The organism is Micromonospora sp. NPDC049004 (genome assembly GCF_040649315.1).
In the GTDB taxonomy this organism is placed as follows: domain Bacteria; phylum Actinomycetota; class Actinomycetes; order Mycobacteriales; family Micromonosporaceae; genus Micromonospora.
Genome location: NZ_JBEZFG010000017.1, coordinates 1 through 56,071 on the forward strand (window position 1 = coordinate 1; position 56,071 = coordinate 56,071).

Annotated in this window: 56 protein-coding genes (1 of these 56 cut by a window edge); 39 read left to right on the plus strand and 17 right to left on the minus strand. The window is 72.3% G+C overall.

Features of this window, described 5'->3' with window-relative positions; translation table 11 throughout:
- Nucleotides 1–106: 106 nt before the first annotated feature.
- The gene (gene recQ, locus AB0B97_RS31515; protein ID WP_357498854.1) at nt 107–1,948 is read right to left on the minus strand and encodes a DNA helicase RecQ; all 1,842 of its coding nucleotides are present in this window, start codon (nt 1,946–1,948) and stop codon (nt 107–109) included.
- A gap of 348 nt (nt 1,949–2,296) precedes the next feature.
- On the opposite strand from recQ, the gene rapZ reads away from it, so the two are divergent.
- From rapZ to AB0B97_RS31555, 8 genes are all read left to right on the plus strand, one after another.
- Nucleotides 2,297–3,202: an RNase adapter RapZ gene (gene rapZ / locus AB0B97_RS31520; protein WP_234588457.1), complete on the plus strand. Its 906-nt coding sequence runs from the start codon at nt 2,297–2,299 to the stop codon at nt 3,200–3,202.
- Nucleotides 3,199–4,254, plus strand: coding sequence for a 2-phospho-L-lactate transferase CofD family protein (locus AB0B97_RS31525; RefSeq protein ID WP_357498857.1), 1,056 nt, complete (start codon nt 3,199–3,201; stop codon nt 4,252–4,254). The genes rapZ and AB0B97_RS31525 overlap by 4 nt, the downstream gene beginning before the upstream one ends.
- A 54-nt stretch (nt 4,255–4,308) precedes the next feature.
- Nucleotides 4,309–5,289: a DNA-binding protein WhiA gene (gene whiA, locus AB0B97_RS31530; protein WP_074312802.1), complete on the plus strand. Its 981-nt coding sequence runs from the start codon at nt 4,309–4,311 to the stop codon at nt 5,287–5,289.
- A gap of 261 nt (nt 5,290–5,550) precedes the next feature.
- Entirely contained in the window at nt 5,551–6,555 is a 1,005-nt protein-coding gene (gene gap / locus AB0B97_RS31535) for a type I glyceraldehyde-3-phosphate dehydrogenase (protein WP_124853956.1), read from the plus strand.
- The gene (locus AB0B97_RS31540) at nt 6,552–7,751 is read left to right on the plus strand and encodes a phosphoglycerate kinase (protein WP_357498860.1); all 1,200 of its coding nucleotides are present in this window, start codon (nt 6,552–6,554) and stop codon (nt 7,749–7,751) included. Before gap ends, AB0B97_RS31540 begins: the two co-directional genes overlap by 4 nt.
- 2 nt (nt 7,752–7,753) lie before the next feature.
- Nucleotides 7,754–8,545 (plus strand): triose-phosphate isomerase, encoded by a 792-nt coding sequence (gene tpiA / locus AB0B97_RS31545; RefSeq protein ID WP_357498862.1) that lies wholly within the window; start codon nt 7,754–7,756, stop codon nt 8,543–8,545.
- 95 nt (nt 8,546–8,640) lie between these two features.
- Nucleotides 8,641–8,901, plus strand: a complete 261-nt coding sequence (secG, locus tag AB0B97_RS31550) for a preprotein translocase subunit SecG (protein ID WP_234588446.1) — start codon at nt 8,641–8,643, stop codon at nt 8,899–8,901.
- Nucleotides 8,902–9,040: 139 nt separating this feature from the next.
- Nucleotides 9,041–9,385, plus strand: a complete 345-nt coding sequence (locus tag AB0B97_RS31555) for an RNA polymerase-binding protein RbpA (RefSeq protein WP_354860378.1) — start codon at nt 9,041–9,043, stop codon at nt 9,383–9,385.
- A gap of 34 nt (nt 9,386–9,419) precedes the next feature.
- Here AB0B97_RS31555 and pgl read toward each other — a convergent pair whose 3' ends face one another.
- From pgl to tkt, 6 genes are all read right to left on the minus strand, one after another.
- Nucleotides 9,420–10,190 carry a 6-phosphogluconolactonase gene (gene pgl, locus AB0B97_RS31560; protein WP_234588444.1) on the minus strand — a complete coding sequence of 257 codons (771 nt, stop codon included), beginning with the start codon at nt 10,188–10,190 and terminating at the stop codon, nt 9,420–9,422.
- A gap of 121 nt (nt 10,191–10,311) precedes the next feature.
- Nucleotides 10,312–11,328, minus strand: coding sequence for a glucose-6-phosphate dehydrogenase assembly protein OpcA (locus AB0B97_RS31565; protein ID WP_234588443.1), 1,017 nt, complete (start codon nt 11,326–11,328; stop codon nt 10,312–10,314).
- Nucleotides 11,325–12,878, minus strand: a complete 1,554-nt coding sequence (gene zwf, locus AB0B97_RS31570) for a glucose-6-phosphate dehydrogenase (protein ID WP_234588467.1) — start codon at nt 12,876–12,878, stop codon at nt 11,325–11,327. Before zwf ends, AB0B97_RS31565 begins: the two co-directional genes overlap by 4 nt.
- 2 nt (nt 12,879–12,880) lie before the next feature.
- Nucleotides 12,881–14,530: a glucose-6-phosphate isomerase gene (locus AB0B97_RS31575; protein ID WP_357498867.1), complete on the minus strand. Its 1,650-nt coding sequence runs from the start codon at nt 14,528–14,530 to the stop codon at nt 12,881–12,883.
- Nucleotides 14,531–14,647: 117 nt separating this feature from the next.
- Complete coding sequence (gene tal, locus AB0B97_RS31580) at nt 14,648–15,823, minus strand: transaldolase (protein ID WP_234588441.1); 1,176 nt, start codon at nt 15,821–15,823, stop codon at nt 14,648–14,650.
- A gap of 15 nt (nt 15,824–15,838) precedes the next feature.
- A complete protein-coding gene (gene tkt, locus AB0B97_RS31585) occupies nt 15,839–17,977 on the minus strand; it encodes a transketolase (protein ID WP_357498870.1) in 2,139 nt (712 codons plus the stop codon).
- Nucleotides 17,978–18,242: 265 nt separating this feature from the next.
- Here tkt and AB0B97_RS31590 point away from each other — a divergent pair, with 265 nt between their 5' ends.
- The 3 genes from AB0B97_RS31590 to AB0B97_RS31600 all read left to right on the plus strand — a co-directional run bounded on the left by AB0B97_RS31590 (nt 18,243) and on the right by AB0B97_RS31600 (nt 20,751).
- A complete protein-coding gene (locus AB0B97_RS31590; RefSeq protein WP_357498872.1) occupies nt 18,243–19,196 on the plus strand; it encodes a heme o synthase in 954 nt (317 codons plus the stop codon).
- 290 nt (nt 19,197–19,486) lie between these two features.
- Entirely contained in the window at nt 19,487–19,822 is a 336-nt protein-coding gene (locus AB0B97_RS31595; protein ID WP_357498874.1) for a hypothetical protein, read from the plus strand.
- A 14-nt stretch (nt 19,823–19,836) separates the two neighbouring features.
- Nucleotides 19,837–20,751 carry a hypothetical protein gene (locus AB0B97_RS31600; RefSeq protein WP_357498876.1) on the plus strand — a complete coding sequence of 305 codons (915 nt, stop codon included), beginning with the start codon at nt 19,837–19,839 and terminating at the stop codon, nt 20,749–20,751.
- Nucleotides 20,752–21,000: 249 nt separating this feature from the next.
- Here the strand turns inward: AB0B97_RS31600 and AB0B97_RS31605 are convergent, their stop codons facing one another.
- The gene (locus tag AB0B97_RS31605; RefSeq protein ID WP_357498878.1) at nt 21,001–21,963 is read right to left on the minus strand and encodes a COX15/CtaA family protein; all 963 of its coding nucleotides are present in this window, start codon (nt 21,961–21,963) and stop codon (nt 21,001–21,003) included.
- 173 nt (nt 21,964–22,136) lie between these two features.
- On the opposite strand from AB0B97_RS31605, the gene AB0B97_RS31610 reads away from it, so the two are divergent.
- The 12 genes from AB0B97_RS31610 to AB0B97_RS31665 all read left to right on the plus strand — a co-directional run bounded on the left by AB0B97_RS31610 (nt 22,137) and on the right by AB0B97_RS31665 (nt 31,683).
- Nucleotides 22,137–22,859 carry a transcriptional regulator gene (locus AB0B97_RS31610; RefSeq protein WP_234588466.1) on the plus strand — a complete coding sequence of 241 codons (723 nt, stop codon included), beginning with the start codon at nt 22,137–22,139 and terminating at the stop codon, nt 22,857–22,859.
- Complete coding sequence (sufB, locus tag AB0B97_RS31615; RefSeq protein WP_234588434.1) at nt 22,856–24,286, plus strand: Fe-S cluster assembly protein SufB; 1,431 nt, start codon at nt 22,856–22,858, stop codon at nt 24,284–24,286. The genes AB0B97_RS31610 and sufB overlap by 4 nt, the downstream gene beginning before the upstream one ends.
- 92 nt (nt 24,287–24,378) lie before the next feature.
- On the plus strand, nt 24,379–25,524 hold the full coding sequence (gene sufD, locus AB0B97_RS31620; RefSeq protein WP_357498880.1) for a Fe-S cluster assembly protein SufD: 1,146 nt from the start codon (nt 24,379–24,381) through the stop codon (nt 25,522–25,524).
- The gene (locus tag AB0B97_RS31625) at nt 25,524–25,850 is read left to right on the plus strand and encodes a non-heme iron oxygenase ferredoxin subunit (RefSeq protein ID WP_234588432.1); all 327 of its coding nucleotides are present in this window, start codon (nt 25,524–25,526) and stop codon (nt 25,848–25,850) included. Before sufD ends, AB0B97_RS31625 begins: the two co-directional genes overlap by 1 nt.
- On the plus strand, nt 25,850–26,623 hold the full coding sequence (gene sufC, locus AB0B97_RS31630; protein WP_151489655.1) for a Fe-S cluster assembly ATPase SufC: 774 nt from the start codon (nt 25,850–25,852) through the stop codon (nt 26,621–26,623). The genes AB0B97_RS31625 and sufC overlap by 1 nt, the downstream gene beginning before the upstream one ends.
- A 20-nt stretch (nt 26,624–26,643) precedes the next feature.
- On the plus strand, nt 26,644–27,948 hold the full coding sequence (locus AB0B97_RS31635) for a cysteine desulfurase (RefSeq protein WP_357498883.1): 1,305 nt from the start codon (nt 26,644–26,646) through the stop codon (nt 27,946–27,948).
- 2 nt (nt 27,949–27,950) lie between these two features.
- Nucleotides 27,951–28,424, plus strand: coding sequence for a Fe-S cluster assembly sulfur transfer protein SufU (gene sufU / locus AB0B97_RS31640; RefSeq protein ID WP_357498935.1), 474 nt, complete (start codon nt 27,951–27,953; stop codon nt 28,422–28,424).
- A gap of 145 nt (nt 28,425–28,569) precedes the next feature.
- Nucleotides 28,570–29,025, plus strand: coding sequence for a metal-sulfur cluster assembly factor (locus AB0B97_RS31645; RefSeq protein ID WP_357498937.1), 456 nt, complete (start codon nt 28,570–28,572; stop codon nt 29,023–29,025).
- A gap of 528 nt (nt 29,026–29,553) precedes the next feature.
- Nucleotides 29,554–30,180, plus strand: coding sequence for a LysE family transporter (locus AB0B97_RS31650; RefSeq protein WP_357498885.1), 627 nt, complete (start codon nt 29,554–29,556; stop codon nt 30,178–30,180).
- 53 nt (nt 30,181–30,233) lie between these two features.
- Complete coding sequence (locus AB0B97_RS31655) at nt 30,234–30,896, plus strand: acVLRF1 family peptidyl-tRNA hydrolase (RefSeq protein WP_357498887.1); 663 nt, start codon at nt 30,234–30,236, stop codon at nt 30,894–30,896.
- A gap of 107 nt (nt 30,897–31,003) precedes the next feature.
- Nucleotides 31,004–31,315, plus strand: a complete 312-nt coding sequence (locus tag AB0B97_RS31660; RefSeq protein WP_357498889.1) for a muconolactone Delta-isomerase family protein — start codon at nt 31,004–31,006, stop codon at nt 31,313–31,315.
- A gap of 2 nt (nt 31,316–31,317) precedes the next feature.
- The gene (locus AB0B97_RS31665) at nt 31,318–31,683 is read left to right on the plus strand and encodes a DUF4440 domain-containing protein (RefSeq protein ID WP_357498891.1); all 366 of its coding nucleotides are present in this window, start codon (nt 31,318–31,320) and stop codon (nt 31,681–31,683) included.
- Between the two features lie 60 nt (nt 31,684–31,743).
- Here AB0B97_RS31665 and AB0B97_RS31670 read toward each other — a convergent pair whose 3' ends face one another.
- A complete protein-coding gene (locus AB0B97_RS31670; RefSeq protein WP_357498893.1) occupies nt 31,744–32,646 on the minus strand; it encodes a neutral zinc metallopeptidase in 903 nt (300 codons plus the stop codon).
- Nucleotides 32,647–32,891: 245 nt separating this feature from the next.
- On the opposite strand from AB0B97_RS31670, the gene AB0B97_RS31675 reads away from it, so the two are divergent.
- Complete coding sequence (locus tag AB0B97_RS31675) at nt 32,892–34,496, plus strand: ABC-F family ATP-binding cassette domain-containing protein (protein ID WP_357498895.1); 1,605 nt, start codon at nt 32,892–32,894, stop codon at nt 34,494–34,496.
- Between the two features lie 46 nt (nt 34,497–34,542).
- Here AB0B97_RS31675 and AB0B97_RS31680 read toward each other — a convergent pair whose 3' ends face one another.
- Nucleotides 34,543–35,142 carry a cadmium resistance transporter gene (locus AB0B97_RS31680; RefSeq protein ID WP_357498897.1) on the minus strand — a complete coding sequence of 200 codons (600 nt, stop codon included), beginning with the start codon at nt 35,140–35,142 and terminating at the stop codon, nt 34,543–34,545.
- Between the two features lie 212 nt (nt 35,143–35,354).
- Between AB0B97_RS31680 and AB0B97_RS31685 the strand changes: the two genes are divergently transcribed.
- The 3 genes from AB0B97_RS31685 (at nt 35,355) to AB0B97_RS31695 (ending at nt 38,487) form a co-directional block, all read left to right on the plus strand.
- Entirely contained in the window at nt 35,355–35,582 is a 228-nt protein-coding gene (locus tag AB0B97_RS31685; protein ID WP_007462679.1) for a helix-turn-helix domain-containing protein, read from the plus strand.
- Nucleotides 35,583–35,628: 46 nt separating this feature from the next.
- Nucleotides 35,629–36,396, plus strand: coding sequence for an enoyl-CoA hydratase/isomerase family protein (locus AB0B97_RS31690; protein WP_357498899.1), 768 nt, complete (start codon nt 35,629–35,631; stop codon nt 36,394–36,396).
- 114 nt (nt 36,397–36,510) lie between these two features.
- Nucleotides 36,511–38,487: an ABC transporter ATP-binding protein gene (locus AB0B97_RS31695; protein WP_357498939.1), complete on the plus strand. Its 1,977-nt coding sequence runs from the start codon at nt 36,511–36,513 to the stop codon at nt 38,485–38,487.
- Between the two features lie 102 nt (nt 38,488–38,589).
- Here the strand turns inward: AB0B97_RS31695 and mug are convergent, their stop codons facing one another.
- The 6 genes from mug to AB0B97_RS31725 form a co-directional block, all read right to left on the minus strand.
- Nucleotides 38,590–39,189, minus strand: a complete 600-nt coding sequence (gene mug / locus AB0B97_RS31700) for a G/U mismatch-specific DNA glycosylase (protein WP_357498901.1) — start codon at nt 39,187–39,189, stop codon at nt 38,590–38,592.
- A gap of 44 nt (nt 39,190–39,233) precedes the next feature.
- Nucleotides 39,234–39,995, minus strand: a complete 762-nt coding sequence (locus AB0B97_RS31705; protein WP_357498903.1) for an SDR family oxidoreductase — start codon at nt 39,993–39,995, stop codon at nt 39,234–39,236.
- Nucleotides 39,980–40,504, minus strand: coding sequence for a hypothetical protein (locus AB0B97_RS31710; RefSeq protein WP_357498905.1), 525 nt, complete (start codon nt 40,502–40,504; stop codon nt 39,980–39,982). Before AB0B97_RS31710 ends, AB0B97_RS31705 begins: the two co-directional genes overlap by 16 nt.
- Nucleotides 40,501–41,319 (minus strand): DUF692 domain-containing protein, encoded by an 819-nt coding sequence (locus AB0B97_RS31715; RefSeq protein ID WP_357498907.1) that lies wholly within the window; start codon nt 41,317–41,319, stop codon nt 40,501–40,503. Before AB0B97_RS31715 ends, AB0B97_RS31710 begins: the two co-directional genes overlap by 4 nt.
- A complete protein-coding gene (locus tag AB0B97_RS31720; protein WP_357498909.1) occupies nt 41,316–42,245 on the minus strand; it encodes a TIGR04222 domain-containing membrane protein in 930 nt (309 codons plus the stop codon). The genes AB0B97_RS31715 and AB0B97_RS31720 overlap by 4 nt, the downstream gene beginning before the upstream one ends.
- A 155-nt stretch (nt 42,246–42,400) precedes the next feature.
- Entirely contained in the window at nt 42,401–42,973 is a 573-nt protein-coding gene (locus tag AB0B97_RS31725) for a TetR/AcrR family transcriptional regulator (protein ID WP_234591495.1), read from the minus strand.
- A 77-nt stretch (nt 42,974–43,050) separates the two neighbouring features.
- On the opposite strand from AB0B97_RS31725, the gene AB0B97_RS31730 reads away from it, so the two are divergent.
- From AB0B97_RS31730 to AB0B97_RS31740, 3 genes are all read left to right on the plus strand, one after another.
- On the plus strand, nt 43,051–43,911 hold the full coding sequence (locus AB0B97_RS31730) for a carbon-nitrogen hydrolase family protein (RefSeq protein ID WP_357498912.1): 861 nt from the start codon (nt 43,051–43,053) through the stop codon (nt 43,909–43,911).
- A gap of 65 nt (nt 43,912–43,976) precedes the next feature.
- Entirely contained in the window at nt 43,977–44,621 is a 645-nt protein-coding gene (locus AB0B97_RS31735; RefSeq protein ID WP_234591492.1) for an HAD family hydrolase, read from the plus strand.
- Nucleotides 44,622–44,831: 210 nt separating this feature from the next.
- The gene (locus tag AB0B97_RS31740; protein WP_357498914.1) at nt 44,832–45,764 is read left to right on the plus strand and encodes an RIO1 family regulatory kinase/ATPase; all 933 of its coding nucleotides are present in this window, start codon (nt 44,832–44,834) and stop codon (nt 45,762–45,764) included.
- 49 nt (nt 45,765–45,813) lie between these two features.
- On the opposite strand, the gene AB0B97_RS31745 is transcribed toward AB0B97_RS31740, so the two are convergent.
- Complete coding sequence (locus tag AB0B97_RS31745; protein WP_234591490.1) at nt 45,814–46,062, minus strand: DUF2630 family protein; 249 nt, start codon at nt 46,060–46,062, stop codon at nt 45,814–45,816.
- 465 nt (nt 46,063–46,527) lie between these two features.
- On the opposite strand from AB0B97_RS31745, the gene AB0B97_RS31750 reads away from it, so the two are divergent.
- The 9 genes from AB0B97_RS31750 to AB0B97_RS31790 form a co-directional block, all read left to right on the plus strand.
- Complete coding sequence (locus AB0B97_RS31750; RefSeq protein WP_357498941.1) at nt 46,528–47,865, plus strand: cytochrome P450; 1,338 nt, start codon at nt 46,528–46,530, stop codon at nt 47,863–47,865.
- A complete protein-coding gene (locus tag AB0B97_RS31755; protein WP_357498917.1) occupies nt 47,862–48,779 on the plus strand; it encodes a terpene synthase family protein in 918 nt (305 codons plus the stop codon). The genes AB0B97_RS31750 and AB0B97_RS31755 overlap by 4 nt, the downstream gene beginning before the upstream one ends.
- Nucleotides 48,772–50,376, plus strand: coding sequence for a prenyltransferase/squalene oxidase repeat-containing protein (locus AB0B97_RS31760; protein WP_357498919.1), 1,605 nt, complete (start codon nt 48,772–48,774; stop codon nt 50,374–50,376). Before AB0B97_RS31755 ends, AB0B97_RS31760 begins: the two co-directional genes overlap by 8 nt.
- A 123-nt stretch (nt 50,377–50,499) precedes the next feature.
- Entirely contained in the window at nt 50,500–53,085 is a 2,586-nt protein-coding gene (locus AB0B97_RS31765; protein ID WP_357498921.1) for a nitrate- and nitrite sensing domain-containing protein, read from the plus strand.
- A 91-nt stretch (nt 53,086–53,176) separates the two neighbouring features.
- Nucleotides 53,177–53,599, plus strand: a complete 423-nt coding sequence (locus AB0B97_RS31770; RefSeq protein ID WP_234588217.1) for a roadblock/LC7 domain-containing protein — start codon at nt 53,177–53,179, stop codon at nt 53,597–53,599.
- A gap of 5 nt (nt 53,600–53,604) precedes the next feature.
- Complete coding sequence (locus AB0B97_RS31775) at nt 53,605–53,991, plus strand: DUF742 domain-containing protein (protein ID WP_007462630.1); 387 nt, start codon at nt 53,605–53,607, stop codon at nt 53,989–53,991.
- Nucleotides 53,972–54,583, plus strand: a complete 612-nt coding sequence (locus AB0B97_RS31780) for an ATP/GTP-binding protein (RefSeq protein WP_234588218.1) — start codon at nt 53,972–53,974, stop codon at nt 54,581–54,583. The genes AB0B97_RS31775 and AB0B97_RS31780 overlap by 20 nt, the downstream gene beginning before the upstream one ends.
- Nucleotides 54,584–54,666: 83 nt before the next feature.
- A complete protein-coding gene (locus tag AB0B97_RS31785; protein ID WP_234588219.1) occupies nt 54,667–55,002 on the plus strand; it encodes a YciI family protein in 336 nt (111 codons plus the stop codon).
- A gap of 4 nt (nt 55,003–55,006) precedes the next feature.
- Nucleotides 55,007–56,071: the 5' portion of a sigma-70 family RNA polymerase sigma factor gene (locus AB0B97_RS31790; RefSeq protein WP_357498925.1), read on the plus strand. 195 nt of this gene lie beyond the right edge of the window; only the first 1,065 of its 1,260 coding nucleotides appear in the window; its start codon is at nt 55,007–55,009; its stop codon lies off the right edge, out of view.

Genomic DNA, 56,071 nt, shown 5'->3' on the forward strand with positions numbered 1-56,071 from the left:
TGGATCGCCACCCGCGGCTACGCCACCAGCTGACCCACACACCAACACACCAACCGACAAGGGCCGGACCCCGATCGTGGGGTCCGGCCCTTGTCGCATGTCCAGGTCAGTCGCTTGCGAGGACGGCCAGGATCTGCTCGCCGTACTTGGCGAGCTTGTTCTCGCCGACCCCGCTGACCCGGGACAGCTCGGCCAGCGAGGTGGGCGCGTCGCCCGCGATCTGCCGGAGGGTGGCGTCGTGGAAGATGACGTACGCCGGGACGCCCTGCTCCTTGGCGGTGGCCGCCCGCCAGGCGCGCAGCCGCTCGAAGACCGACGCGGCCGCCGGGGTGAGCTCGGCGACGACGGTGGCCGCGCCGCGCGGCTTCGACGACCGGCTCGACACCGGCCGCTCCGGCTCGCGGCGCATCGTGACGGTGCGGCGGCGGCCCAGGACGTCGGCGCTGGCCTCGGTCAGGGCGAGGGTGCCGTAGTCGCCCTCCACGGCGAGCAGCCCCTCGGCGAGGAGTTGCCGGACCACGCCCCGCCACTCGGCCTCGCTCAACTCCGTGCCGATGCCGAAGACGGTCAGCGCGTCGTGCCCGTACTGGCTGATCTTGTCGGTCTGCTTGCCGAGCAGGATGTCGATGCAGTGCCCGGCGCCGAACCGCTGGTTGCGTTCGCGGTCGAGGCGGAAGATGGCGGAGAGCAGCTTCTGGGCGGCGACGGTCCCGTCCCACGACTCCGGCGGGTTGAGGCAGGTGTCGCAGTTGCCGCAGGCCGTCGGGGTGGTCTCGCCGAAGTACTCGAGCAGCTGCACCCGTCGACAGCGGACCGTCTCGCAGAGCGCGAGCATCGCGTCCAGGTGCGCGGCGAGGTTGCGCCGGTGCGCGAGGTCGCCGTCGGACGTCTCGATCATCTTGCGCTGCTGGACCACGTCCTGGAGGCCGTACGCCAGCCAGGCGGTGGACGGTAGTCCGTCGCGGCCGGCGCGGCCGGTCTCCTGGTAGTAGCCCTCGACGGACTTGGGCAGGTCGAGGTGGGCGACGAAGCGCACGTCCGGCTTGTCGATGCCCATGCCGAAGGCGATGGTGGCCACCATGACGAGGCCGTCCTCGCGCAGGAAGCGTTGCTGGTTGGCGGCGCGGGTCGCCGCGTCGAGGCCGGCGTGGTAGGGCAGCGCGGCGATGCTGTTGGCGGTCAGGAACTCGGCGGTCTTGTCGACCGAGGCGCGGGACAGGCAGTAGACGATGCCGGCGTCGCCGGGATGCTCGTCGCGCAGCAGGGCCAGCAGTTGCTTGCGGGGCTCGCGCTTGGGCACGATCCGGTACTGGATGTTGGGCCGGTCGAAGCTGGCCACGAAGTGCTGGGCGTCGTCGAGCCCCAGTCGGGTCGCGATCTCGCGGCGGGTGGCGCTCGTCGCGGTGGCGGTCAGCGCGATCCGGGGGACCTGCGGCCAGCGCTCGTGCAGCATCGACAGCGCGAGGTAGTCGGGCCGGAAGTCGTGGCCCCACTGGGACACGCAGTGCGCCTCGTCGATCGCGAACAGGGAGATCCGCCCCCGGTCGAGCAGGGCGAGGGTGGACCGGACGCCGAGGGCCTCCGGGGCCAGGTAGAGCAGGTCCAGCTCGCCGGCGACGAACGCGGCCTCCACCCGCCGCCGGGCGTCCAGGGTCTGGGTGGAGTTGAGGAAGCCGGCGCGGACACCTACCGCGGTGAGCGCGTCCACCTGGTCCTGCATGAGCGCGATCAGCGGGGAGATGACGACCGCGACACCCTCGCGGACCAGGGCCGGGATCTGGTAGCACAGCGACTTGCCGCCACCGGTGGGCATCAGCACCAGCGCGTCGCCACCGGCGACGACATGGTCGATGACCTGCTGCTGGAAACCGCGGAAGGCGTCGTAGCCGAACACCCGGCGCAGCGCGTCCAGCGCGGCCTCGGCTCGCACGTCGGTGGGGGAAGCCATCCGCGGAGTCTACGAGCCGACCCCGACACCACTCGCCCGGCGCACCCGGGCGCACCGGACGGGCGAGCGGTCAGTTGGACCGGTCGGCCGGGCCGCTCGGCGGGGCGAAGCGGCCCCGATCCCGCACGTTGCTCGGCGGAGACCTCCGGAATGTCGGCCCTGACCTGCGGCGATCGCGCGAAGCGCACAGATGACTACTGACAGCCGCCAAGGGTGCGGCCTGTCGGGAGGGCGACCCGCGCTACCCGGGAGCGGACGCGCCCGACCCGGCGCCGACCGGCGGGATAGAGTCGCTGATTGACCAATCGCGGCCGATGGCGGCCGCGGCGCCACGGCTTGGGGGTACGGGTGAGCGAGGCGCACACAGCCGGTGACGGGCAGCCGGCGGCCGAGTCGGAGACCACTCTGGTGGTGGTCACCGGGTTGTCCGGTGGCGGTCGCAGCACCGTCGCGCGGGCGTTGGAGAACGTCGGCTACTACGTCGTGGACAATCTGCCGCAGGCGCTCATGCTCGACATGGCCGAGCTGGCGTTCAAGGCCGGCGGCGCGGCCCGGCGTACGGCGATGGTCCTGGACGTCCGTTCGCGGGCCTTCTCCACCGACCTGGCCGGGGCGATCCGCGAGCTCAAGGAGCGGGGCTTCTCGCCCCGGGTGGTGTTCGTCGACGCCGACGACGAGGTGCTGATCCGGCGCTTCGAGAGCGTCCGGCGTTCGCACCCGTTGCAGGGCGACGGGCGGCTGGCCGACGGCATCGCGGTGGAGCGCGGGCTGTTGGAGGAGGCCCGCGACCAGGCCGACGTGATCATCGACACCAGCCACCTGAACGTCAACCAGCTGCGTCGGCGCATCGAGGAGCTGTTCGGCGGCGAGGACGCCCGCCGGCTGCGGGTCACCGTGCTGTCGTTCGGCTTCAAGTACGGCCTGCCGCCGGACGCCGACTTCGTGCTGGACGCCCGGTTCCTGCCCAACCCGTACTGGGTGCCGGAGCTGCGCGAGCACACCGGTCGGGAGGAGGCGGTCAGCGCGTACGTGCTGGGTCAGGAGGGCGCGGACGCCTTCGTCGCCTCGTACGCCGACCTGGTCAACGCCACCACCACCGGGTTCGAGCGGGAGGGCAAGCGGTACCTGACCGTCGCCGTGGGCTGCACCGGCGGCAAACACCGCAGCGTGGCCATCGCCGAGGAGCTGGCCGGTCGGCTGCGCCAGTCGGGGCTGGCCGCCAACGCGCAGCACCGCGACCTGGGGCGGGAATGACGGCGCGTCGGGTGGTCGCCTTCGGCGGAGGGCACGGGTTGTCCGCGTCGCTGCGTGCGCTGCGCCACTGCGCCCCCGAACTCGACCTGGACATCACCGCGGTGGTCACGGTCGGCGACGACGGCGGTTCCAGCGGCCGGCTGCGCGCCGAACGGGGCGGCCTGCCCCCGGGTGACCTGCGCCAGGCGCTGGTGGCGCTGGCCGGAGACCACCCGGCCACCCGACGCAGCGCCGGACTGTTCCAGCACCGCTTCGCCGCGGTGCCGGCTGTCGGCGTACCCCCGCAGGACGGGACCGACGCGGACCTGACGGCGGCGGGCGGCCCGGAGTCGCGCGGCGCGGAACCGACGGCGGCGCGCTCCGACGGCCTGGCCGGGCACGCGGTGGGCAACCTGGTGCTCTGCGGCCTCATGGAGCTGCTCGGCGACCCGGTGGCGGCGCTGGAACACGCCGGGGCGATGCTCGGCACGGTCGGGCGGGTCCTGCCGATGTCGCGCCAGCCGGTAGGCATCGAGGCGCGGGTGCGCGGCGCCGACCCGAGCGCCCCCGACGAGGTGCGGACCATACGCGGTCAGCACCAGGTGGCGGTCACCACCGGGCGGGTCGAGTCGCTGCGTCTCACCCCGGCCGCCCCGGCGGCCTGCGCCGAGGCCCTGGCGGCGATCGGCGCGGCTGACTGGTTGATCTTCGGGCCGGGCAGCTGGTACACGAGTGTTCTTCCGCACCTGCTGGTGCCGCAGCTGGCCGACGCGATCGTGTCCAGCTCGGCCCGGCGGCTGGTCACGCTGAACCTGGCCGCGGAGAAGGAGACCCTCGGCCTCTCGGTCGCCGATCATCTGGCGGCGTTGCGCTGGTACCTGCCCGAACTCAAGGTCGATCTCGTGCTCGCGGACGCCAAGGCGGTGGGTGACCCTGAACCGGTCGAACGTGCGGCAGAATCGCTGGGTGCCCGCCTGGTCCTCGCCCCCGTCGCCGTCACCGACGGCACTCCCCGCCATGATCCGGCTGCCCTGGGCGCCGCGCTGGTGCCTGTCCTGGGCGCCGATCGTTAGACACGTACGTAATCTCCGGCGACACGCCGGAACAGGTCCGTGAGGGGACGCACAATGGCGATGACGGCTGCGGTCAAGGACGAGCTGAGTCGGGTCGACGTGCCCAAGCCCTGCTGTCGGCGGGCGGAGATGGCGGCGCTGCTGCGCTTCGCCGGCGGGCTGCACATCGTCTCCGGCCGTGTGGTGGTGGAGGCTGAGCTGGACACCGGCGCGGTGGCGCGTCGGTTGCGCCGGGAGATCGCGGAGGTCTACGGCTACCCCAGCGAGATCCACGTGCTGGCGTCCGGTGGGCTGCGCAAGGGCAGCCACTTCATCGTCCGCGTGGTCAAGGACGGTGAGGCGCTCGCGCGGCAGACCGGCCTGCTGGACGTGCGCGGTCGTCCGGTGCGCGGGCTGCCCCCGCACGTGGTGGCGGCAAACGTCTGCTGCGCGGTCTCGGCGTGGCGGGGGGCGTTCATGGCGCACGGCTCGCTCACCGAGCCCGGCCGCTCCAGCGCGCTGGAGATCACCTGCCCCGGGCCGGAGTCGGCGCTGGCGCTGGTCGGCGCGGCCCGGCGGATCGGCATCACCGCGAAGAACCGCGAGGTGCGCGGGGTGGACCGGGTGGTGGTCAAGGACGGCGACGCGATCGCTGCGCTGCTCACCCGCATCGGCGCGCACTCCAGCGTGCTGGCCTGGGAGGAGCGCCGGGTCCGCCGCGAGGTGCGGGCCACCGCCAACCGGCTGGCCAACTTCGACGACGCCAACCTGCGCCGCTCGGCGCGTGCCGCCGTCGCCGCCGCGGCCCGGGTGACCCGGGCGCTGGAGATCCTTGCCGACGAGGCGCCCAACCACCTCACCGACGCCGGGAGGCTGCGCCTGGAGCACCGGCAGGCGTCGCTGGAGGAGCTGGGCGCGTTGGCCGAGCCTCCGCTGACCAAGGACGCCATCGCCGGACGGATCCGCCGTCTGCTGGCGCTGGCCGACAAGCGGGCCCGGGACCTCGGCATCCCGGATACCGAAGCGGCCGTCACACCCGACATGCTCGTGGTCTGATAGGACGGTGGGGCCGTACGGTGCGCCGGGACCACGCCCCGGCGCGGCGTGCTCTCACGCGCTCGGATAAGGTCGCTGAGTACGGCAAGGGGGCCGACACAGGCACTCCTCGTCGTGCTTACCGCCTCGGGCGGTCAGGTCCTCAGACCGCGGCGGGGTGCCGAGACGAACCGTCAACGGCCGGCTCCAACGGTCGGCGCACACCACTCCGCCGGCCCGTTGTCTGAAGCCGGCAGACCAGAACGCGAGGAGATGGGACCTGTGACCATCCGGGTTGGCATCAACGGCTTCGGCCGAATCGGCCGTAACTTCTTCCGGGCAGTGCTGGCGTCCGACGCCGACATCGAGGTCGTGGCGGTGAACGACCTGACCGACAACGCCACGCTCGCCCACCTGCTCAAGTACGACAGCATCCTCGGCCGCCTGCCGTACGAGGTCAAGGCCACCGCCGACGAGATCACCGTCGGTGGCAAGACCATCAAGGCGTACGCCGAGAAGGACCCGTCGAAGCTGCCGTGGGGCGAGGTCGGCGCCGACGTCGTCATCGAGTCGACGGGCTTCTTCACCGACGCCACCAAGGCCAAGGCGCACGTCGACGGCGGGGCCAAGAAGGTCATCATCTCCGCTCCGGCGAAGAACGAGGACGTCACCGTCGTCATGGGTGTCAACCACGACACCTACGACCCGGCGAAGCACACCATCATCTCCAACGCCTCGTGCACCACCAACTGCCTCGCGCCGATGGCGAAGGTCCTGCACGACACGTTCGGCATCCAGCACGGCCTGATGACGACGATCCACGCGTACACCCAGGACCAGAACCTGCAGGACGCGCCGCACTCGGACCTGCGTCGGGCCCGCGCCGCCGCGCTCAACATCGTCCCGACCTCGACCGGCGCCGCGAAGGCCATCGGCCTGGTGCTGCCGGACCTGAAGGGCAAGCTCGACGGGTACGCGCTGCGGGTGCCGATCCCGACCGGCTCGGTCACCGACCTCACCGTCAACGTGGGTCGCGAGACCACTGTGGACGAGGTCAACGCCGCGCTGAAGGCCGCCGCGGACGGCCCGCTCAAGGGCATCCTGGTCTACAACGAAGACCCGATCGTCTCCACCGACATCGTCACCGACCCGGCGTCGTGCATCTTCGACGCGCCGCTGACCAAGGTCGTCGGCAACCAGGTCAAGGTCGTCGGCTGGTACGACAACGAGTGGGGCTACTCCAACCGCCTGGTCGACCTCGTCAAGCTGGTCGGTTCGTCGCTGTGAGCATCCGGACCCTCGACGACCTGCTCGCCGAGGGGGTGTCGGGTCGGCGCGTGCTGGTGCGCGCCGACCTGAACGTCCCGCTCGACAAGCAGTCCGGCGCCATCACGGACGACGGGCGCATCCGCGCGGTGCTGCCGACCCTCGGTGCGCTGGTCGAGGCCGGCGCGAAGGTGGTCGTCTGCTCGCACCTGGGCCGCCCGAAGGGCACGCCGGACCCGCAGTTCAGCCTGAGCCCGGTCGCCGGGCGGCTCGGTGAGCTGCTCGGCGCTCCGGTGCACTTCGCCACCGACACGGTCGGCGACTCGGCCCGCTCCACCGTCGCGGGCCTGGCCGACGGCCAGGTCGCCCTGCTGGAGAACCTGCGTTTCAACGCGGGGGAGACCAGCAAGGACGAGGCCGAGCGGGGCGCCTTCGCCGATCAGCTCGCCGCGTTCGGCGACGCGTACGTGGACGACGCGTTCGGCGCCGTGCACCGCAAGCACGCCAGCGTCTACGACGTGCCGGCGCGGCTGCCGCACGTGGCCGGCCGGCTGGTGCTGCGTGAGGTCGAGGTGCTCTCCAAGCTCACCAGCGAGCCCGAGCGGCCGTACGTGGTGGTGCTGGGCGGTTCCAAGGTCTCCGACAAGCTCGCGGTGATCGAGGCGCTGCTGCCGACTGTCGACCGGCTGCTCATCGGCGGCGGGATGTGCTTCACCTTCCTCAAGGCCCAGGGCCTGGAGGTGGGCACCTCGCTGCTGGAGAAGGACATGGTCGAGACCTGCCGCAACCTGCTGGAGCGCTCCGGCGGCAAGATCATGCTGCCGGTCGACGTGGTGGTCGCGGACGCCTTCGCCCCGGACGCCGCGCACGACACGGTCCGCGTCGACGGCATCCCGAGCCACCGGCTCGGCCTGGACATCGGCCCGGAGACGGTCGCCGGCTTCGCCGCCGCCCTGTCGCAGGGGAAGACGATCTTCTGGAACGGCCCGATGGGCGTGTTCGAGATGGCGGCGTTCGCGGCCGGCACCCGGGGGATCGCCGAGGCGATCACCAAGGCCGACGCGTTCAGCGTCGTCGGTGGCGGCGACTCCGCCGCGGCGGTGCGGGCGTTGGGCCTGGACGAGTCGAGCTTCGGTCACATCTCCACCGGCGGCGGCGCCTCCCTGGAGTACCTGGAGGGCAAGACCCTCCCCGGCATCGCGGCCCTGGAGAACTGAGCATGGCGAGCACGACCCGCCGGCCGTTGATGGCCGGCAACTGGAAGATGAACCTCAACCACCTCGAGGCCAACCTGCTCGTGCAGAAGCTGGCCGCGAGCCTCACCGAGAAGCAGCTCACCGAGGTCGAGACGGTGGTGCTGCCGCCGTTCACCGACCTGCGCACCGTGCAGACGGCTGTGGACGGCGACAAGCTGCTGATCGGCTACGGCGGGCAGGACCTCTCCCCGCACGCCTCCGGCGCGTACACCGGGGACATCTCCGGCGCGATGCTCGCCAAGCTCGGCTGCACGTACGTGGTGGTCGGGCACTCCGAGCGGCGGGCCTACCACCACGAGGACGACGGGGTGGTCAACGCGAAGGTGAAGGCGGCGCTCGCGCACGGCCTGACCCCGATCCTCTGCGTGGGGGAGGGGCTGGACGTCCGCGAGCAGGGCACCCACGTGGCGCACTGCGCCGACCAGCTCGACGGGGGCCTCGCCGGGCTCACGGCCGAGCAGGTGCGCCAGGTCGTCATCGCGTACGAGCCGGTCTGGGCGATCGGCACCGGCAAGACCGCGACGCCCGAGGACGCGCAGGAGGTCTGCGGCGCGGTCCGCCAACGGCTGGCGGAGCGCTTCGACACCGAGACCGCCGACGCGGTCCGGGTCCTCTACGGCGGCTCGGTCAAGGCGTCCAACGTCGCCTCGATCATGGGCCAGCCGGACGTGGACGGTGGCCTGGTGGGTGGCGCCAGCCTGGACGCCGAAGAATTCGCGCAGATCTGCCGGTTCCCCGAGCACATCGCTCGCTGATCGCTCGCTATCCTGGACACCGCCCGTCCACCGGCCGGTGCCGCCGTGCCCGACCTGTCCGGGCGAGGATCGCTACGAGAGGACTGCCCCCAGCCATGCCGATCTGGTTCGCATACACGTTGATCGTGTTGCTGGTCATCACGAGCATCCTGCTCACCCTGCTCATCCTGCTGCACCGCGGTAAGGGTGGCGGGTTGTCGAGCATGTTCGGCGGTGGCGTCAGCTCCAGCCTCGCCGGCTCCTCGGTGGCCGAGAAGAACCTGGACCGTTACACCGTTCTGGTGGGTGTCGTCTGGTTCGCGGCGATCGTCGGGCTGGGGCTCTGGCTCCGTCTCCAGCTGAACAGCGGCACCTGAGCAGGTCCGCGAAGTCGTACAATCTGCGCGCGGTCCGTCACTCGACGGGCCGCGCGCAGTCTTTTCTCCGCTGCACCGCGTCGCCCGCCGCCCATCCCCGACGGTGGCGGGTCCCCTCCGACGACAGGAGCGAGCAGCCGTGCCCAGTGGCAACGTCATCCGCGGCGCCCGCGTCGGGTCCGCACCCATGCGCCCGGACGAGCGGCACCAACCCGCACCCCGACAGGACGTCACCTACTGGTGTCGCAACGACCACCAGACCGACATCCGCATCGCGGCCGACGCCACGGCGCCGCCGCTGTGGGACTGCCCCCGCTGCGGGCTCCCCGCCGGTCTGGACGCGCAGAACCCGCCCGGACGGGTCCGCGCCGAGCCCTACAAGAGCCACCTGGCGTACGTGAAGGAGCGGCGTACCGCCGAAGAGGGCGAGGCGCTGCTGGCGGAGGCGCTCGCCGCGCTGCGCCGCCGCCGGGGCGAAAGCTAGGTGCGGGCCCCCGCGTCGGGGGCCGCACCGTCGCTCAGCGCAGGCTCCGCAGCCGGGCGGGCACGTCAGCGGCCGCCGCGCGGTCCAGCAGCCAGCGGGTACGGTCCACGCCGTGCACCCCGGCGGCCGGCAGCTGCACCGGGCCGGCGCCGGCCAGCGCCATGCCCACCGCACGGGCCTTGTCGGCGCCGCCGGCCACGAGCCAGACCTCCTCGGCGGTGTTGATCGCCGACAGGGTGAGCGTGGTCCGCACCGGCGGCGGCTTCGGGCTGCCCCGCACCGCGCTGACCGGCCGCGTCTCGTAGTGCACCGGGTGCTCCGGGAAGACCGAGGCGACGTGCCCGTCCTCACCGACGCCCAGCATCAGCACGTCGAAGTGCGGCAGCGCGGCGTGCCCCGGCCGGGCGGCGCGGGCCAACTCGTCGGCGTACGCGGCGGCGGCCGCCTCGGGGTCGTTGCCTGCCGGTCCGTCGGAGGCCGGCATGGGATGCACCCGGGCCGGGTCCAGCGGCACCACGTCCAACAGGGCGGCGCGGGCCTGGGTCTCGTTGCGCTCCGGGTCGCCGGCGGGCAGGAACCGCTCGTCACCCCACCACACGTCGACCCGGGACCAGTCCACGGCGTCGCGGGCCGGCAACTGCGCCACCGCCCGGTACACGGCGGCGGCGATGCGCCCACCGGTGAGCACCATCGCGGCCTCGCCCCGGTCGGCCTGGGCGTCGAGCAACTTCACCAGCAGCCGGGCCGCCACGGCCTGCGCCAGCAGGTCGGCGTCGGCGTGGACGGCGACACTCGCCTCACTCATGGGTTGTGCCTTCGTTTCCCGACCGCTGGGCGGTCGCTGTCGCGTCGTTACCGGACGGAACGTCCGGAGGTGGCGGTGGAGGGCCGGGACATGGCGTCCCGGCCCTCGGGTGTGGTGCTGCTCAGCTCTCGCCGCTCGTGCCGGTGTGCGCGGTGACCCCGGCCTCGGCGCGCTGGGCCGTGGCCGGATCCTTCCAGACGTGCACCCGCTGCGGGGGGCGCTGTTCCAGACCCCGCAGACCGGCGGTCGCGCCCAGCGCCTCCGCGTACACCTGGTCCGCGTCCAGCCGGCGCAGTTCCTCGGCCAGCTCGTCGCCGAGCGGCCGACGGACCAGCGGCAGGGTCCGGTCGTCCTGACCGGTCCGCCGGAACACCGCCAGGCTGTCCTCGCGGGTCAGCGTCAGGCGGTCGCCGTTGGCGCAGGTCAACTGCACCTCCCGCATCCGGGGGAACTCGTCGCTGTCGACCCGGCGCGGGGTGATGCCGAGCCGGCTGGACAGCCAGCCGACCATCAGCGCCGCCGTCGGGTCGCTGGGCGGCGCGACGACAGTCGCCTCGGTGACCTTCGCCTCGGTGGTGTCGAACGCCCCGGCGACCAGGGTCCGCCACGGGGTGATCCGGGTCCACGCCAGGTCGGTGTCACCCGGGGCGTAGTCCCGGGCGCGCTGCCGCAGCGCCTCGATCGGGTCCGTGGCCTGCGCCGTGTCGGTGATCCTCCGGTCGGCGACCACCCCGAGGAAGTCGGTGGCGATCTCCGCCGGCGGCTCGCCGTGCCACCAGGTGACCACCGGCACGTCCGGCACCAGCAGCGGCATCACCACCGACTCGGCGTGCAGGGCGAGCCGCCCGTACATCCGGGTGACCACCGCCTCGCAGGGGCCGAGCCGGCCACCGACCACGATCTCCGCGTCCAGCCGGTTGCGTTCCCGCTCGATGTCGGAGCGGACCACGACCACCAGCCGGCACGGGTGGGCCGCGGCGGCGATGGTCGCCGCCGCCTCCGCCTCGCGGACCCGCTTCTCGTCCACCACCACGATGAGGGTGAGCGCCATGCCGCTGGCCACACCACCGGCGCTGCGCCGCTCGGCGGCAAGCGCCTTGACCACCTCGTTGCCGGTGGTGTCCCACAGCCCGATCATGCTCTTCTCCAAGCGCGGCCCTCGCGGGCCAGCATCTCGTCGGCCGCCCGTGGCCCCCACTCGCCGGCGCGGTACGGCTCCGGCGTGGTGCCCTCCCAGGCGTGTTCCAGCGGGTCGATCACCTGCCAGCTCTGCTCGACCTCGGCCGCGTCCGGGAACAGGGTGCGGTCCCCGATCAGCACGTCCAGGACGAGCCGCTCGTACGCCTCCGGGCTGGACTCCGTGAACGCCTCGCCGTACTGGAAGTCCATCGCGATGTCGCGGACCTCCATCGTGGTGCCCGGCACCTTCGAGCCGAACTTGAGCACCACGCCCTCGTCGGGCTGCACCCGGATGACGAGCTGGTTGTTGCCCAGCGATTCCATGTCGGCGTCGTTGAACGGCAGGTGCGGCGCCTTCTTGAACATGATGGCGACCTCGGTGACCCGCCGGGGCAGCCGCTTGCCGGCCCGGATGTAGAACGGCACCTCGGCCCAACGCCGGTTCTGGATGCCGAGCCGCACCGCCACGTACGTCTCCGTGGTGGAGTCGGCGGGGACGTCCTGCTCCTCCCGGTAGCCGACCGCGCGTTCGCCGCCCACCCAGCCGGGCAGGTACTGGCCGCGGACGGTGTCCCGGGCCACGTCCTTGGGCAGGGTGATCGCCTTGAGCACCTTCAGCTTCTCGGCGCGGATCTCGTCGGCGTCGAAGCTGGTCGGCTCCTCCATCGCCACCAGCGCCAGGAGCTGGAGCAGGTGGTTCTGGAGCACGTCACGGGCGGTGCCGACGGTGTCGTAGAAGCCGGCCCGACTGCCGATGCCGACGTCCTCGGCCATGGTGATCTGCACCGAGTCGACGTACTTCGAGTTCCACAACGGCTCGAACAGGTTGTTGGCGAACCGCAGGGCCAGGATGTTCTGGACGGTCTCCTTGCCCAGGTAGTGGTCGATCCGGAAGACGTCCTGGCGGGTGAACACGTCGTCGACGAGGTCGTTGAGCGCCTTCGCCGACGGCAGGTCGTTGCCGAACGGCTTCTCCACCACTACCCGGCGCCAGCCGCCGGACTTCTCGTTGTCGGCCATCCCGGTGCGGGCCAGTTGCTTGAGCACGACGGGGAACGCGGCCGGGGGGATGGAGAAGTAGAAAGCCGCGTTGCCGGCGATGCCGTGGGTCTGCCGCAGGTCGTCCAGCGTCGAGGCGAGCTGGTCGAAGGCCGCGTCGTCGTCGAACGACCCGCCGACGAACTTGATGTTGCCGGCCAGCCGCGCCCACACCTCTTCCCGCCACGGGGTGCGGGCGTGCTTGCGGGCCGCCTCGCACGCGAGGGTCTCGAAGTCGCCGTCACCCCAGTCTCGGCGGGCGAAGCCGAGCACCACGAAACCGGGCGGCAGCAGCCCCCGGTTCGCCAGGTCGTAGACCGCGGGGAGCAGCTTCTTGCGGGCCAGGTCGCCGGTCACCCCGAAGATCACCAGAGCGCACGGCTCGGGGATCCGGGGCAACCGGCGGTCCTGCGGGTCGCGTAGCGGGTTCACCGAACCGCCTTCTCGCTCCGCTTCAGTCACAGCGTCCATCCTCACGCCCGCAGCTCACCGGCCGCGTCGAGTAGTTGGGCGACGCCGGCTGCCCGGTCGGTCAGGTGCAGCCGCAGCAGCGGCCGTTCCCGGCCGGCGAGGGCCTGCCGGTCGCCGGCGGCCTGTGCCGCCTGCAACTCACCGAAGGTGTACGGCTTGCCCGGCACCGCCAGGTCCTCGGCGACCGCGCCGGTCACCTGAAGGTAGCTGCCCACCTGCGGGCCGCCCTTGTGGTACTGGCCGGTGGAGTGCAGGAACCGTGGTCCCCAGCCGAAGGTGACCGGCCGGCCACTCGCCTCGGCCAGCAGCGGACGCAGCCGGGCCGCGTCGGCGTCGGCGAACCGGTCCAGGTAGGCCATCGCGGCCAGGTAGCCGTCCTCGCCCAACCCGTCGAGCAGCCAGCGCAGCACGCCGACCAGGTCACCGGGGGCGCCCTGCGGGGCGTACACCTCGATCGCGCCCTCGGTGAACGACGGCGTCTCCGCCGGCAGACCCGAGGCCAGGATCTTGTTGGTGTTCTCCTTGGACTCGGTGACGTTCGGCTGGTTGAACGGGTCGATGCCGAGCACCACGCCGGCCACCGCGGTGGCGTACTCCCAGGCCAGGAACTGCGCGCCGAGCGGGCCGTTGACGGCCACGTCCGGGTCGGCGCCGCCGCCCGGCACGTCACCGGCGGCCAACGCGCCGCCGTAGCTGACGGTCAGCACGTCCGGCCCGGTGGCGCCGGGGCTCTGCGGGGACTCGACCACGACGGGCAGGATGCCCACCCCGGCCTTGCCTGTCGACTCGGCGATCAACTGCTCGGCCCAGTCGCCCAAGCCGTCGATGCCGGTGCCGTCGGACACCAGGGCGACCTTGTCACGGGCCAGCGTGGCGGCCGCGCCCAGCGCGGCGCCCAACGCCAACGCCGGGTTGTCGCGGTCCGAGGCGAGCGACTCGGCCAACGCGTCGGCCTGGTCGAGCAGCTCGGCGACCTCGACGCCGGCCAGCGCCGAGGGCACCAGCCCGAACGCGGTGAGCGCCGAGTACCGACCGCCCACGTTCGGGTCGGCGAGCACGGTGAACGCGCCCATCTCGGCCGCGGTGGCCTCCAGCGGCGAACCCGGGTCGGTGACGATGACGAAGTGCCGGCCGGCCTCCGCCTCGGTCATCCCGGCGTCCAGGAACGCCTGCCAGTAGGCGCGACGGTGGCTGTCGGTCTCCACCGTCGAGCCGGACTTGCTGGCGACGACCACCACGGTGCGCTCCAGCCGGTCAGCCAGGGCCGCCCGGACCTGGCCCGGGTCGGTCGTGTCCAGCACGGTCAGCGGCCGGCCCAGCGTCCGCGTGATCACCTCGGGGGCGAGCGACGAGCCGCCCATGCCGGCGAGCACCACGTGGTCCAGGTCGGCCAGCTCCGCGCTCAGCTCGGCGAGCTGCGCCAGCAGCTCCCGGCTGCGCCGGTGGGTGTCCACCCAGCCGAGCCGGATCTTCGCCTCGGCCTCGGCGTCCGGACCCCACAGGCCCGCGTCCTTGGCGGCCAGCTTGCCGGGGACGCCGGCCTTGACCAGCGCCTCCCGGGTCGAGGCGGGCGCGGACTTGTCGACCGCGTCCGCGCCGTACACGGCGAGCCCGGCGGCTGCCTCCACCGGCCCTGCGAGAAGGTCGCTCATGCCGTCACTCCGCTTCGCTGCGTGCCGCCATGAGGCACCTTCGCGCTGGGCTTACCGATTCGCTCGCTGCGCTCGCTCATGCCGTCACTCCGCTTCGCCGCTTGCTGATTCGCTCGCTCACGCGCCACCGGCCTTCTCGGCGGCCTTGGCGTTGCCCTTGGCAGCCTTGTTCGGAGCGCCCGTGCCGGTGCCCGCCGCCTTCAGCGACTTGCTGACGCCGTCGAGCAGCTCCTGCCAGCTCGCCTCGAACTTCTCCACACCCTCGCGCTCGAGGGTGGCGATCACGTCGGCCATGTCCACCCCGACCGACTCCAGGTCCGCGAAGACCTTCCGGGCCGCGTCGTAGGCGCCGGTCACGGTGTCGCCGCGCGTCTCGCCGTGATCGGCGTAAGCGTGGATGACCGACTCCGGCATGGTGTTGACCGTGCCGGGGGCGATCAGCTCCTCGACGTAGATCACGTCCCGGTAGTCCGGGTTCTTGGTCGAGGTGGAGGCCCACAACGGCCGCTGCGGGTGCGCTCCGGCGGCCTCCAGGGCCTTCCAGCGGTCCGAGGAGAAGACCTCGGTGTAGCGCTCGTACGCCAGCTGGGCGTTGGCCACGGCGGCCTTGCCCTTGAGCGCCTTGGCCTGGTCGGAGCCGACCTTCTCCAGCCGCTTGTCGACCTCGGAGTCGACCCGGGAGACGAAGAACGACGCGACCGAGCCGATCTTCGACAGGTCGTGCCCGTTGGCCTTGGCCTGCTCCAGACCGGCCAGGAAGGCCTCCATGACCGCCGAGTAGCGGTCCAGGCCGAAGATCAGCGTCACGTTGACGCTGATCCCCTCGGCGAGGGTGTCGGTGATCGCCGACAGGCCCTCCTCGGTGGCCGGGATCTTGATGAAGAGGTTGGGCCGGTCGACCAGCCACCACAGCGCCTTGGCCTCGGCGACCGTCTTGTCCGCGTCGTGTGCGCTGCGCGGGTCCACCTCGATCGAGACCCGGCCGTCCACGCCCGCGCTGCCGTCGTACGACGGGCGCATCACGTCGCAGGCCCACCGTACGTCGTACGTGGTGAGCATCCGTACGGCCTCTTCCACGTCCACGCCACGGATGGCGAGGTCACGCAGCTGCCAGTTGTACTCGTCGGCATCGCTCAACGCCTTGGCGAAGATCGTCGGGTTGGTGGTGACGCCGGCGACGTGCTTCTCACGGCGGAGCTGGTCCAGCCCGCCGGAGCTCAAACGTACCCGGGAAAGATCATCGAGCCACACCGCCACACCTGCGGCGGTGAGCTCATTCAGCTTGTCCGTCATGCCGTCCACGCTCCCTCAGTTGCCGGTCGTGAAACCGGTGATGTCGCCCACCCGGGCCAGCGAGGCGTGTGCCGCCGCCACGATCCGGTCGGGGGTGAACCCGAACTGCTCGAAGAGCACGGTGTGCGGGGCGCTCGCCCCGTAGTGCTCCAGGCTGACGCTCTCGCCGAGATCACCGACGACGCCGCGCCAGGACATGGCGATCCCGGCCTCCACGCTCACCCGTGCCTTTACCCCGCGCGGGAGCACCGACTCCCGGTAAGCCTCATCCTGCTCGTAGAACCACTCCTGGCAGGGCATCGAAACGACCCGGGTCGGCGTGCCGTCGGCCTCCAGCCGCTCCCGGGCGGTCAGGCAGAGCTGCACCTCGGAGCCGGTGCCGACGATGATCACCTGCGGCTTGCCGTTGGATGCCTCGGCCAGCACGTAGCCGCCCTTGGCCACCCCGTCCGCGGCACCCAGGACGTCCCGGTCCAGGGTCGGCAGCGGCTGGCGGCTCAGCGCCAGCGCGGTCGGCCGGTCGGTGTGCTCCAGCGCCTGCCGCCAGGCCCACGCCGTCTCGTTGGCGTCCGCCGGGCGGACCACGTCCAGGCCCGGGATGGCGCGCAGCGCGGTCAGGTGCTCCACCGGCTGGTGGGTCGGGCCGTCCTCGCCCAGGCCGATCGAGTCGTGCGTCCAGACGTACGTCACCGGCAGCTTCATCAACGCGGCCAGTCGCACCGACGGGCGCATGTAGTCGCTGAACACCAGGAACGTGCCGCCGTACGGGCGGGTGCCGCCGTGCAGGGCGATGCCGTTGAGGATCGCGCCCATGGCGTGCTCACGGATGCCGAAGTGCAGGGTGCGGCCGTACTCGTGGCCGGGGAAGTCCTTGGTGGCGTGCGAGGCCGGGATGAACGACGGCTCGCCCTTCATCGTGGTGTTGTTGCTCTCGGCCAGGTCGGCCGAACCGCCCCACAGCTCCGGCAGCACCGGCGCGAGCGCCTCGAGCACCTTGCCGGAGGCGGCCCGGGTGGCCACGCCCTTGGCGTCGGCGGGGAAGACCGGCAGCGCCTCGGTCCAGCCGTCCGGCAGCACGCGGCCGGCCATCCGCTCGTAGAGGGCGGTGCGCTCCGGGTTCGCCTTCTTCCAGGCGTCGAACGAGACGGTCCACTCCTGCTGGGCGTCCGAGCCGCGGCCCATCACGTTGCGGGCGTGCGCGAGCACCTCCTCGTCGACCTGGAAAGTCTGCTCCGGGTCGAAGTCGAGGATCCGCTTGGTGGCCTTCACCTCGTCGGCGCCGAGCGCCGAGCCGTGGATCTTGCCGGTGTTCTGCTTGTTGGGCGCGGGCCAGCCGATGATGGTGCGCAGCGCGATGAAGGAGGGACGGCCGGTCTCGGCCTTGGCGGCCACCAGCGCGCGGTACAGCGCCTCGGCGTCCTCGTGGTAGTCGCCCTGGTCGGCGTCACCGCTGCGCCAGTCGACAGTCTGCACGTGCCAGCCGTACGCCTCGTAGCGGGCCGCCACGTCCTCGCTCTTGGCGATGCGGGTGTCGTCCTCGATCGAGATCTCGTTGTCGTCGTAGACGACCGTGAGGTTGCCCAGCTGCTGGTGCCCGGCGAGGGCGCTGGCCTCGTGGCTGATGCCCTCCTCGATGTCGCCGTCGGAGACGATGCACCAGATGTTGTGGTCGAAGACCGACCTGCCCGGCTCGGCCTCCGGGTCGAACAGGCCGCGCTCGCGGCGGGCCGCCATGGCCATGCCTACCGCGTTGCCCAGGCCCTGCCCGAGGGGACCGGTGGTGGTCTCGACGCCCGGGGTGTGACCGTGCTCCGGGTGACCGGGGGTCTGCGAGCCCCACTGCCGCAGCGACTTGAGGTCGGCCAGGCTCAGCGGGTAGCCGGACAGGAACAGCTGGATGTAGAGGGTCAGGCTGGAGTGCCCGGCGGAGAGCACGAACCGGTCCCGGCCTGGCCAGTTCGGGTCGGCCGGGTTGTGCCGGATGACCCTGTTGAAGAGAAGGTAGGCCGCGGGCGCCAGGCTCATCGCGGTGCCCGGGTGGCCGTTGCCGGATTTCTCGACGGCATCCATGGCCAGAACGCGGACGGTGTCGACAGCCCGGCGATCGAGGTCGGACCAGTTGAGTTCAGAGTGCTCAGGTCGGTTGGCAGCCACGATGGTTGTGCTCCTCGGCAGATGGGCGGAACCCTCACTGGTGACCCTATCGAGCGTGACTAAACGTCCGCCCGGGGATCTCTGCATGGTCTGCGGTACGGGACAGGGCAGCGAGTCGTTCAACCCGGTGGTGTGACGGCCCGCACCGTTGTCGGGTCGGCCGGGCAGCCAAAACGACAACGCGTAGTGTGTGGGTCGGTGTGCGGTCGCAAGTGGGCCCCGCCCGACTCGATCTCCCCGTGCCGATGCCGGAAGGTGGCAATCCGTGAGCATGATCACCGAGCGCCCCGCGAGCAACCCCGCCGGGCAGCCCCCGGCCCGGGCGGCCGAGGGTCCGGTGGCGCGGCGGGACGTGCGCGCGATCGTGTCGGCGTACGTGGCGCTCACCAAGCCGCGCATCGTCGAGTTGCTGCTGGTCACCACCATCCCGGCGATGATGCTCGCCGACGGGGGACTGCCGTCGCTGTGGCTGATGGCAGTGGTGCTCATCGGTGGCTCGCTCGCCGCGGGCGCGGCCAGCGTTCTCAACTGCTACATCGACCGGGACATCGACCAGTTGATGCGGCGGACCAAGCGGCGTCCGTTGCCGGCGCACACGGTGTCGCCGCGGAGCGCACTCGTCTTCGGCCTGGTGCTGGCGGCGATCTCGATCGTCCTGATGGCGGCGTTCACCAACCTGCTCGCCGCTGGGCTGACGCTCGCCGCGATCGTCTACTACGACGTCGTCTACACGCTCTGGCTCAAGCGCTCCACGCCGACGAACACGTTCTGGGGTGGCGCCTGCGGGGCCGCTCCGGTGCTGATCGGGTGGGCGGCGGTGACCGGCGGACTCGCCCCGGCGGCCTGGGGCCTGTTCGCCGTGGTCTTCTTCTGGCAGATGCCGCACTTCTACCCCCTCGCCATGAAGTACAAGGACGACTACGCCCGCGCCGGCATCCCGATGCTGCCCGTGGTGGCCTCCACCCGTCGGGTGAACGCCGAGATCCTGATCTTCGCGTGGCTCACCGTGCTCACCTCCCTCGCGGTCTGGCCGCTGGGCCTCAGCGCGATCTACGGCGTGCCGACCCTCGTCGTGGGCGCCATCTTCATCGTCGAGGCGCACCGGCTCTGCCGGCGGGCGACCCGCGGCGAGGCGGTCAAGCCGATGCGGCTGTTCCACTGGTCGACGACGTACCTGACGATCGTCTTCGTGGCCGTCGCGCTCGACGCGCTGATCTGACGCCTGTCGCGCGGACGTCGCCGCGGCGGTTCACCGAAAATCCGCGGACTAATCATGGCCGTGGATGAGTTGTCCGGGTTTAACGTCACATGAGAGTAACTTTCGCCATGAGTCGGATCGACTCAACCTGCGGGTGGTGAACCCTGATTTGCCTAAGCGATTAGTGCGGGAAAGTCCGGATATAACCGGACAGGAAGTCTGTGCTCATCCTTAAACCTGTAGGTAATTGGCATCACAAAAGGTTCATGGTTCTCGCACGCGCGAGTGCAACTCTGCTTAGGCTTCGCGTCATGGCAGATGGTTCCGATACGACGCTGACGGCTGAGCAGACCGCCGGCGAGCAGGCCCCGCACGGCCTGGTCGCAGGCCTTCAGTCGTTCGCCGCCGCGCACGGCGGCGCGAAGGCCGTCATCGAGTACGTCGGTAAGCGCGGCGCACGGATCGTCCTCGTGGGTACCGACGGTGAGTGGGGCGACCAGTTCGCCGAGGACACCGTCACCGCTCGGGAGGCGTGCGCCAAGGCGGGAGTCACCGTCGAGAACGCCTGGGAGCGTGAACTGATGGACCAGATGCGACCGAGCAACGACCTCTGGCGGTCGATGGCCCGGCGCACGATGGCCCGTTGAGATAGACAGCTGAATTGACCAACCACCACCAGTCGACCCGGGGGGAACCCCGGGTCGCTCTCGTCACCTGCACCGAGCTGGTCGACCTCGACCCCGACGACCGTCTCGTCCTCGACCCGCTCAGCGCCCGGGGGATCGCCGCCGAGGCGGTCGTCTGGGACGACCCGGCCGCCGACTGGTCCTCGTACGACCTCGTCGTGCTCCGCTCACCGTGGGACTACGCCCTGCGCCGCGACGAGTTCGTCGCCTGGGCCGCGTCCGTGCCCGCGCTGGTCAACCCGGCCGACGTGGTGCGGTGGAACACCGACAAGCGCTACCTGGCCGAGCTGAGCGCCGCCGGGGTGCCGACCGTGCCGACGTCCTGGGTCGAGCCGGGGGAGACCTGGTCGCCGCCCGCCGGGACTGGCGAGTACGTGCTCAAGCCCTCGGTCAGCGCCGGCAGCCAGGACACCGGCCGGTACGACCTGGCCGACCCGGAGCACCGCGACCTGGCTCGGGCCCACGTACGCCGCCTCTCCGCCGCCGGCCGCACGACGATGGTTCAGCCGTACCTGAGCGCCGTCGACAGCGAGGGCGAGACCGCGCTGCTCTTCCTGGCCGGCCCGGACGGGCTCGCGTACAGCCACGCCATCCGCAAGGGCCCGATGCTGACCGGCCCGGATCTTGGCCCAGACGGTCTCTACAAGGCCGAGGAGATCAGCTCCCGCGCCGCGCGCCCCGAGCAGTTGGCGGTCGCCGAGCGGACCCTCGCCGCGGTGCCCGGTGGCACGCGTCGACTGCTCTACGCCCGGGTCGACCTGATCCCCGGCCCGGACGGCGACCCGGTCCTGGTCGAACTGGAGCTGACCGAGCCGTCGCTCTTCATCGGGTACGCCGACGGCGCCCCCGACCGCCTCGCCACCGCGATCGCCACCCACCTGACCCGCTGAGCCTGATCTCCCACCCCGCCGCCTGGCCGTGGGCGTACCCCGAAGATCCGCGCAACATAGGGGATGTTGCTGCCTCGCCCGACGGGAAGCAGCAACATCCCCGATGTTGTGTAGATCTTGAGGAAAGTGCAAGATCGCCGCGGGGTAACGGCCGCGCGCGGGCGCGGGCCGGCCGGGCGCGGGGTGACGGGGTGCTCGGGCGCGGGCCTGCGCCTGCGGGGCGCGGGGTGGCGGATGCTCGGTGCGGTGTCAGGCGGTGACCGGGACGGCTTCGACCTCGGTCGCGGTGGTCTGCGGCGCGGGGGCCGCCGGGCGGCGTTCGCGGGTGGACCACTGGACCGAGAGGGCCGCCAGCAGCACCAGGCACGAGCCGAGCATGTGCGCGCCGACCAGGATCGCCGGCACGTGGGTGAAGTACTGCACGAAGCCGATCAGCCCCTGACCCAGCTCCACCGCGAGCAGGACGACGGCGGCGCGGGTGGCCCGCGCCGCGCCGACCGCGCGGAACGCGAAGATCAACGCCACCGACAGGCCGATCAGCAGGAAGACGCCGTCGGCGTGCACCTGGGAGATCGACTCCGGATCCAGTCCGTTGCGGGCCGCGCCGTGGTCGCCGGCGTGCGGGCCGCTGCCGGTGACCCAGGTGCCGATCACCAGCACCGCGACGGTGACGCCGGTGGTGACCCGGGCCAGCGTGCGCAGGGGGGAGGGCACCACGGCGACCGTCGGGGCGTCCGGTTCGTCGACCCGCCGCCAGAGGGCGTACGCGGCGGCGAGCACCGCCATCGAGGCGAGGAAGTGCAGCCCGACCACCCACGGGTTGAGGTTGGTGAGCACCGTGATGCCACCGATCACCGCCTGGGCGGGAATGCCCAGAAAGACGGCGACGGCGAGGGTCAGCACCCCGCGGCGGCGGGGCCGGTGTGCCAGGACGGCCAGCACGGTGGCCAGCGCGATCAGGCCCACCGCGAAGGTGAGCATCCGGTTGCTGAACTCGATGACGCCGTACACGCCCATCTCAGGAGTCGTGACGTATGAATCGTCGGTGCACCGGGGCCAGGTGGGGCAGCCGAGGCCCGACGCGGTCAACCGGACCGCCCCGCCGGTGACGACGATGGCCACGTTCGCGATGATCGAGGCGAGCGCGAGGCGGCGCAGCAGGAGACCGGAGACCGGACGGACGATGCGGTTCACAGCGCAAATCCTACGCACCGTAGTGATCGAGGTTCGTCCGACTCCGCCGGGCCGGTGGTTCGGATCACCGGGGCCCGGGTTTGCCACCCTCCGGGTAATTACGTAACGTTGGCGTTGTGAAAAACGCGGCGGCGCTCTCCGGGCACCAGCCGACGGCTGCCCAGGCCGTCGGCGCGTCCGCGTCCGCCCTCATCGGGGCCTCGTCGTCCGCGCTGGGCGGCGCCACGACGGAGATCTCCACCCGGGACCGCGTCACCCAGCTGCTGCTGGAGCGGGGCGCGACCACCGCCGCGCAGCTCGGTCTGGCGCTCGGCCTCAGCCCGGCGGCGATCCGCCGGCACCTGGACGCGATGCTCGCCGACGGTGACGTCGTCGCCCGCGACCAGACGGTGCGGGGGAGCCGCGGTCGGGGGCGTCCGGCCAAGGTGTTCGTGCTGACCGACGCGGCCCGGGTCCGCTGTGGCACACACCACTACGACAACATGGCCACCGCCGCGCTGCGCTGGATCGCCCGCAGCGGAGGCCCGGACGCGGTCGAGGCGTTCGCCACCGAGCAGGTGTCCGCACTGGAGACGCGCTGCCGCGCCGCCATGGAGGACGCCGGCGACGACCCCCTCGCGCGGGCTGAGGCACTCGCCGGAGCGCTCACCGCCGAGGGTTACGCTGCCAACGCGACCACGATCGCCTCCGGCGGCCAGCTCTGCCAGCACCACTGCCCGGTGGCGCACGTGGCCGCCGAGTTTCCCCAGCTGTGCGAGGCCGAGACCGCGGTGATCTCCCGTCTGGTCGGCACCCACGTACAGCGCCTGGCCACCATCGCGCACGGCGACGGGGTGTGCACCACGCACATCCCGACCCAGCCGGGCCGCGCTCAATCCGGTAATCCCGTCACCACTGTGAGGACAGATAGATGACCGAGCAGATCGTCCAGCCCCTGACCCAGGAAGAGCAGCTCGCCGCCCTGGGTCGCTACGAGTACGGCTGGTCCGACCCGGACGCCGCCGGGGCGGTCGCCCAGCGTGGCATCAACGAGGCAGTGGTGCGGGACATCTCGGCCAAGAAGAACGAGCCGGCCTGGATGCTCGACCTGCGCCTCAAGGGTCTGCGGCTGTTCGGCCGCAAGCCGATGCCGGCCTGGGGCGCGGACCTCACCGGCATCGACTTCGACAACATCAAGTACTTCGTGCGGTCCACCGAGAAGCAGGCCACCAGCTGGGAGGACCTGCCCGAGGACATCAAGAACACCTACGACCGGCTGGGCATCCCGGAGGCGGAGAAGCAGCGTCTGGTCGCCGGTGTCGCGGCGCAGTACGAGTCCGAGGTCGTCTACCACAAGATCCGTGAGGACCTTGAGGAGCAGGGCGTCCTCTTCCTGGACACCGACACGGCGCTGCGCGAGCACGAGGACGTCTTCAAGGAGTACTTCGGCACGGTGATCCCGGTCGGCGACAACAAGTTCGCCGCCCTGAACACCTCCGTCTGGTCCGGTGGCTCGTTCATCTACGTGCCGAAGGGCGTGCACGTGGAGATCCCGCTGCAGGCCTACTTCCGGATCAACACGGAGAACATGGGCCAGTTCGAGCGGACGCTGATCATCGTCGACGAGGGCGCGTACGTGCACTACGTCGAGGGCTGCACCGCGCCGCTCTACTCCTCGGACTCGCTGCACAGCGCCGTCGTGGAGATCATCGTCAAGAAGAACGCGCGCTGCCGGTACACGACCATCCAGAACTGGTCGAACAACGTCTACAACCTGGTCACCAAGCGCGCCGTCTGCCACGAGGGCGCGACCATGGAGTGGGTCGACGGCAACATCGGCTCCAAGGTGACGATGAAGTACCCGGCGGTCTACATGACCGGCGAGCACGCCAAGGGCGAGGTGCTCTCGGTGGCGATGGCCGGCGAGGGCCAGCACCAGGACGCGGGCGCCAAGATGGTGCACGCCGCGCCGCACACCTCCTCGTCCATCATCTCCAAGTCGATCGCCCGTGGCGGCGGCCGCACCTCGTACCGCGGTCTGGTGCAGGTGCTGGAGGGTTCGCACCACAGCCGGAGCACGGTCAAGTGCGACGCGCTGCTTGTCGACACCATCTCGCGCTCGGACACCTACCCGTACGTCGACATCCGCGAGGACGACGTGTCGATGGGGCACGAGGCGACCGTCTCCAAGATCAGCGACGACCAGCTCTTCTACCTGATGAGCCGGGGCCTGAGCGAGGACGAGGCGATGGCCATGATCGTCCGTGGCTTCATCGAGCCGATCGCCAAGGAGCTCCCGATGGAGTACGCCCTGGAGCTGAACCGCCTGATCGAGCTTCAGATGGAGGGCGCGGTCGGCTGACGCCGCCTCCGCCCGCGGTGCGGGCCGGAACCTCGGCCCGCCCGCACCCTGCCCCAACCTCGTCGTCACGGAACAGACAGACCAAGGAAGACATGACTACCCAGGCTTCCGCGCCACCGCCCAGCACCAAGTCGCAGGCGTTGCGCTCGTACGACGTCGCCGACTTCCCGGCCCTCACCGGCCTGGAGGAGGAGTGGCGTTTCACCCCGCTCAAGCGACTGCGCGGCCTCGCCGGCGACGCGCAGGCCGGCACCGGCACGGTCCGGCACGAGTACGGCGAGCTGCCCGAGGGCGTGGCCATCGAGCGCATCGGCACCGACGACCCGCGGGTGGGCAGCGTGCTCACCCCGGTCGACCGGGTCAGCGCGCTCGCGTACGGCGGCGCCGGGCAGGCGCTGCTGTTCTCGGTCGCGAGCGATGTCGTGGTGGGCGCCCCGGTGAGCGTGCGGGTGGTCGGCGACGGCGGCGAGGGTCTGGCCTTCGGGCACACCTTCGTCGAGGTGGGCCGCTTCGCGGAGCTGACGCTGGTGCTGGAGCACGTCGGCTCGGCGACCCTGGCGGACAACGTCGAGGTGTCGGTGGGCGACGGGGCCAAGCTGACCCTGGTCACCGTTGCCGACTGGGCACCGGACGCGGTGCAGGCGCAGCACCTCAAGTTCAAGCTCGGCCGGGACGCCCGGGTGACGCACGTGCAGGTGAGCCTGGGCGGTGACCTGGTGCGCCAGTTCACCAGCGTGGAGTACACCGGCCGGGGCGGCGAGGCCGAGCTGTACGGCGTCTACTTCGCCGACGGTGGCCAGCACCTGGAGCACCGCCAGCTGGTCGACCACTCCGTGCCGGACTGCCGCAGCTACGTCGGCTACCGGGGCGCCCTGCAGGGCGCGGACGCGCACACCGTCTGGGTGGGCGACGTGCTGATCCGGGCCGAGGCGACCGGCACCGACACGTACGAGATCAACCGGAACCTGCTGCTCACCGACGGTGCGCGGGCGGACTCCGTACCCAATCTGGAGATCGAGACCGGCGAGATCGCCGGCGCCGGCCACGCCAGCGCGACCGGCCGGTTCGACGACGAGCAGTTGTTCTACCTGATGGCCCGGGGCATCCCGGAGGGTGAGGCCCGCCGACTGGTGGTCCGCGGCTTCTTCGCCGAGGTGATCAACAAGATCCCGGTCGAGGAGCTGCGCGAGCGCCTGGGCGACGCGATCGAGGCCCGGCTGGCCAAGGCGGGCGCCTGATGATCCGCATCTGCTCCACCGAGGACGTGCCGAAGGGCACCGCGATCAGCGCGGACGTCGACGGCACCCCGATCGCCCTGGTGCACGGCGAGGACGGCGAGTTCTACGCCGCGTACGACGAGTGCTCGCACGCCGCGGTCGCCCTCTCCGAGGGTGAGGTCGACGGCTGCACGCTGGAGTGCTGGCTGCACGGCTCGCGCTTCGACCTGCGCACCGGTGCGCCGACCGGCCTGCCCGCCACCGAACCCGTCCCCGTCTACCCCGTCGAAGTCCGCGACGGCGACATCTACCTCAGCCTGACGCCGAGTAATGGAGTGACCCGATAATGAGCACCCTGGAGATCCGCGACCTGAAGGTGTCGGTCAAGCTGCCCGAGGGTGAGCTCAAGCCGATCCTGGCCGGCGTCGACCTGACCGTGAAGTCGGGGGAGACCCACGCGATCATGGGCCCGAACGGGTCCGGCAAGTCCACCCTGGCGTACTCGATCGCCGGCCACCCGAAGTACGAGATCACCGGCGGTTCGGTGACCCTCGACGGCGAGGACGTGCTGGCCATGACCGTCGACGAGCGCGCTCGCGCCGGCCTCTTCCTGGCCATGCAGTACCCGGTCGAGGTGCCCGGCGTCTCGGTGGCGAACTTCCTGCGTACCGCGAAGACCGCCATCGACGGCGAGGCCCCGAAGCTGCGCACCTGGGGTGGCGAGCTGCGCGGCGCGATGGAGCGCCTGCAGATGGACCCGGCGTTCGCCCAGCGCAACGTCAACGAGGGCTTCTCCGGCGGTGAGAAGAAGCGGCACGAGATCGTCCAGCTGGAGCTGCTCAAGCCGAAGATCGCGATCCTCGACGAGACCGACTCGGGCCTCGACGTGGACGCGCTGCGCGTGGTCAGCGAGGGCGTCAACCGGGTCCGCGACACCGGTGACACCGGCGTGCTGCTGATCACCCACTACACGCGGATCCTGCGCTACATCAAGCCGGACTTCGTGCACGTCTTCGTGGCCGGCCGGATCGTCGAGCAGGGCGGCCCGGAGCTGGCCGACAAGCTCGAGGCCGAGGGCTACGAGCGGTATGCCGCCGGGGCCGGCACGGCCAAGGCCTGAGTGGGGAAGGCGCTGCCGAGATGACCAGCATCGCGATCCCCGAGGGGATGCCGCAGTACGACGACGTGCCGCGTTTCGACGTGGCCCGGGTACGCGCCGACTTCCCGATCCTCGATCGGGAGATCAACGGGCACCCGCTGGTCTACCTCGACAGCGCCAACACCTCGCACAAGCCCCGGCAGGTGCTCGACGTGCTCGACGAGCACTACGCGCGGCACAACGCCAACGTGTCGCGCTCGGTGCACACCCTGGGCACCGAGGCAACCGAGGCGTACGAGGGGGCGCGGGCCAAGATCGCCGCGTTCATCAACGCGCCGAGCGTCGACGAGGTGGTGTTCACCAAGAACTCCACCGAGGCGATCAACATCGTGGCGTACGCCTTCTCGAACGCCTCGCTGCGCCCGGACGCCGACCCCCGGTTCCGGCTCGGCCCCGGCGACGAGGTGGTGATCTCCGAGATGGAGCACCACTCGAACATCGTCCCGTGGCAGCTGCTCTGCGAGCGGACCGGCGCGACCCTGCGCTGGTTCCCGGTGACCGACCAGGGTCGGCTCGACGAGTCGGGCTTGGAGGACCTGGTCACCGAACGGACGAAGATCGTCTCGCTGGTGCACGTGTCCAACATCCTCGGCACCGTCAACGCGACCTCCCGGATCACCGCGCGGGTCCGCGAGGTGGGCGCGCTGCTGCTGCTGGACTGCTCGCAGTCGGTGCCGCACCTGCCCATCGACGTCGTCGACCTGGACGCCGACTACATCGTGTTCACCGGGCACAAGATGCTGGGTCCGACCGGCATCGGCGTGCTCTGGGGCCGCGGTGAGCTGCTGGCGGCCATGCCGCCGGTGATGGGCGGCGGCTCGATGATCGAGACGGTGACCATGGCCCGGTCGACGTTCGCCGCGCCGCCGGCCCGCTTCGAGGCGGGCACCCCGCCGATCGCCGAGGCGGTCGCGCTCGGCGCTGCCGTCGACTACCTGACCGGCGTCGGGATGCGGGCCGTCCAGTGGCACGAGAAGGAGCTGACGGCGTACGCGCTGGAGGCCCTCGGCACGGTGCCGGACCTGCGGATCTTCGGCCCGACCGTGCCGGTGGGCCGCGGCGGCACCATCTCGTTCGCCCTCGGTGACGTGCACCCGCACGACGTGGGCCAGGTGCTCGACTCGCTCGGCGTGCAGGTGCGGGTGGGCCACCACTGCGCGAAGCCGGTGTGCAGCCGGTTCGGCGTCCCGGCGATGACCCGGGCCTCGTTCTACCTCTACACCACCACCGAGGAGATCGACGCCCTGGTGGGCGGTCTGGAGCAGGTGCGGAAGGTGTTCGACTGATGGTGCAACTCGACCAGCTCTACCAGGAGATCATCCTGGACCACTACAAGCATCCGCACGGCCGTGGCCTGCGCGACGCCGACGACGCGACCGACCAGGTCGCGGAAGCGCACCACGTCAACCCGACCTGCGGCGACGAGATCACCGTCCGGGTGGCCACCGACGGCGATGTGCTGCACGACATCTCGTACGACGGCATGGGCTGCTCGATCAGCCAGGCCTCGGCGAGCGTGCTGCACGAACTGCTGCGCGGTCGGGGCACCGGGGAAGCATTCGAGGTGCACGAGGCGTTCGTCGAGTTGATGTCCGGTCGTGGCCAGGTCACGCCGGACGAGGACGTACTCGGTGACGGGGTTGCTTTCGCGGGTGTCGCCCGCTACCCCGCCCGGGTCAAGTGTGCGCTGCTGCCGTGGATGGCGTTCAAGGACGCCGCGGCACGCGCCGGTGTGGGCGTGAGCCCGGAGGTGAAGGCGTGAGCGTGCGTCAGCGAGCGATTTCCAGCAGCACTGTGGTGCCGGGTGGCATCACGAAGCGAACCGGAGGGACGGCATGAGCGAGAACACCGCTACCGCGGCGACGCCGGAGGCCGGTGACGCCACCGCGGCGCCGCAGACCGACGCCGTGACGACCGACGGAGCCGCGACGACCAACGCCGTCGCGACCGACGGCGCTGCGACGACCGACGCCGTTGCGACCGACGCGGCTGCGACCCCGGGTGCCGGCGACGCCGCCACCTCGACGGGCGGCGTCAGCAAGGCGATGATCGCCGACATCGAGGAGGCGATGAAGGACGTCGTCGACCCCGAGCTGGGCATCAACGTGGTCGACCTCGGCCTGGTGTACGGGGTGCACGTCGACGACGAGAACGTCGCGACCCTGGACATGACGCTCACCTCGGCGGCCTGCCCGCTGACCGACGTCATCGAGGACCAGGCCCGGCAGGCGCTGACCACCGGCCCGGGCGGCGGCCTGGTCAACGACATCCGGATCAACTGGGTGTGGCTCCCGCCGTGGGGCCCGGACAAGATCACCGACGAGGGTCGGGACCAGCTCCGTTCCCTCGGCTTCAACGTCTGACCCGACTCCGTCCCACAGTCGTCGAGCGCGGTGCCCTCCGGGGTGCCGCGCTCGATCCGTTGCGGGATGCGCAGGAAACCGCAGTGGCCCGGAGCCCCGCACTTGTCGACCCTGACGGGCCCAAGGTCGTGCTCGATCATTGATGTAGTGGCCTCGGTGCGTCGCCGAGGCCACTACATCCTGCTTGGAGCGCGATCTTGGCCGGATCGCCGTTGACGTTCGCGGCTCGCCTCCAGATGGGCTTGCTCGCCGGCGGCCTTGGCAAGATCCGCGCAACTTCACCGATGTTGCTGTCTCCCGCCAGGCTGAGGCAGCAACATCGGCGATGTTGTGAGGATCTTGGCGTGGGCGTGGGCGTGGGCGTGGGCGTGGGGCGTGGGTGAAAGTCCGTTGCGGGGGCGTGGGTGGGGCGCGCAGGATGCCGACTGTGATTGAGGCGTACCCGATGCAGGTTTCTGTCCGTGCGGCCACCGCCGCGCGTCGACAGCGCACCGTGCCCGGGGTGGCCTCGACCCGTCGCCCGTCGTCGTGAGCGGCGCGTTCCTCGCCGGTCTGGTGGCCGGGTACGGCGTCGCCATCCCGGTCGGCGCGATAGCGATCCTCATCCTGGGGCTCAGCGCCCGTACCTCGTTCCGGGTCGGCGCGGCCGCGGCGCTCGCGGTGGCGACGGCCGACGGGCTGTACGCGGCGGTCGCCGCGTTCGGCGGCGCGAGCCTGGCCGGGGTCGTCGCCCCGGCGGCCGGTCCGCTGCGGGTGGTCGCCGCAGTGGTCCTGCTGGGGCTCGCCGCGCACGGCCTCTGGCGCACGTGGACCACCCACCGCGCCCGGCCGGCGCCATCGGCCGGCGGGGGCCTGCGTACTCCCGCTCGGGCGTACGCGGCGGTGCTCGGGCTGACCCTGCTGAACCCGATGACAGTGCTCTACTTCGCCGCGCTGGTGCTCGGGCGCCGGGACACCGCGGACGCGAACGGGCTGACCGCCGGGCTCTTCGTGGCCGGCGTGTTCCTGGCGTCGGCGAGCTGGCAGCTGCTCATCGCGGGCGGCGGCACGATGGTCGGCCGGGCGCTGACCGGGCCGCGTGGCCGGCTCGTCACCGGCCTGGTCTCCAGCGCGCTCATCGCCGCGCTCGCGGTGGTGGCGCTGCTGCCCGGCTGAGGCCGAACCCGCCCGACGCCCCGCCCCGAGCCGTCGTGGCGTACGGTCGGGCCGTGACCAGTCGACCCGCAGCCGGGGGCGGCCGGTGGGTCGAGGTCGACCCGGCCCGCGTCGGCCGCTGGGTCGAGGGCTTCGCCGACCGGCACGGCCCGCCCACCACCACCGCGCGGGAGTACGGCCTGCTGCTCACCGCCCCCGACGGGACCACCGCCGAGCTGTACGCCCCGCCGGGCGCTCCGGTCGGCGCGGACGTGGCGGCCTTCGTCGCCGCAGCCGGCGCACCGCACCGGATCGGCCTGCTGCTGGCCCGCAAGGGTGCGGTGGCGGTAGGTGTGGCGCAGGGCCCCGACCTCGTGGTCTCCAAGGTGGACACCCGGTACGTGCAGGGGCGCACCGCCGCCGGGGGATGGTCGCAGCACCGGTTCGCCCGCCGCCGCGACAACCAGGCCAAGGCGGCGCTGGGCGACGCGGCGGACCTGGCCGTACGCCTGCTGTTGCCGGAGGCGGCGCGGCTCGCGGCCCTCGTCTGTGGCGGTGACCGGCGGGCGGTGGACACGGTGCTGGCCGACCGGCGGTTGGCCCCGCTCGTGCCGCTGCGGGCCGAGCGGTTGCTCGACGTGCCGGAGCCGCGGCACGCGGTGCTGGTGGCGGCGGTGGGCGCGGCCCGGGCGGTACGGATCCGGCTGCGCGACCCGGAGCCCGATCCCGCGCGGTAACGGCCGCCGGCCTCGGCGCCAGCGACGGCGGGCCGCAGGGGGAGACGACCGCCACGCAGATCGGGGTTCCCGGCGTGCTGCCGGGCCGCCGGCCGGAGGATGGGCGGGTGGAGTTCCTGGTTGACATGGTGACGACGGTTCCCGACGGCACGTCCGAGGACGAGGTCGCCGACATGCGCGCACGCGAGGCGGCGCGTTCGGCCGAGCTGGTGGCACAGGGCACCCTCCTGCGCCTGTGGCGGCCGCCGCTGGCGCCGGGGGAGTGGCGTACGTGGGGGCTCTTCCAGGCCGCCGACGCGGACGAGTTGGAGGCGGTCCTCGCGTCGATGCCGCTGCGCGCCTGGCGGCGGGAGACGGTCACCGTGTTGACGCCGCACCCGAACGACCCGGGTCAGCCGCCCCGGCAGGCGAGGAGTTGACGGTGGCCGGCAGCGAGGCGGACGTCCTGCGGACCGTCCTGGACCGGTGGAAGTCGGCCGTCGACGCCCACCAGCCGGATCAGGTCGCGTCGGTCTTCACCGAGGATGCGATCTTCCAGGGCCTGCGCCCGTACGTCGTCGGCCGGGCCGGCGTCGCCGCGTACTACGCCGCGCAGCCGCTCGGCCTGACCGCCGCGTACGAGATCCGGGAGACCCGGCGGCTCGCCGACGACGCGGTCCTCGGCTACCTGGAGGTCGCGTTCGGGTTCACCGACCGACCGGCGCTGAGGGTGTACCTCGGCGTGTTGGTGCGGCGGGTCGGGGACGCCTGGTTGATCGGGCACTACCAGGTCTCCCGGCTCGACTGACCACCCAACGACAATCGCGGCAGGCCCGCTCGGCGGGCCTGCCGCGATCGCGTGGAGATGTCAGAGCTGGTTGGTGCCGAAGGTGTCGCAGGTCTTCGGGTCGCCGCTGTTGTAGCCCTGCTCGAACCACTTCTGCCGCTGGGCGGCGGTGCCGTGGGTGTACGAGCTCGGGTCGTTGCCGCGGCCGGACTTCTGCTGAATGGCGTCGTCGCCGATCGCGCCAGCGGTGTCCACCGCGTCCTGGATGTCCTGCTCGCTGATCGACTTGAAGATCGCCTTGTCGTTCTTCGACTTGGTCTCCGTGGCGTGGTTGGCCCAGGCGCCCGCGAAGCAGTCCGCCTGCAACTCCAGCCGGACCGAGCCGGAGGTGGCCCCGGTCTTGCCGTCCTGCGCCTTGGCCTCGGTGCCGAGCAGGTCCTGCACGTGGTGGCCGTACTCGTGCGCGAGAACGTACGGCTGGGGGAACTCGCCGTCGACGCCGAACTCGGACTTGAGCGTGTCGTAGAAGGTCAGGTCGATGTAGACATGCTTGTCCGCCGGGCAGTAGAACGGGCCGACACCCGAGTCGGCCTGACCGCAGCCGGTGTTCACGCTGTTGCTGAAGAACCGCGTGGTGACCGGTTGGTACTGGTCGCCGAACGCCTTCGGCATGGCGTCCTTCCAGTAAGCCTGGATGGAATTGATGAAGAGGGTGTTGCGGCAGTCCTCGGTCTTGGTCGCGCTCGCGGAGCACTCGGCGTCCAGGCTGGAGTTGTCGGCTGGCTGGTCGCTGCCGCCGCCGCCGAGCTGGCTGAGCCCGAACCCGCCACCGGCCAACGCCAGCACGACGGCGATGATGATGCCGATCAGGCCGCCGCCCCCGGGGATCGGGATCCCGAGGCCTCCGCCTCCGCCGCCTCCGCCGGATCCACGCATGTCCTCTACCTGACTGGTGTCGACCTGCGCGTTCTCGTTCAGCTCCATGATGACCTCGATCGCGTGAAATGTCCTGTGATAGGCCGTCAGCGCCGGACCGGGTCCGGACGGCGATTCGGTACCCGATGATCTTGATTGGTAATCCGGCCCGGCCGCTCGACCGCGCCCCGGTACACTTGTCCCCGTGCCGCGCTGCGAAGGCTGAACCGCCCCGCGCCGACGGGCCCACCGCCCGCCGGCGCTTTCGCGTGCCCTGAGTCAGCCTTCCAGACCCCGAGAGCGAGTCCCACGAGATGATCACTGCCACCGGCCTGGAGTTGCGCGCCGGCTCCCGGATCCTGCTGTCCGACACCACGCTGCGCGTGCAGCCCGGTGACCGGATCGGCCTGGTCGGCCGCAACGGCGCCGGCAAGACCACCACCCTGAAGGTGCTCGCCGGCGAGGGGCAGCCGTACGGCGGGCAGATCGACCAGCGCAGCGCCATCGGCTACCTCCCGCAGGATCCACGCACCGGCGACCTGGAGGTCACCGGCCGCGACCGGGTGCTCTCCGCCCGTGGCCTGGACGTGCTGATGTCCCAGATGAAGGAGATCGAGGCCCAACTGGCCGAGGACGCCAGCGACAAGCTGGTCCGCCGCTACGGCGCGCTGGAGGACCAGTTCGCCGCCCTGGGCGGGTACGCGGCCGAGGCCGAGGCCGCTCGCATCTGCGCCAACCTGGGGCTGCCGGACCGCGCGCTCGCCCAGACCATCGGCACTCTCTCCGGCGGTCAGCGCCGGCGCATCGAGCTGGCCCGGATCCTGTTCCGCGACGCCGGTGAGAACGGCGGCGGCATCCTGCTGCTCGACGAGCCGACGAACCACCTCGACGCGGACTCGATCACCTGGTTGCGGGGCTTCCTCGCCAACCACAAGGGCGGCCTCATCGTGATCTCCCACGACGGCGCGCTGCTGGAGTCGGTGGTCAACAAGGTCTGGTTCCTCGACGCCACCCGGTCCGTGATCGACGTCTACAACCTGGGCTGGAAGGCGTACCTGGAGGCCCGCGAGACCGACGAGCGCCGCCGCCGCCGGGAGCGGGCCAACGCGGAGAAGAAGGCCGGCGCGTTGATGGCGCAGGCCGACAAGATGCGGGCCAAGGCCACCAAGACCGTGGCCGCGCAGAACATGGCCCGCCGCGCCGAGAAGCTGATCTCGGGCCTGGAGGAGGTACGCGTCGCCGACCGGGTGGCCAAGGTGCGCTTCCCCAGCCCCGCCCCGTGTGGCAAGACGCCGCTCACCGCGACCGGCCTGTCCAAGTCGTACGGCTCGCTGGAGATCTTCACCGACGTCAACGTCGCGGTGGACCGTGGTTCCCGGGTGGCCATCCTCGGGCTCAACGGCGCCGGCAAGACGACGCTGCTGCGGATGCTCGGCGGGCTGCTCAACCCGGACACGGGCGAGGTGCACGCGGGGCACGGGCTGCGGTTGGGGTACTACGCCCAGGAGCACGAGACGCTTGACGTGGAGCGGACGGTGCTGGAGAACATGCGCGCCGCCGCCGTCGAGCAGTCCGACACCGACCTGCGCAAGATCCTCGGCGCGTTTCTGTTCTCGGGCGACGACGTGAACAAGCCGGCCGGGGTGCTCTCCGGCGGCGAGAAGACCCGGCTGGCGCTGTCCACCCTGGTCTGCTCCGGCGCCAACGTGCTGCTGCTCGACGAGCCGACCAACAACCTCGACCCGGTCAGCCGCGAGCAGGTGCTCGACGCGATCGCCAACTACCCGGGCGCCATCGTGCTGGTCACGCACGACCCGGGCGCGGTGCTCGCGCTCAAGCCCGACCGCGCGATCCTGCTGCCCGACGGCGACGAGGACGCCTGGAGCGACGACCTCCTCGAACTGGTCGAGCTGGCCTGACCGCAGCGCCGTACTGGTCGAGCCGGCCTGACCGCCGGGCCGGGCCTCAGCCCAGCAGGTCGACCAGCCGGCCGAGCACGCCGGAGCTGACCAGGATCACCACGCCGATGGCGACGAAGATGGCCGGCACCAGCCAGTGGCCGGCACGCTCCACCAGGCGTACCACCCTGCGGTGTCCACCCAGCCAGGCCGCGGCGGCGCACCATACGCCGACGAACACGACGAAGACCAGCAGGAAGACCGCGCTGTCGCCGGGGCCGAGAGCCCGGAACACGGGTACGTAGACGGCCACGTTGTCGGCGCCGTTGGCGATGGTCACCCCGGCCACGCCGAGTGTCCCGCTGACGACAGTGGCCGGCTCGTCATCGTCCGCGCCGCGCAGCGCGCGGATGCCCAACGCGATCGGCAGCAGGCCGAGCAGCCCGGTCCACGGGTCCGGCACGACCAGCAGCCCGGCGGCGACCACAGCGCTGGCCAGCGCGAGCGCGCCGATGCCGAGGTACTGGCCCGCGACGATCTGCCAGGTGCGGGGCCGGCCGGTGGTGCGGGCCGCCACGAAGAACAGCGTGAGGATGACGATGTCGTCGATGTCGGTGGCGGCGAAGACCACCGCCGCTCCGGCCGCGGTGCCGAACAGGTCGATCACGCCCGGGAGCGTACGGGTCGAGGCGTCGCCGCCCGGCGGTGGCCCTTCCGGACGGTGCGCCGGGACCGATCGCGAGGATCACTCTATCGGGAAGCTGACATTGCATAGCGTGTCGGTTGGCGAAGAGTTGATATCTGGCGCATGATCGTCCGAGGCGGTCTAATAGGTGGGACCGTATCCGAACCGCACAGTCTGGGACGTGAGGACACAGCATGGCAGCCACTGGCACAGCCACCAGCACTGAGAAGGGTCGCCGGATCGTCGGAGCCGAGCGTCAGACGCTCGCCAAGGACCTGGTAAAGCGGTACACGTCGGGGGAGAGCATCCGCGCGCTGGCGGCCTCGACCGGCCGTTCCTACGGGTTCATCCACCGAGTGCTCACCGAGTCCGGGGTTCAGCTGCGTCAGCGCGGCGGTGCCCGGCGCCGCAAGAAGGCGTGACCCGCCCCTTCGCGTCGTTCACCAACGCCGCGCCCCGGGCAGCCCGGTGACCGCCGAGGCGACCGGGGTTCGGCTGACCTGCGACGGGCCGGTTGCCACGGTGACGTTGTGCCGGCCCGACGTGCTCAATGCCCAGACGCCGGCGATGTGGCGCGCGATGAGCGACTTCTCCCGCGACCTGCCCGGTGACGTCCGGGTGGTGGTGGTGCGTGGCGAGGGGCGTGCGTTCTCCGCCGGCCTCGACCTCGCGGTGGCCGGCGCATCCGGCCCGGGGTCGTTCGCCGAGCTGGCCACGCTGCCCGAGCAGGAGTGCGCGGACCGGATCGCCGAGTTCCAGGCCGGCTTCACCTGGCTGCACCGGCCGGACGTCATCTCGGTGGCCGCCGTGCAGGGGCACGCGATCGGCGCGGGTTTCCAACTCGCTCTGGCCTGTGACCTGCGGGTCCTGGCCGCCGACGCGAAGTTGTCGATGGCCGAGGTGACGCTCGGGCTGGTGCCCGACCTGGCCGGCACCAAGCGCCTCGTCGAGCTGGTCGGCTATTCCCGGGCGCTGGAGATCTGCGCGACCGGCCGACGGCTGGACGCCGCCGAGGCGGACCGGATCGGCCTGGCCACCCTTGTCGTACCGCCGGCGGAGCTGGATGGCGCGGTCCGTGACCTGACCGCGGGCCTGCTGGCCGGGCCCCGCGACGCGGTGGTGGAGATCAAGGCCCTGCTCGCCGGCGCGGCGGGGCGGTCGCACGCCGACCAGCAGCGCGCCGAGCGGGAGGCGCAGACCCGCCGCCTGCGGGATCTGGCCGGCCGCGGAGAATAGTAAGGACCGTACGGGAAGATCCGGGTTACGACCGAGGTTGTCAGAGTCGTCGGGAGAATTGACCTGACGTGTGTGGTCCACCCGACGACCCGGAGGTGAGCGGTGTCCAACCCGATGTCCGGCGGTGGCATGGCCGGGTGGAGCATGCTCCGGTCGATGCGTAACCGCGACGAGGTCTCCACCCACCGGCTCAAGCACGGCGTGGCCCGCCGCATCGTGGCCTTCGCCCAGCCCTACCGGCGCGACATCATCGTCTTTCTGGCCACCGTGGTGCTGGCCGCCATCATCGGCGTGGCGACGCCGGTGCTCGCCGGTGACGTCATCAACGCCATCAACCGGGGCGGCAGCGAGGCCGGTCGGCTCGTGGTCCAGCTGGCCCTGTTCATCGCCGGGCTGGCCGTCGCCGACGCGCTGCTGTCCCTGGCCCAGCGGTGGTATTCGGCCCGCATCGGCGAGGGCATCATCCTCGACCTGCGCACCCGGGTCTACGACCACGTGCAGCGGATGCCGTTGCAGTTCTTTACCCGCACCCAGACCGGGGCCCTGGTCAGCCGCCTCAACAACGACGTTCTCGGCGCCCAGCGGGCGTTCACCTCCACCCTGTCCGGTGTGGTCAGCAACGTCATCCAACTGGTCCTCACCGCCGCGGTGATGTTCACCCTCTCCTGGCAGATCACCGCGCTCTCACTGGTGCTGCTCCCGATCTTCATCATCCCGGCCCGACGGGTCGGACGGCGGCTGGCCGACATCACCCGCGAGGCGTACAACCTCGACGCCAAGATGAGCGCGACCATGACCGAACGGTTCGGGGTGGCCGGGGCGCTGCTGGTGAAGCTGTTCGGCCAGCCCGAGATCGAGGCCCGCCGGTTCGCCGACCGGGCCGAGCGGGTGCGTGACATCGGCATCCAGTCCGCCATGTACTCCCGGACGTTCTTCGTGGCGATGCTGCTGGTCGCCTCGCTGGCGCAGGCACTCACCTACGGCCTCGGCGGTTGGCTCGCCGTCACCGGCGGCGTCAGCGCGGGCACCGTGGTGACCCTCGCGCTGCTGCTCACGCGGCTGTACGGGCCGCTCACCGCGCTCTCCAACGTCCGGGTGGACGTGATGAGCGCGCTGGTCTCCTTCGACCGCGTCTTCGAGGTGCTCGACCTGCAGCCGGGCATCGTCGAGAAGCCCGACGCGGTGCCGGTGCCCCGCGGCAACGGTCGCGTCGACTTCCGCGACGTCCGCTTCCGCTACCCGAGCGCCGCCGAGATCTCCCTCGCCTCGCTGGAGGAGGTCGCCACCCTCGACCGGACGGTCAACGAGCCGGTGCTCAAGGGCGTCTCGTTCAGCGTCGAGCCGGGCCAGATGGTCGCCCTCGTCGGCCCGTCCGGCGCCGGCAAGTCGACGCTGTCCATGCTCATCTCCCGCATCTACGACGTCACCGACGGCCAGGTGCTGGTCGGCGGGACGGACGTGCGCGACGCGACGCTCGCCTCCCTGCGCGACGAGATCGGCGTCGTCACCCAGGATTCGCACCTGTTCCACGAGACGATCGCCGAGAACCTGCGGTACGCCAAGCCGGACGCCACCGACGACGAGATCTGGGCGGCGCTCGCCGGCGCCCAGGTCGCCGACCTCGTCCGGTCGCTGCCCGACGGGCTGGACACCACGGTGGGGGAGCGGGGCTACCGTTTCTCCGGCGGCGAGAAGCAGCGCATCGCCATCGCCCGGCTGCTGCTCAAGGCCCCGTCGATCGTGATCCTCGACGAGGCGACCGCACACCTGGACTCGGAGAGCGAGGCGGCCGTGCAGCGGGCGCTGTCGGTGGCGCTGGCCGGGCGTACCGCCCTGGTGATCGCGCACCGGCTCTCCACAGTCCGCGACGCCGACCAGATCCTCGTGCTCGACGGCGGGCGGATCGTCGAGCGGGGCCGCCACGACGAGCTGGTGGCGGTCGGCGGGCTCTACGCCGAGCTGTACCGCACCCAGTTCGCGGTCGCCGACTCGCCCCGGCCCTTCGTGGACGCGACCGGCCCCGAACCGGTGGTCATGCCCCTGGGCACGTACGTCGCCGACGAGGCGATGCCACCCGCCGCCGCCAACTGACCGACGATCGGTTGATCGACTCCGGTTCCTGGAAATCGGGGTGTCCCGGCCGCGTCGACAGGCCGACTTCCAGGAAGTCGAGTCGATCAACGGCAGGCGGCGTCAGGTCGGGCGGCGGTCCGGCAGTCCGGTCGCCTCGCGCAGCTCGGCGAACGCCGCGCCCAGCGTCACCGGCGTGAAGTGCGCGTTCAGTCCACTCGGGTTCGGCAGCACCCACAGCCGTGCCCCGGCCAGCGACTCCGGCTGCGGCCCGAAGGCGGCCTTCGGCCGCTGAAAGCCGATCCGGTACGCGGTCACCCCGACCACCGCCACCCAGCGCGGCCGGTACCGGGTCACCTTGTCGGTCAGGATCGCGGCGCCGTCGAGCAGTTCCTCGGCGGTCAGCTCGTCGGCGCGGGCGCTGGCCCGGGCGGCCATGTTGGTGATTCCGAGCCCGAGGGCGGGCAACTCGTCCTGCTCGCTCGGGTGCAGCAGCCGGGCAGTGAACCCGCCCAGGTGCAGGGCCGGCCAGAACCGGTTGCCGGGCCGGGCGAAATGCCAGCCGGTGGCGGCCGACCACAGGCCCGGGTTGATCCCGACGAAGAGCACCGACAGCGCCGGCGCGAGCACGTCCGGGATGGTCCAGTCGGTGGCGGCGGCCAGGTCCACCTTGCTCGGCCGTGGATGCGCGGCACCCGTGCGGCCTCCCAGCGCGGTCGGCACATCCCCGCCTCGGCCGCCCTCGCCGGGTGTCGGAGCGCCCGCTGTCACAGGCCGCGCAGCGCGCCGCCGTCGACCGGGACGGTGAGGCCGGTCAGGTAGCTGGCGGCGGGGGAGAGCACGAACGCTGCCACCCGCCCGAACTCGGCCGGGTCGCCGAGGCGGCGCAGCGGGATGCTCGCCTCCGCCTCGGCGCGGGCGCGCTCCGGGTCGCCGGTGGCGGCGAACAGCTCCCGGTTGCGGTCGGTCAGGACCCGGCCGGGCAGCAGGCCGACCACGCGTACGCCACGCGGGCCGTAGTCGTCGGCGATGTCCTTGGCGACGCCGACCAGGCCGGGCCGCAGGCCGTTGGAGATGCCGAGGCCGGGCACCGGGCCGCGCGCCGAGGTCGAGAGCACCAGCCCGATCGCGCCCCCTTCGGGCAGCGCGGCGGCGACGGTGCGCGCCGCGCGGACGGTGCCCAGAAAGACGGTCTCGAAGGAGTGCCGCCACTGCTCGTCGGTGATCGACGCCGCGGTGCCGGCGGGCGGGCCGCCGACCGAGATGAGCGCGCCGTCGATCCGGCCGAAGTGCTTGCGGGCCGCCGCGACGAGCCGCTCCGGGGTCTGCGGGTCGGCCAGGTCGGCGGCGACTCCGACCGCCCGGTCCGGGCCACCCAGCGCTTCGGCGGCGGCGTCGACGGCGTCGGTGTCGCGGGCCGAGAGCACCACCCGCGCGCCGTCGGCGACCAGGCACTGCGCCGTCGCGTAGCCCAGGCCGCGGGAGGCGCCGGTGAGCACGTACACCCGGTCGGTCAGTCCGAGATCCATGTCGCCGATCCTGCCGCATCCGGGTCGGGCCCGCCAACGTGGGCGGGCGGACGCGCGGCGGGGCGCACCAGACGTACCCGACCGGCGACCTGCACCGCGACGGCGCCGCCGACGCGGGCCACGGCCGGCAGCCGGCGCGGGCGCGGCGCCCGACGCCCGTCATAGCGCAGGCCGGCCTCGCGGACGGCCAGTTCCTCGGCGCCGCCCGGCGGCAGCGCGCCGCGCTCGCGCAGCGTTCGGGCCAGGTCCCAGCCGTCGCGCAGCGATCCGGCGGTGGGGCGCTCGGCGGCCCATTCGGCGAAGGTCGCCGGCCACGCCGCGCCGAGGCCGGCGGCGAGCAGCGGCCAGTGTCGGGCCACCTCACCGGCCCGTTTGCGGCGCAGCGCCGCCCGGGTGGCGGCCAGCGGTCCGGCCGCGAACCCCGCCGGCGGCGGACCTCCGGCGACAAGCGTCGCCACCAGCTCCGCCTGCCGGGCGGCGAGCCCGGTACGGGGATCGGCGCCCGTCACGTCACGGCCGGGAAGCCGGCGGCGGCGGCCAGGGCGTCCAGTTCGGCGCGCAGCTCGGCGGCCGGTGGGTAGCCGCCGTCGCGTTCCAGCAGGAGCGCCGGTGGCCGCTGCCGGGCGCAGAGCGCGCGGACCAGCTCCAGCACCTCCGGCGGCACCGGATCGGTGTGCGTGTCGTGGTAGAACCCGCCGTGCTCGGCACCGCCGGCCACGTGCACGTAACCGATCCGGTCCAACGGCAGCCGGTCGAGCAGCGCGAGCGGGTCCTCACCCCGGTTGCGGGCGTTGGCGTGCACGTTGGCGATGTCCAGCAGCAGCAGCGCACCGGTGCGGTCGAGGATCTCGGTGAGGAAGTCCGCCTCGTCCAGCTCGTCGTCGGGCCAGTCGAACAGGGCGGCGATCGGCTCCAGCGCGATCGGCACGGGCAGCTCGGCCTGCGCCCGGGCCACGTTGGCGCAGACCGCGTCGACAGCCTCGGCGCTGCGCGGCAGCGGCAACAGGTGCCCGGCCTCCAGCCCACCGGCCCGGACGAAGGCGATGTGCTCGCTGACCAGCGGGGCGTCGAGCCGCTGCGCCACCGCGGCCAGGTGGGCGACGCGGGCCGGGTCGACCGGCTCGGCGCCGCCGAGGGAGAGCCGCACCCCGTGCGGTACGACTGTCACGTCGCGCTCGCGCAGCTGCGCCAGCCCCGGCGGGAGCGGCCCGGTGGCGGGCACCGACTCGGCCACCACCTCGACGAAGCGCAGCCCGGGCAGCTCGGCCACGAAACCGGCGATCTCGGGACGCCAGCCGATGCCGACGCCGGACGGGGCGGTCATCCGCCGCACCCGCCTCCGCCGCACCCGCCCCCGCCACCGCAGGAACTGCCGCCACCGCAGGAGCTGCCGCCGCCGCACGAGCTGCCGCTGCCCGACGAGCCGGAGCCCGACGACCAGCCGCTGCTGGCGATGGCCTGGCGCTGGATCTCGGCCTGCTCGGCGAAGCCGGGGTCGATCGCCCAGAGCGACGCGGTGCCGTACAGCGCCACGCCCATCGCCGCGCCCGCCGCGCCGTAGGTGGCATACGCGGGAGACGAGGCGGGGGCCAGGTGGTTGTTGCGCTTACGCAGGTCGCGCAGCATGGCCCGACCGGCCCGACTGGTCTGGGGCACGCGCCAGAGCAGCAGCACCGCTACCAGCACCCCGACCAGGGTGAGCAGCAGGTAGCCCACGGGCCGCCCGTTGGTGAGGCCGGCGAACAGCCGCACCACGCCGAGCACCAGCAGCGCGGCGAGGAGCCGTGCCCACCGCCTCGCGGTGGCGCGTCGCTCCGGGCTCACGAGCAGGCCGCGCTCTTCGAGGCCGGTGCGGAGCTGGGCGAGCGCGGTGACCACCCGGTCGTTCTGGCTCAGGTCACGGACGCGGGAGTGCTGGTGGGCCGCCCAGTGGATGGCGCCGTCCAACGGGGTGAGCCCGGTCGGCGCCGGCCCGACGGTGGTGAGTCGACGGTCCGGCCGTACGCCGATCGCGCCGCTGCCGCGCAGCCCGCCGAGCGCGGCGTGCACGGCGAGTGCCGGCCCACCGTTGAGGTACGCGACCTGTTGGGGGCCGAGCGGGTCGGCGCTGGCGTGGCCCCCTTCGGTGGCGAGGCGGACCCGGTGCAGCACCGCGAGGGCGACCACGACGGCGGTCGCCACGAGGTAGAGCCGGAGGAAGGTCGGGCCGGGGATGCCCCAGGTGTCGCCCGACGCGGCGTGGACGATCATCGGCTGCTCCTGTCGCCGGAGGGATCGGCGGCCCCATTGTGGAGCACGACCGCCACGGTCCCCGTCCCGGTGTGCGGCAGGCGTTCAGCGGCGGCGGACCGCCTTCTTCGTGGAGCACGACCGCCACGGTCCCCGTCCCGGTATGCGGCAGGCGTTCAGCGGCGGCGGACGGCCTCCTCGACCAGGTCGAGCACCGGACCCAGGTCGCCGGCGGGTCGGCCCATCGCCAGGTGCAGCACCAGGCCGTCGTAGGCCAGCTCCAGGAACTGGGCCAGCACGTCGATCGGTACGTCCTCGCGCAGCACCCCGGCGTCGCGCTGGCGGGCCAACCGGTCCCGGGTCGCCTCGGCGATCGCTGCCGACCGCTCCGCCCAGCGCTTGGCGAACGCCGGATCGGTGCGCAGCCGGCGGGAGACCTCCAGTTGGCTGCCCAGCCAGCCGGTGGTGTCGGGGGAGACCGCGCGGGCCAGCAGATCGCGCATCACCTGCACCAGACCGTTGCGGGCCACCGTCTCGACCATCGCGGCGGCGTCGTCCTCGGCGACGGCGAGAAAGAGCGAGTCCTTGTCCCGGAAGTGGTGGAAGATGGCGCCCCGGGACAGCCCGGTGGCCTCCTCGAGGCGACGGACTGTCGCCCCCTCGTAGCCGAGCCGCGCGAAACACGCCCGCGCGGCGGCGAGGATCTCCTGCCGGCGCGCGTCGAGCTGGTCCTGGCTTACTCTGGGCACACGTCGATCGTCGCAGGTCACCCCGGGCCATGCAAACCGTACGTACGGCTTGGTGCGGTGCCGTTTACCATCCTCCGGTGACCCCGCTGCACCCCACGCCCACTGCGGCGCTGACCGTCGCCACCGTCCAGGCCACCCCCGTCCCCGGTGACGTCGCCGGCAACGCGGCGGCGGCGGCCGAGCTGGTCCGTCACGCCGCCGGCCAGGGCGCCCGCGTGGTCGTCCTCCCCGAGCTGTACCTGTGCGCGTACCACCCGCCGACCCTCGCCGTCGACCCGGTCGGCACCGACGTGGCGGTCGACCCAGCCGGGGTGGTCGCCGACGCCCGACTCGACCCACTGCGCGACGCGGCGCGCACGGCCGGGAGCACCCTGGTGGTCGGGGCGGCGGCACGGCACCCGGACGGCCGGCGCACCATCGCCGCCCTGGTGGTCGACCGCGCCGGCACGATCCGGGTCGGGTACGACAAGCAGCAGTTGTGGGGCGACGAGCGCGAGCTGTTCACTCCCGGCGGTCGGGGCGCCACGCTGCTGGTCGACGACTGGCGGCTCGGGTTGGGCATCTGCTACGACGGCTGCTTCCCCGAGCACGGCCGCGCCGCCGCGCTCGACGGCGCGCACGCCTACCTGTGCCCCAGCGGCTACCTGGCCGGCTCCGAGCACCGCCGGGACCTGTACTACGCCGCGCGGGCCCTGGACAACACCATGTTCGTGGTCTTCGCCAACGCGGTCGGCGGCAGCGACCCGTGGCGGTTCAACGGCGGCGCGGCGATCTACGACCCGCAGGGACGTACGCTCGCCCGGGGCGCCGACGAGGGCACGGCGGTGCTGGTGGCGACACTCGACCCGGCCGCGCTCGCGGACACCCGGTCGGCCCATTCGATGCTCGCCGATCTGCTGCCGGGCCAGGGCGGCCCACGGGTGTCGCTGACCGGTTGAGCCCACCGTCAGGTCGACGCCCGCGGGATCTGTTGGCGGACACGTCGGTCCCGTAGGGTGCCCGAGTGCCACTGCTCCTGCTGGACCTGGACAACACCCTGCTGGATCGGGCCGGGCCGTTCCGCCGCTGGGGTGAGCGCTTCCTGGACGGCATAGGTGCGCCCCCCACCGACATCGACTGGCTGCTCTCGATCGACGCCGACGGTCTGACCGACCGCTGGGATCTCGCCGACGCCATCCGGGACCGCTACGAGCTGCGTATCCCCTCGATCGACCTGGTGGAGGAGCTGCACGACGGGGTGGTGGAGCAGACCCGCCTCGATCCGCTGACCGCCTGCGCGCTGCGGATCGCCGACGACGCGGGTTGGGTGCCGGTGGTGGTCTGCAACGGCACCGTACGCGTCGAGGACGCCAAGATCCGACGTACCGGCCTGGACCGGTACGTCGCCGACTGGGTGATCTCCGAGGAGGCCGGGGTCAGCAAGCCCAACCCGCGGATCTTCGCGCTCGCCGCGCAGCGGGTCCGGATGCCGCTGCGCGGCGCCTGGGTGGTCGGCGACAGCCCGGAGGCGGACATCGGCGGCGCCGCGGCCGTCGGATTGCCCAGCGTCTGGCTGCACCGGGGACGGACCTGGTCGGACGTCCGGTTCGCGCCGAGCCGCACGGTGGACGGGCTGATCGCCGCGGTCGCCACGGTGCTCGCTAGCTGACGGGGTTCGCCGCCGTCGGACGCGGCGTGCACCCGGCCGTTGCAGCGGCCGCGGTAATTCGATTGACCCGCCGTCGGGGCGACGGCAGCATGGGCGGCGCATCGTGCACCCGGGCGTGCGCCCGGTCGAGGAGAGGGGGTCGGTCATGGCCGTCTTCGCAGGTCGCTTCCAGCTGCCTAACTCAGCCTCGACCAAGGGAACCTCACCACAGTGCGCGATCATGACCTGCCGGCGCTGGAGCGCCGCAGCCGCGGCAAGAGCCGCTTCGACGACGACGAACCGCAGTTTCTGAAGCGCGGGCGGCCCACCGAGCCGCCCGCCGACCCCGACGGCGAACCCGACCCGGCCACCGGCGAACGCTGGTCGTCGTGGGACGACGCCGTGCACGGCCCCGAGCCGCACCCGCAGTGGCTGATCACCGAGCTGGCCGCCAAGGACACCGAACTGGGTGTGCTCAAGACCGGCAAGGAGGCGGACGTCCACCTGGTCCGCCGTGCGGTACCGGACACGGACCGATCCTGCCTGCTGGCCGTCAAGCGATACCGGGACGCCGAGCACCGGCTGTTCCACCGTGATGCCGGCTACCTGGAGGGGCGCCGGGTGCGGCGGTCCCGGGAAAACCGGGCGATGGCCGGCCGGACGGCCTTCGGCCGGCAGATGATCGCCGGGCAGTGGGCGGCGGCCGAGTTCGCCGCGCTGGCCCGGCTCTGGGAGATCGGCGCCGGTTACGACCGGATCGCCGTGCCGTACCCCGTGCAGTTGCGGGGCACCGAACTGATGTTGGAGTTCGTCGGCGACGCCGAGTCGGGGCTTGCCGCGCCTCGGCTGGCCCAGCTCCGGCCCGGCACGGCGGAGCTGCGCGACCTGTGGGGCCAGCTTGTCGAGGCGCTGCGCGTACTGGCCCGGGCCGGCTACGCGCACGGCGACCTGTCGCCGTACAACCTGCTCGTGCACTCCGGGCGGCTGGTCGTGATCGATCTGCCGCAGGTGGTCGACGTGGTGGCGAACCCGCAGGGTCCCGAGTTCCTGGCCCGCGACGTGCGGGTGGTCAGCGCGTGGTTCGTGGCCCGGGGGCTGAGCGCCGAGCAGGTCGACCCCGGCGCACTGACGGGGGAGTTGCTGCGGGAGGCGGGCATCCGCTGAGCGGAGCGGGTCGGGCTGCCCGAGCGGCTGCCCGACCCACTCCCACCGGTCACTGCAGGTAGCGCTCGACCTCGGGCTTGGGGCGTTCGCCCTGGGAGTCCGGGTCGCCGTGGGTCTCTCGGGCGGCCCGACGGCGGCGCAGCAGGTCCCAGCACTGGTCGAGGGACTCCTCCAGCGCGCGGAGCCGCTCGCTGGCCTCCCCCTCGGTGCCCGACTCGTGGGCCTGGGCGTCCGCGCGCAGCCGGTGTTCCTCGTCGACCAGCTCGGAGATCCGGTTCAGGATGGTCTTGTCGTCCATGCCACAGAGCCTGGCACAGGGTGCCCGGCATCGCCCGGATTCGCAGGTACCGGTGCGTCCTGGCTCACACGCGCCGCCCGCCCTCTGGGATCGCACGGGTGCGACCCGGTGGGTGGCTCCGCTGGGCGTGCGGCCCCCGGGCCCGCCGTCCCGCGGGCCCTCCGGTGTCCGCGACCCCAACCGGTACGGGTGCGACCTGCACCGGTGCCACATCCTGACAATCCACTCAGGACCCGAGCCCGCCATGGACATCGATGTTCATCGGGCGCGTCGGTGGAATCTCACCGGTCACAGGTCTAGAGGTGCCCCCGATTTGGTGAGATGCTTCCGTCGCCCAGAAGGTGAAAGTTCCACAGTCCCGTCCGGCCGAAGTGGACAACCCAGGCCGGCGGAACGACGAGGAGACGTTGCATGTCCCAGGTGTCCGATGCCGGCCCCGCCCCCGTCAGCACCGAACCCCGGAAGATCCCGCTCCGTCGCGCCCTGCCCGCGCTGATCCGCGACCCGCTCGGCGCGCTGGTCGGCTTCGCGGACGCCGCCGGCGGTGAGGTCGTCCGGCTGAACCTCGGCTCGTTCCGCCCCTACCTCGTCAGTCACCCGGAGCACCTGCAACGCGTCCTGAGGGACAACGTTGCCAACTACACCCGCGACGGCGACGGCCTGTTGTGGCGTCCGGTCCGCCGGATCGTCGGCGACGCCATCCTGGTCGCCGAGGGCGAGATCTGGGAGTCCAGCCGCGGCGCGCTGCAACCGCTGTTCACCGCGAAGCGGGCCGAGACGCTCGTGGACCGGATGGCCGAGGCGATCAACGAGGCCGTCGACGAGTGGCTCGAACCCGCCCGCGACGGCCGCCCGATCGACGGCGGCGGCGAGCTGACCCGGATCGTGCTGCGGACCACCATGCGGGTCCTCTTCGCCGACCGCATCTCGGTGCCGGACGCGCTGCGGATCAGCGCCGCGCTGGACACCGTCACCACCGCGATGCTTCCGCGCCTGCTGGTGCCCTTCGTGCCGTACGCGGTGCCGATGCCCGGCGACCGACGCTTCGCAGAGGCCGTGCGGACCATCGACGAGGTGGTGCTGCCGATCATCCGGGAGGCCCGGGCCCGGCCCACCGACGGCGACGACATCATCTCCACCCTCTGTCGACCGCGCGCCGACGGCAGCGAACCCGACGAGTACGCGATCCGCGGCGACGTGGTCGCGATGTTCTCCACCGCCACCGAGACCACCATCGCCCTGCTCTCCTGGCTGTGGCCCGTGCTGGCCTCCCGACCCGACGTGGCCGAGCGGATGACCGACGAGATCGAGCAGGTCGTCGGCGCCGAACGGGTCGGCCGCGAGCACCTGCCGCAGCTGCGCTACGGCCGCATGGTGCTCGACGAGATGCTGCGGCTCTACCCGGCCGGCTGGATGATCCCCCGCACCGCGGTGCGCGACGACGTGCTGGGCGGTGTGCGGATCAAGGCCGGTGGCACCGTGCTGGTCAGCCCGTACGTCACCCAGCGGATGTCGACGTTCTGGGACGACCCGACGCTGTTCGACCCGGAGCGCTTCGCGCCGGAGAAGCCCCGGCGGCGCTACCGCTACTCGTACTTCCCGTTCGGCGGTGGCCCGCACCAGTGCCTCGGTCAGTACCTGTTCCTGCTGGAGGCCCAGCTCATCGTCAGCACCGTGCTGAGCCGTTACCGCTTCCGACTGCGCGAGCCCGTCGGCCTGACACCCCGGCTCGGTGCCTCGCTGCAACCCAAGCAGCGGGCCGAGCTGATCCTCACTCCGGTCGAGCGGCCGGTCGCGTCGTGACCGGGGCGCCGTGGCCGGTGCAGGCCGGGCCCGACGCGGTCGCCGAGCAGGGCCGGGTGTGCGCGCTCGCCGTCCGTGGCGTCCGCGACCTGCAGGGCGTCACCGCTGCCCACCCCGAACTCTTCGACGCCGCGCCGTTCGACGCCGCGCTGCTCAGCTCGGTGGCCACCGCTATCGCGTTCACCGCGCCGTGGCACACCGCCGCCGAACTGCGGATCACCACCCGTACCCTGCTCTGGGTCTTCGCCGCCGACTGGCAGGTCGACTACCTGGCCCGGTCCGCCGACGACGTCCGGGCGATCGTGACCGACTGCCTGGCGGTGGCCGACGGAGCCGCGCCGCCGCCAGGCCGGCACCTGGCGCGGCTGCTGGCCGACCTGCGCGACGAGTTGACGACCGTCCCGGCGTTCGGCCGGCTGCGCCCGATCTGGCGCGACGAGCTGGCGCGGATGCTCGCCGCCGTGTCGCGCGAGTGGGACTGGAAGAACCTGCCGACCGACCCGACCACCGGGCGGCGCCTGCCGGACCTGGACCGCTATCTCGACAACGCCGACAACCTCGCCTGCTCCTTCGTCAACGTCACGCACTGGATCGCCACCGGCGACGAGCGGACCCTCGCCCAGTTGACCGACCTGCTGGACGCCGGACGTGGCGTGCAGCGGGTGCTGCGACTGGTAAACGACCTCGCCACGCACGGGCGGGACGCCGAGTGGGGCGACCTGAACGCCCTGCTGCTGGTCGACGACCCGGCGCGGGTGCACACCCGGCTCGCCGAGCTGACCACCCGGTCCCGCGGCGACCTGGCCGCCCTCGCCGAACGCTGCCCCCGCCAGGCGGACTACCTGCACCGGCAGATCTCCTTCACGGGTGGCTTCTACCAGCTGTCGGACTTCTGGGGGGCGCGCGATGAGTGAGGGCTCCCCGCGCGTACTGGTCGAGCCGGCCACCGACGCCGCGCGCGAGCTGATCGCCGGCCTCGCGCTGCGACAGTGGGGGCAGGTCGCCCCCTCGGTGTACGAGAGCGGTCGGCTCGTTGCCGGTGCGCCCTGGCTGCCGGGGCACCACCAGCGGATCGGGTTCCTGCTGCGCGAGCAGCGCCCGGACGGCGCGTGGGGCCCACCCGAGGGGTACGCCCTGGTGCCCACGCTCAGCGCCACCGACGCTCTGCTCGCCGCGCTGGCCGACGGCGGATGGTCCGGGACGGACCTGCTCGCCCCGGTGGCGCGCGGGCTGGCCGCGCTCGCCGGCCGACTGCTCACCACGCACGCGCGGGCGTTGCCGGACACCCCGGCGCTGGACCTCATCGTCCCGGCGCTCGTCGAGTCGATCAACGACCGGCTGACCCGGCTGGACCGGGCGACCGCCGACCGGCTGCCCCACCCGCCGCTGAGCCTGCCACCGGGGCTCGGCCCGGACCGGTTGCGCGCGGTGCGGGCCGCGGTGGCCGCCGGGGCGCCGCTGCCGACCAAGCTGGCCCACTTCTACGAGCTGCTGGACGCGACACCTGCCGACGCCGGGCCGACCCTCACCGCCGTCGGCGCCTCGCCGGCGGCGACCGCCGCCTGGCTGACCGCCGCCGGCCCGGACGCCGGCCCCGCCGCGCACGCCTTCCTGCGGCAGCTGATCCGCGAGGGTGACGGACCGGTGCCCTGTCCGACCCCGATCACCGTGTTCGAGCGGGCCTGGGTGCTCAGCGGGCTGCGTCGCGCCGGTGTCGCGGTCAACCCGCCGGCCACCGTGCTGCGCACCCTGGCCACCGCCACCGCCGCTGAGGGCGTCGCCACCGGCGAGGGCCTGCCGACCGACGCCGACACCACCTCGGTCACGCTCGACGCGCTCGCCCGACTCGGCCACCCCGCCGACCCGGCCAGCCTCTGGGCGTACGAGACGGCGGACGGTTTCTGCACCTGGCCGGGGAGCGAGGACGGCTTCTCGGTCACCACCAACGCGCACGTGCTGGACGCGTTCGGCCAGCACGTGGCCGCGTACCCCGGCGCGGACCCGCGCTACCACCGGACGGTCGAGCGGCTCAGCGTCGTGCTGCCCGCACACCAGCTCGCTGACGGCCCGTGGCAGGACCGGTGGCACGCCTCGCCGTACTACGCCACGGCCTGCTGCGTGCTGGCGCTGGCGGAGTTCGGTAGAGGCGGCGCGGCGGCCGAGGCGGTGGACCGGGCGGCCCGCTGGGTGCTGGACAGTCAACGCGCCGACGGCTCGTGGGGGCGGTGGGGCGGCACGGTCGAGGAGACCGCGTACGCCCTGCAGGTGCTGCTGGCCGCACCGACCGGGGCACCCCGGGTCGACGACGCGGTGGCGCGCGGCCACGCCTACCTGCACCTGCCGTCCGGCCGGACCGACCGTCCACTGTGGTACGGCAAGGAGCTGTACTGTCCTACTGCGATCGTCCGCGCGGCGGTGCTCGCAGCCTGCCGTCTGGCGTCCGTCCATCTGGCGGATGCCGACCGTTCGGTGGTGGATTGTGGTTACCCGGCAACAAAAACAACAACTTGAGGGGTTGTGTGGACACTGCTAGCGTACGCAGAGCCTCAGCCCCGTACGCCCCGCTGTGGCGGGACGTCGTCTTTCATGATCACCCGTTGATGAGCTGAGTCAACCCCGGCCTGGGACGGTTCAATGCGTTCTCGCGGTACGAGTATCCGCACCAAGGTTGTCGCCCTGCTGCTCTCCCTGGTCGCGCTCTGGATGTTCGCGGCATGGGTGACCCTGCGGGACGGCTTCAACCTGCTCGGTGTCCAGCTGCTCAACAGCAAGGTCTACACGCCCAGTGAGCCGCTGCTGCAGGAGCTCCAGTTGGAGCGGCGGCTGACCCAGGCGTACCTGAGCAACCCCGACGCCGAGCAGCGCGCGACGCTGGAGGCCGAGCAGCGCAAGGCCGCGCAGTTGGCTGAGGACTTCGCCGACTCGGTCCGCAACTGGCAGGTCGACGTGGCCGGCAGCTCGGCGCTCGACGCCCAGCTGGACGCCACGATCGTGCAGATCGACGGCCTGAAGCAGACCCGCGCCGACGTGCTCGCCCGCAAGGTGGACCGGATCTCCGCCGCCGACGCCTACACCGGCGCCATCGGATCGATCTTCCGGATCTACGACGTCACCGGCGGCCTGGACGACAAGGAGATCGCCGCCGACGCGGCGGCCCTGATCCAGCTCAACCGGATGAAGGAGCTGATCTCCCAGGAGGACGCGCTGCTCAGCGGCCTCTTCGGCAACGGCCGGATGAGTGGCCCGGAGTACGCCCGCTACGTCAGCCTGGTCGGTGCCGAACGCTTCCTCGGCGAGGAGACCCGGACCCGGCTCGCCGACGCCGACGAGCGCCGTTACCGGCAGCTCGTCGGGGGCGAGGCGTTCACCCGGCTGCGCGCCGTGCAGGACAGCATCATCCGCGAGGGCCGGCCGGCCACCCAGCTGCCGGTCAGCGCCGAGCAGTGGCGCGGCACCGTCGAGCCGGCGCTGGCCGAGGTGAACGACGCGGTCACCGACGGCGGCGAGGGCATCGTCGGCCGGGCCACCGGCGTGGCCGTGATGGTGGTCGTCCGGCTGGTGCTCGCCACCGGCCTGGGCCTGCTCGCCGTCATCGCCTCGGTCGTCGTCTCCATCACCACGGCCCGGACCCTCCTGCGCCAGCTCGAACGGCTGCGCCAGGCCGCCTGGCAGCTCGCCGACGAGCGGCTGCCGCGGGTGGTCGAGCGGCTCGGTCGCGGCGAGGAGGTCGACGTCGCCACCGAGGCGCCCCCGCTGGAGTTCGGCACCGACGAGATCGGCCAGGTCGGCAAGGCGTTCAACGCCGTCCAGGAGACCGCCCTGAGCACCGCTGTCGAGCAGGCCGAGCTGCGCCGCAACGTCCGCGACGTGTTCCTCAGCCTGGCCCGGCGTACGCAGGCCCTGGTGCACCGCCAGCTCACCCTGCTCGACGCCATGGAGCGCCGTGAGCACGACGCGGAGGAGTTGGAGGACCTGTTCCGGGTCGACCACCTCGCCACCCGGATGCGGCGTAACGCGGAGAACCTGATCGTGCTGTCCGGCTCCACCCCGGGCCGGGCGTGGCGGCGCAACGTCCCCATGGTGGACGTGGTGCGCGGCGCGGTCGCCGAGGTGGAGGACTACACCCGGGTCAACGTGCTGCCGCTCGGGCCCGTCTCACTCGCCGGCCGGGCGGTCGGCGACATCATCCACCTGCTCGCCGAGCTGATCGAGAACGGCCTGTCGTTCTCACCGCCGCACACCACAGTCGAGGTCCGTGGCCAGCTCGTGGCCAACGGGTTCGCCATCGAGATCGAGGACCGGGGCCTCGGCATGAGCGAGGAGGACCTGGCCGCGGCGAACCACCGCATCGTCGACCAGTCCGAGCTGAACCTCGCCAACGCCGCCCGGCTCGGCCTCTACGTGGTGAGCCGGCTGACCGAGCGGCACGGCGTGCGGGTCCGGCTCAAGGAATCGGCGTACGGCGGCACGACCGCGGTCGTGCTCATTCCGTTGGAGCTGGTCACCGCGAACGGGACCGACCCGGAGGACTCCGGCGCGCTTCCCGCCGGGCCGACTGCCATCGCCTTGCCGTCGGGGCCGTCCGCCGCCGGTCCCGCCGACGGCGGCCGTTCCGCCAGCCTCTCGTCGGTCGCGGTGGCCGCCGCGGCGACGGACACGAGCGCTCCGGGCCCGGCAACGCCGGTGACCCCCCTCGCCCCGGTGCTGCCCGAGAGCAGCACCCCGGCCGAGCAGCAGGTGGACGGGACCGACAGCGAGGTCGTACTCCCCACCCGGCAGCGGACGACCCTGGGCGCCCCGGCGGCGGAGCTGCCCACCCGGGCCCGGCGTGGCCTCGGCCAGCCCGCCCTGGAGGGCCCGACGGTGCCCAGCGGCCTTCCCGCGGTGGACCGGGTCGGCCCGAGCGGTGGCGGCAGCGAGCCGGCCGGCGACGGCGGGCCGACCCCGGCGCCCGCCGAGACGGACCGGACCGACTCGGGCCTGCCGGTCCGCGTCCGCCAGGCGAACATCGTTCCCGAGCTGCGCGACGACCCGGCGGCAACCGAGTCCGACGAGGAGGACGTGGCACGGCCGCCGGAGCAGGTACGCCGGATGATGAGCTCGTATCAGACCGGCACCCGGCGCGGTCGGACCGACGCGGCGCGACTGCTCGGTGGCGCGTCCGACGCCTCGGCGAGCGGCACGCCCGAGCCGACCGACGAGGAACCACAAGCCACCTGACCGAGCACCGGTGCTGCGGGTTCCCGCGCGGTGTGACGGTCAAGCCCAAGACGAATACGGCGCAACTGCCGGGCGAGAAGAGGACGACGAAGTGGCCCAGAAGACGGCTTCGAGTGCCGACCTGACGTGGTTGCTGGATGATCTGGTGGGCCGGGTGAAGCAGGCCGAGCATGCGGTCGCGCTCTCCACCGACGGGCTGTTGATGGCTTCCTCGCAGGGGTTGAGCCGCGACGACGGTGAGCACCTCGCGGCGATGGCGGCCGGCATCCAGAGCCTGGCCCGGGGTGCCGGCAAGCGCTTCGGCGGCGGGCAGGTGCAGCAGACCATCATCGAGATGCAGTCGTCGTTCCTGTTCGTCACGGCCGCCGGCCGCAACGCCTGCCTGGCGGTTCTCGCCAGCGAGGACGCCGACGTCGGTCTCATCGCGTACGAGATGGCGATGCTCGTCACCCGGGTCGGCAAGTACGTGGCCTCCCCGTCGCGGGGCGCCGAACAGTCGGCTGGCGAGAGGTAACGGCCATGACGGTGCAGGGGGAGTCCGCAGAGCATCAGTGGGTGGATGACCATGCGGGCCCGGTGGTGCGCCCGTACGCGGTGACACGCGGGCGTGCCCGCCCGGTCACCGGCACGTTCGACCTGATCTCCCTGGTCACTGCGACCCGAGCCGACGTGACGCCGGAGGTGGGTCTCGGTCCCGAGCACCTGGCGATCGTCGGCCTGTGCCAGCGAATACAGTCCGTCGCCGAGATCGCCGCCCACCTCGACCTTCCGGTGGGGACCATCCGGGTGCTCCTCGGCGACCTGGCGGCCCGCAACCTCGTGCAGGTACGCGAACCCCAGACCACGGCCGGTCTTCCCGACAACAGCATCTTCGAGGCGGTAATCAATGGACTACGGGCACTCTGACCGGCCGGCGGGAGCGACGCCACTGCCCACCGCGATCAAGATCCTGGTCGCCGGTGGCTTCGGCGTGGGCAAGACCACAATGGTCGGCGCGGTGAGCGAGACCCGGCCGTTGCGCACCGAGGAGGTGCTGACCGAGACCGGCGTCGGCATCGACGACCTGTCCGGGGTGGAGGGTAAGACCACCACCACCGTGGCGATGGACTTCGGTCGGATCACCATCAGCGACGACCTGGTGCTCTACCTGTTCGGCACACCCGGGCAGGACCGGTTCTGGTTCGTCTGGGACGAGCTGGCGCTGGGCGCGATCGGCGCGGTGGTGCTGGCCGACACGCGCCGACTGGCCGACTGCTTCCCGTCGATCGACTACTTCGAGGGTCGGGGCACCCCGTTCGTCGTTGCGGTGAACTGCTTCGAGGGTGCCCGCAAGTACCGGCTCGACGAGGTGCAGACCGCGCTGAACCTGGACCCGGGCGTGCCGGTGCTGCTCTGCGACGCCCGCCAGCGCGAATCCAGCAAGGAGGTGCTCGTGACCCTCATGGAGCACGCCATGAAGACCCGCGAGGCCCGCCGGCGGGCTGCCGGCACGGACTGACGGAGTTTTTTCGGGGAGGCTGTCCGGAACGGCTGCGCCCGTTCGTCATGCTGGCGACACCCGGACACACGAGGGAGCGCCAGATGAAGTTCATGATGTTCGTCTGCACCGACACCGCACCGGACACGGACCCGACCGAGCTGCCCGACATCCACAAGTGGGTGGCGGAGAACGACTCCCGTGGCCGACGCCTCACCGGCAACGTGCTGGCGCCGACCAGCGCCGCCACCATGGTCCGCGTCCGCGACGGCGAGCTGCTCGTCTCCGAGGGGCCGTTCGCCGAGACCACTGAGGTCATCGTGGGATTCGACCTGCTCGACTGCGCCGACCTCGACGAGGCGATCGAGGTGGCGCGCACCCACCCGATGGCGCGGGAGGGGCGGCTCGAACTGCGCCCGTACGCGGACCTGTCCGCCTGATCGGATGAGCCGCACCGACACCACCAGCGGTGCACCCGACAGCGTCGGCGCGGCCGCGGCGGCGCAGGCCGTCGCGGCCGCCGGCGCGGACGCGTACCCCCGGATCGTCGCGACCCTGATCCGACTGACCGGGGACTGGGCGTTGGCCGAGGACTGCGCGCAGGAGGCGCTCGCTGTCGCGCTGGAACGCTGGCCCGGCGACGGCGTGCCGGGGAACCCGGGCGGCTGGCTGCTGACCGTCGCCCGCAACCGGGCGATCGACGTGCTGCGCCGGACCGCCGTCGAGCGCCGCAAGCTGCACGAACTGGCGGTGCTCGCGCCGGACGACGCGTGGCCCGAGACCCCGGCGGGAAGGGACGTGGTGGACGACCGGCTGCGGCTCATCTTCACCTGCTGCCATCCCGCGCTCGCGATCGAGGCGCGGGTGGCGTTGACCCTGCGGACCGTCTGCGGGGTGCCGACCGCCGACATCGCCCGGCTCCTGCTGGTCAGCGAGTCGACGATGACCCGCCGGCTGACCCGCGCCCGGACCCGCATCGCGCAGGCCGGGATCCCGTACCGGGTGCCGAGCGGGCCGGCGCTGGCCGAACGGCTGCCCGGCGTCCTCGCCGTGCTGTACCTGCTGTTCACCCGGGGCTACGTCGTCGACGGCGAGCCGGCCTTCGCCGACGAGGCGGTCCGGCTGGCCCGGCTGCTCGAGGAGTTGATGCCGGAGCAGTCCGAGGTCGCCGCGCTGCTGGCGCTGCTGCTGTTCCAGCACTCCCGCCGGGACGCCCGTCGGGACGCCGCAGGCGACCTGCTCACCCTTGAGCGCCAGGATCGGGCGCGCTGGGACCATGCGGCCATCGCCGAGGGCCGGGCCGCCCTTGCCCGGGTACGCGATGACGGGCCGTACGCGTGGCAGGCCCGGATCGCCGCCTGCCACGCCACCGCGCCGTCCGCCGACGACACCGACTGGCCGACGATCGCGCGGGCCTACGACGCGCTTGCCGACATCCGGGCCTCGCCAGTGGTCGCGCTCAACCGCGCCGTCGCGCACGGCTACGCGTACGGGCCGTACGCCGGGTTG

Bases quoted from the DNA above. Each gene is read 5' to 3' on its own strand.
- recQ (WP_357498854.1), bottom strand. From the start codon at position 1,948: ATGGCTTCCCCCACCGACGTGCGAGCCGAGGCCGCGCTGGACGCGCTG.
- AB0B97_RS31525 (WP_357498857.1), top strand. From the start codon at position 3,199: ATGACGGCGCGTCGGGTGGTCGCCTTCGGCGGAGGGCACGGGTTGTCC.
- whiA (WP_074312802.1), top strand. From the start codon at position 4,309: ATGGCGATGACGGCTGCGGTCAAGGACGAGCTGAGTCGGGTCGACGTG.
- tpiA (WP_357498862.1), top strand. From the start codon at position 7,754: ATGGCGAGCACGACCCGCCGGCCGTTGATGGCCGGCAACTGGAAGATG.
- secG (WP_234588446.1), top strand. From the start codon at position 8,641: ATGCCGATCTGGTTCGCATACACGTTGATCGTGTTGCTGGTCATCACG.
- pgl (WP_234588444.1), bottom strand. From the start codon at position 10,190: ATGAGTGAGGCGAGTGTCGCCGTCCACGCCGACGCCGACCTGCTGGCG.
- AB0B97_RS31565 (WP_234588443.1), bottom strand. From the start codon at position 11,328: ATGATCGGGCTGTGGGACACCACCGGCAACGAGGTGGTCAAGGCGCTT.
- zwf (WP_234588467.1), bottom strand. From the start codon at position 12,878: ATGGACGCTGTGACTGAAGCGGAGCGAGAAGGCGGTTCGGTGAACCCG.
- AB0B97_RS31575 (WP_357498867.1), bottom strand. From the start codon at position 14,530: ATGAGCGACCTTCTCGCAGGGCCGGTGGAGGCAGCCGCCGGGCTCGCC.
- tal (WP_234588441.1), bottom strand. From the start codon at position 15,823: ATGACGGACAAGCTGAATGAGCTCACCGCCGCAGGTGTGGCGGTGTGG.
- AB0B97_RS31595 (WP_357498874.1), top strand. From the start codon at position 19,487: ATGGCAGATGGTTCCGATACGACGCTGACGGCTGAGCAGACCGCCGGC.
- sufB (WP_234588434.1), top strand. From the start codon at position 22,856: ATGACCGAGCAGATCGTCCAGCCCCTGACCCAGGAAGAGCAGCTCGCC.
- sufD (WP_357498880.1), top strand. From the start codon at position 24,379: ATGACTACCCAGGCTTCCGCGCCACCGCCCAGCACCAAGTCGCAGGCG.
- AB0B97_RS31625 (WP_234588432.1), top strand. From the start codon at position 25,524: ATGATCCGCATCTGCTCCACCGAGGACGTGCCGAAGGGCACCGCGATC.
- sufC (WP_151489655.1), top strand. From the start codon at position 25,850: ATGAGCACCCTGGAGATCCGCGACCTGAAGGTGTCGGTCAAGCTGCCC.
- AB0B97_RS31635 (WP_357498883.1), top strand. From the start codon at position 26,644: ATGACCAGCATCGCGATCCCCGAGGGGATGCCGCAGTACGACGACGTG.
- AB0B97_RS31670 (WP_357498893.1), bottom strand. From the start codon at position 32,646: ATGGAGCTGAACGAGAACGCGCAGGTCGACACCAGTCAGGTAGAGGAC.
- AB0B97_RS31675 (WP_357498895.1), top strand. From the start codon at position 32,892: ATGATCACTGCCACCGGCCTGGAGTTGCGCGCCGGCTCCCGGATCCTG.
- AB0B97_RS31685 (WP_007462679.1), top strand. From the start codon at position 35,355: ATGGCAGCCACTGGCACAGCCACCAGCACTGAGAAGGGTCGCCGGATC.
- AB0B97_RS31695 (WP_357498939.1), top strand. From the start codon at position 36,511: ATGTCCGGCGGTGGCATGGCCGGGTGGAGCATGCTCCGGTCGATGCGT.
- AB0B97_RS31705 (WP_357498903.1), bottom strand. From the start codon at position 39,995: ATGGATCTCGGACTGACCGACCGGGTGTACGTGCTCACCGGCGCCTCC.
- AB0B97_RS31715 (WP_357498907.1), bottom strand. From the start codon at position 41,319: ATGACCGCCCCGTCCGGCGTCGGCATCGGCTGGCGTCCCGAGATCGCC.
- AB0B97_RS31720 (WP_357498909.1), bottom strand. From the start codon at position 42,245: ATGATCGTCCACGCCGCGTCGGGCGACACCTGGGGCATCCCCGGCCCG.
- AB0B97_RS31745 (WP_234591490.1), bottom strand. From the start codon at position 46,062: ATGGACGACAAGACCATCCTGAACCGGATCTCCGAGCTGGTCGACGAG.
- AB0B97_RS31760 (WP_357498919.1), top strand. From the start codon at position 48,772: ATGAGTGAGGGCTCCCCGCGCGTACTGGTCGAGCCGGCCACCGACGCC.
- AB0B97_RS31765 (WP_357498921.1), top strand. From the start codon at position 50,500: ATGCGTTCTCGCGGTACGAGTATCCGCACCAAGGTTGTCGCCCTGCTG.
- AB0B97_RS31775 (WP_007462630.1), top strand. From the start codon at position 53,605: ATGACGGTGCAGGGGGAGTCCGCAGAGCATCAGTGGGTGGATGACCAT.
- AB0B97_RS31780 (WP_234588218.1), top strand. From the start codon at position 53,972: ATGGACTACGGGCACTCTGACCGGCCGGCGGGAGCGACGCCACTGCCC.
- AB0B97_RS31785 (WP_234588219.1), top strand. From the start codon at position 54,667: ATGAAGTTCATGATGTTCGTCTGCACCGACACCGCACCGGACACGGAC.